The sequence below is a fragment of the Jeotgalibacillus proteolyticus genome (assembly GCF_002926065.1).
In the GTDB taxonomy this organism is placed as follows: Bacteria; Bacillota; Bacilli; order Bacillales; family Jeotgalibacillaceae; genus Jeotgalibacillus; species Jeotgalibacillus proteolyticus.
Window position 1 is genome coordinate 173015 of sequence record NZ_PREZ01000002.1, and the last position, 57671, is coordinate 230685.

General features: G+C 42.8%; 58 protein-coding genes (2 of these 58 running past the window's edge). 6 read left to right on the forward strand and 52 right to left on the reverse strand.

Annotated elements, in window-relative coordinates; translation table 11 throughout:
* The 4 genes from C4B60_RS04545 to mce all read right to left on the reverse strand — a co-directional run.
* Positions 1 to 1129, reverse strand: partial view of a DNA polymerase IV gene (locus C4B60_RS04545; RefSeq protein WP_104056829.1) — the 5' portion only. 110 nt of this gene lie to the left of the window's left edge; only the first 1129 of its 1239 coding nucleotides appear in the window; its start codon is at positions 1127 to 1129; the stop codon falls past the left edge of the window.
* Between the two features lie 93 nt (positions 1130 to 1222).
* Positions 1223 to 2347 carry a M20/M25/M40 family metallo-hydrolase gene (locus tag C4B60_RS04550; RefSeq protein ID WP_104056830.1) on the reverse strand — a complete coding sequence of 375 codons (1125 nt, stop codon included), beginning with the start codon at positions 2345 to 2347 and terminating at the stop codon, positions 1223 to 1225.
* Between the two features lie 72 nt (positions 2348 to 2419).
* Positions 2420 to 3970 carry an acyl-CoA carboxylase subunit beta gene (locus C4B60_RS04555; RefSeq protein ID WP_104056831.1) on the reverse strand — a complete coding sequence of 517 codons (1551 nt, stop codon included), beginning with the start codon at positions 3968 to 3970 and terminating at the stop codon, positions 2420 to 2422.
* Complete coding sequence (gene mce, locus C4B60_RS04560; protein ID WP_104056832.1) at positions 3963 to 4388, reverse strand: methylmalonyl-CoA epimerase; 426 nt, start codon at positions 4386 to 4388, stop codon at positions 3963 to 3965. The genes C4B60_RS04555 and mce overlap by 8 nt, the downstream gene beginning before the upstream one ends.
* Before the next feature lie 129 nt (positions 4389 to 4517).
* On the opposite strand from mce, the gene prli42 reads away from it, so the two are divergent.
* The gene (gene prli42, locus C4B60_RS21360) at positions 4518 to 4619 is read left to right on the forward strand and encodes a stressosome-associated protein Prli42 (RefSeq protein WP_342365030.1); all 102 of its coding nucleotides are present in this window, start codon (positions 4518 to 4520) and stop codon (positions 4617 to 4619) included.
* 49 nt (positions 4620 to 4668) lie between these two features.
* Here prli42 and C4B60_RS04565 read toward each other — a convergent pair whose 3' ends face one another.
* Positions 4669 to 5736, reverse strand: a complete 1068-nt coding sequence (locus tag C4B60_RS04565; RefSeq protein ID WP_104056833.1) for a tartrate dehydrogenase — start codon at positions 5734 to 5736, stop codon at positions 4669 to 4671.
* 23 nt (positions 5737 to 5759) lie between these two features.
* Positions 5760 to 7433, reverse strand: a complete 1674-nt coding sequence (locus C4B60_RS04570; RefSeq protein ID WP_209020058.1) for an SLC13 family permease — start codon at positions 7431 to 7433, stop codon at positions 5760 to 5762.
* Positions 7434 to 7627: 194 nt separating this feature from the next.
* Between C4B60_RS04570 and C4B60_RS04575 the strand changes: the two genes are divergently transcribed.
* Positions 7628 to 8290, forward strand: a complete 663-nt coding sequence (locus C4B60_RS04575; RefSeq protein WP_104056835.1) for a GntR family transcriptional regulator — start codon at positions 7628 to 7630, stop codon at positions 8288 to 8290.
* Positions 8291 to 8336: 46 nt separating this feature from the next.
* On the opposite strand, the gene C4B60_RS04580 is transcribed toward C4B60_RS04575, so the two are convergent.
* The 14 genes from C4B60_RS04580 to C4B60_RS04645 form a co-directional block, all read right to left on the reverse strand.
* Complete coding sequence (locus C4B60_RS04580) at positions 8337 to 9311, reverse strand: aromatic acid exporter family protein (RefSeq protein WP_104056836.1); 975 nt, start codon at positions 9309 to 9311, stop codon at positions 8337 to 8339.
* A gap of 69 nt (positions 9312 to 9380) precedes the next feature.
* Positions 9381 to 10103 (reverse strand): amino acid ABC transporter ATP-binding protein, encoded by a 723-nt coding sequence (locus C4B60_RS04585; protein WP_104056837.1) that lies wholly within the window; start codon positions 10101 to 10103, stop codon positions 9381 to 9383.
* A 94-nt stretch (positions 10104 to 10197) separates the two neighbouring features.
* Positions 10198 to 10635 (reverse strand): BrxA/BrxB family bacilliredoxin, encoded by a 438-nt coding sequence (locus C4B60_RS04590; RefSeq protein ID WP_104056838.1) that lies wholly within the window; start codon positions 10633 to 10635, stop codon positions 10198 to 10200.
* A gap of 193 nt (positions 10636 to 10828) precedes the next feature.
* Positions 10829 to 11854, reverse strand: a complete 1026-nt coding sequence (meaB, locus tag C4B60_RS04595; protein ID WP_245153871.1) for a methylmalonyl Co-A mutase-associated GTPase MeaB — start codon at positions 11852 to 11854, stop codon at positions 10829 to 10831.
* Positions 11847 to 14003 carry a methylmalonyl-CoA mutase gene (scpA, locus tag C4B60_RS04600; protein ID WP_104056840.1) on the reverse strand — a complete coding sequence of 719 codons (2157 nt, stop codon included), beginning with the start codon at positions 14001 to 14003 and terminating at the stop codon, positions 11847 to 11849. The genes meaB and scpA overlap by 8 nt, the downstream gene beginning before the upstream one ends.
* Entirely contained in the window at positions 14000 to 15760 is a 1761-nt protein-coding gene (locus tag C4B60_RS04605; protein WP_209020059.1) for a methylmalonyl-CoA mutase family protein, read from the reverse strand. Before C4B60_RS04605 ends, scpA begins: the two co-directional genes overlap by 4 nt.
* 257 nt (positions 15761 to 16017) lie before the next feature.
* A complete protein-coding gene (locus tag C4B60_RS04610) occupies positions 16018 to 17334 on the reverse strand; it encodes a dihydrolipoamide acetyltransferase family protein (RefSeq protein WP_104056842.1) in 1317 nt (438 codons plus the stop codon).
* Positions 17335 to 17353: 19 nt separating this feature from the next.
* The gene (locus tag C4B60_RS04615; protein WP_104056843.1) at positions 17354 to 18337 is read right to left on the reverse strand and encodes an alpha-ketoacid dehydrogenase subunit beta; all 984 of its coding nucleotides are present in this window, start codon (positions 18335 to 18337) and stop codon (positions 17354 to 17356) included.
* A 14-nt stretch (positions 18338 to 18351) separates the two neighbouring features.
* Positions 18352 to 19350: a thiamine pyrophosphate-dependent dehydrogenase E1 component subunit alpha gene (locus C4B60_RS04620; RefSeq protein WP_104056844.1), complete on the reverse strand. Its 999-nt coding sequence runs from the start codon at positions 19348 to 19350 to the stop codon at positions 18352 to 18354.
* 28 nt (positions 19351 to 19378) lie between these two features.
* Entirely contained in the window at positions 19379 to 20803 is a 1425-nt protein-coding gene (gene lpdA / locus C4B60_RS04625; protein WP_104056845.1) for a dihydrolipoyl dehydrogenase, read from the reverse strand.
* A gap of 15 nt (positions 20804 to 20818) precedes the next feature.
* Entirely contained in the window at positions 20819 to 21922 is a 1104-nt protein-coding gene (gene buk, locus C4B60_RS04630) for a butyrate kinase (RefSeq protein ID WP_104056846.1), read from the reverse strand.
* 66 nt (positions 21923 to 21988) lie between these two features.
* Positions 21989 to 23083 (reverse strand): branched-chain amino acid dehydrogenase, encoded by a 1095-nt coding sequence (gene bcd, locus C4B60_RS04635; protein ID WP_104056847.1) that lies wholly within the window; start codon positions 23081 to 23083, stop codon positions 21989 to 21991.
* A 29-nt stretch (positions 23084 to 23112) separates the two neighbouring features.
* Complete coding sequence (yqiS, locus tag C4B60_RS04640) at positions 23113 to 24018, reverse strand: phosphate butyryltransferase (RefSeq protein ID WP_280632254.1); 906 nt, start codon at positions 24016 to 24018, stop codon at positions 23113 to 23115.
* A gap of 4 nt (positions 24019 to 24022) precedes the next feature.
* Positions 24023 to 26074 carry a sigma-54 interaction domain-containing protein gene (locus C4B60_RS04645; RefSeq protein ID WP_104056849.1) on the reverse strand — a complete coding sequence of 684 codons (2052 nt, stop codon included), beginning with the start codon at positions 26072 to 26074 and terminating at the stop codon, positions 24023 to 24025.
* Between the two features lie 130 nt (positions 26075 to 26204).
* On the opposite strand from C4B60_RS04645, the gene C4B60_RS04650 reads away from it, so the two are divergent.
* On the forward strand, positions 26205 to 26444 hold the full coding sequence (locus C4B60_RS04650; protein ID WP_104056850.1) for a DUF2627 domain-containing protein: 240 nt from the start codon (positions 26205 to 26207) through the stop codon (positions 26442 to 26444).
* Positions 26445 to 26503: 59 nt separating this feature from the next.
* Here the strand turns inward: C4B60_RS04650 and C4B60_RS04655 are convergent, their stop codons facing one another.
* The 28 genes from C4B60_RS04655 to C4B60_RS04790 all read right to left on the reverse strand — a co-directional run bounded on the left by C4B60_RS04655 (position 26504) and on the right by C4B60_RS04790 (position 50399).
* Complete coding sequence (locus C4B60_RS04655) at positions 26504 to 27238, reverse strand: glycerophosphodiester phosphodiesterase (protein ID WP_167578575.1); 735 nt, start codon at positions 27236 to 27238, stop codon at positions 26504 to 26506.
* Between the two features lie 147 nt (positions 27239 to 27385).
* A complete protein-coding gene (spo0A, locus tag C4B60_RS04660) occupies positions 27386 to 28171 on the reverse strand; it encodes a sporulation transcription factor Spo0A (protein ID WP_104056852.1) in 786 nt (261 codons plus the stop codon).
* Positions 28172 to 28428: 257 nt separating this feature from the next.
* A complete protein-coding gene (spoIVB, locus tag C4B60_RS04665) occupies positions 28429 to 29484 on the reverse strand; it encodes a SpoIVB peptidase (protein ID WP_167578576.1) in 1056 nt (351 codons plus the stop codon).
* Between the two features lie 255 nt (positions 29485 to 29739).
* Complete coding sequence (gene recN / locus C4B60_RS04670; protein WP_104056854.1) at positions 29740 to 31452, reverse strand: DNA repair protein RecN; 1713 nt, start codon at positions 31450 to 31452, stop codon at positions 29740 to 29742.
* A gap of 18 nt (positions 31453 to 31470) precedes the next feature.
* Positions 31471 to 31920: a transcriptional regulator AhrC/ArgR gene (gene ahrC / locus C4B60_RS04675; RefSeq protein ID WP_104057259.1), complete on the reverse strand. Its 450-nt coding sequence runs from the start codon at positions 31918 to 31920 to the stop codon at positions 31471 to 31473.
* 194 nt (positions 31921 to 32114) lie between these two features.
* The gene (locus C4B60_RS04680) at positions 32115 to 32942 is read right to left on the reverse strand and encodes a TlyA family RNA methyltransferase (RefSeq protein WP_104056855.1); all 828 of its coding nucleotides are present in this window, start codon (positions 32940 to 32942) and stop codon (positions 32115 to 32117) included.
* Between the two features lie 2 nt (positions 32943 to 32944).
* Entirely contained in the window at positions 32945 to 34837 is a 1893-nt protein-coding gene (dxs, locus tag C4B60_RS04685; RefSeq protein WP_104057260.1) for a 1-deoxy-D-xylulose-5-phosphate synthase, read from the reverse strand.
* Positions 34838 to 34862: 25 nt separating this feature from the next.
* Entirely contained in the window at positions 34863 to 35468 is a 606-nt protein-coding gene (locus C4B60_RS04690; RefSeq protein WP_104056856.1) for a hypothetical protein, read from the reverse strand.
* A 663-nt stretch (positions 35469 to 36131) separates the two neighbouring features.
* Complete coding sequence (locus tag C4B60_RS04695; RefSeq protein ID WP_209020060.1) at positions 36132 to 37010, reverse strand: polyprenyl synthetase family protein; 879 nt, start codon at positions 37008 to 37010, stop codon at positions 36132 to 36134.
* The gene (xseB, locus tag C4B60_RS04700) at positions 37007 to 37246 is read right to left on the reverse strand and encodes an exodeoxyribonuclease VII small subunit (RefSeq protein ID WP_104056858.1); all 240 of its coding nucleotides are present in this window, start codon (positions 37244 to 37246) and stop codon (positions 37007 to 37009) included. Before xseB ends, C4B60_RS04695 begins: the two co-directional genes overlap by 4 nt.
* Positions 37246 to 38595: an exodeoxyribonuclease VII large subunit gene (xseA, locus tag C4B60_RS04705; protein WP_104056859.1), complete on the reverse strand. Its 1350-nt coding sequence runs from the start codon at positions 38593 to 38595 to the stop codon at positions 37246 to 37248. The genes xseB and xseA overlap by 1 nt, the downstream gene beginning before the upstream one ends.
* A 93-nt stretch (positions 38596 to 38688) precedes the next feature.
* Positions 38689 to 39543 carry a bifunctional methylenetetrahydrofolate dehydrogenase/methenyltetrahydrofolate cyclohydrolase FolD gene (gene folD, locus C4B60_RS04710; RefSeq protein WP_104056860.1) on the reverse strand — a complete coding sequence of 285 codons (855 nt, stop codon included), beginning with the start codon at positions 39541 to 39543 and terminating at the stop codon, positions 38689 to 38691.
* Positions 39544 to 39565: 22 nt separating this feature from the next.
* Positions 39566 to 39967 (reverse strand): transcription antitermination factor NusB, encoded by a 402-nt coding sequence (gene nusB / locus C4B60_RS04715; RefSeq protein ID WP_104056861.1) that lies wholly within the window; start codon positions 39965 to 39967, stop codon positions 39566 to 39568.
* 150 nt (positions 39968 to 40117) lie between these two features.
* Complete coding sequence (locus C4B60_RS04720) at positions 40118 to 40531, reverse strand: Asp23/Gls24 family envelope stress response protein (RefSeq protein WP_104056862.1); 414 nt, start codon at positions 40529 to 40531, stop codon at positions 40118 to 40120.
* An 18-nt stretch (positions 40532 to 40549) separates the two neighbouring features.
* Positions 40550 to 41908 carry an acetyl-CoA carboxylase biotin carboxylase subunit gene (gene accC, locus C4B60_RS04725; protein ID WP_104056863.1) on the reverse strand — a complete coding sequence of 453 codons (1359 nt, stop codon included), beginning with the start codon at positions 41906 to 41908 and terminating at the stop codon, positions 40550 to 40552.
* Positions 41909 to 41923: 15 nt separating this feature from the next.
* Entirely contained in the window at positions 41924 to 42418 is a 495-nt protein-coding gene (gene accB, locus C4B60_RS04730; RefSeq protein WP_104056864.1) for an acetyl-CoA carboxylase biotin carboxyl carrier protein, read from the reverse strand.
* Between the two features lie 285 nt (positions 42419 to 42703).
* Positions 42704 to 43258, reverse strand: coding sequence for a SpoIIIAH-like family protein (locus C4B60_RS04735; RefSeq protein ID WP_245153872.1), 555 nt, complete (start codon positions 43256 to 43258; stop codon positions 42704 to 42706).
* A 3-nt stretch (positions 43259 to 43261) separates the two neighbouring features.
* Positions 43262 to 43879 (reverse strand): hypothetical protein, encoded by a 618-nt coding sequence (locus C4B60_RS04740; protein ID WP_104056865.1) that lies wholly within the window; start codon positions 43877 to 43879, stop codon positions 43262 to 43264.
* Between the two features lie 4 nt (positions 43880 to 43883).
* On the reverse strand, positions 43884 to 44417 hold the full coding sequence (locus C4B60_RS04745) for a stage III sporulation protein AF (RefSeq protein ID WP_104056866.1): 534 nt from the start codon (positions 44415 to 44417) through the stop codon (positions 43884 to 43886).
* 25 nt (positions 44418 to 44442) lie between these two features.
* A complete protein-coding gene (gene spoIIIAE / locus C4B60_RS04750; RefSeq protein WP_167578577.1) occupies positions 44443 to 45570 on the reverse strand; it encodes a stage III sporulation protein AE in 1128 nt (375 codons plus the stop codon).
* A 16-nt stretch (positions 45571 to 45586) separates the two neighbouring features.
* Positions 45587 to 45985 carry a stage III sporulation AC/AD family protein gene (locus tag C4B60_RS04755; RefSeq protein WP_104056868.1) on the reverse strand — a complete coding sequence of 133 codons (399 nt, stop codon included), beginning with the start codon at positions 45983 to 45985 and terminating at the stop codon, positions 45587 to 45589.
* A 10-nt stretch (positions 45986 to 45995) separates the two neighbouring features.
* On the reverse strand, positions 45996 to 46202 hold the full coding sequence (gene spoIIIAC / locus C4B60_RS04760) for a stage III sporulation protein AC (protein ID WP_104056869.1): 207 nt from the start codon (positions 46200 to 46202) through the stop codon (positions 45996 to 45998).
* A gap of 17 nt (positions 46203 to 46219) precedes the next feature.
* Positions 46220 to 46738 carry a stage III sporulation protein AB gene (locus tag C4B60_RS04765; RefSeq protein WP_104056870.1) on the reverse strand — a complete coding sequence of 173 codons (519 nt, stop codon included), beginning with the start codon at positions 46736 to 46738 and terminating at the stop codon, positions 46220 to 46222.
* Complete coding sequence (gene spoIIIAA, locus C4B60_RS04770) at positions 46735 to 47646, reverse strand: stage III sporulation protein AA (protein ID WP_167578578.1); 912 nt, start codon at positions 47644 to 47646, stop codon at positions 46735 to 46737. The genes C4B60_RS04765 and spoIIIAA overlap by 4 nt, the downstream gene beginning before the upstream one ends.
* A gap of 112 nt (positions 47647 to 47758) precedes the next feature.
* The gene (gene efp, locus C4B60_RS04775; RefSeq protein WP_104056872.1) at positions 47759 to 48316 is read right to left on the reverse strand and encodes an elongation factor P; all 558 of its coding nucleotides are present in this window, start codon (positions 48314 to 48316) and stop codon (positions 47759 to 47761) included.
* A 24-nt stretch (positions 48317 to 48340) separates the two neighbouring features.
* Positions 48341 to 49402 carry a M24 family metallopeptidase gene (locus tag C4B60_RS04780; RefSeq protein ID WP_104056873.1) on the reverse strand — a complete coding sequence of 354 codons (1062 nt, stop codon included), beginning with the start codon at positions 49400 to 49402 and terminating at the stop codon, positions 48341 to 48343.
* Positions 49399 to 49848: a type II 3-dehydroquinate dehydratase gene (gene aroQ, locus C4B60_RS04785; protein WP_104056874.1), complete on the reverse strand. Its 450-nt coding sequence runs from the start codon at positions 49846 to 49848 to the stop codon at positions 49399 to 49401. Before aroQ ends, C4B60_RS04780 begins: the two co-directional genes overlap by 4 nt.
* Before the next feature lie 65 nt (positions 49849 to 49913).
* Positions 49914 to 50399, reverse strand: coding sequence for a YqhR family membrane protein (locus C4B60_RS04790; RefSeq protein ID WP_104056875.1), 486 nt, complete (start codon positions 50397 to 50399; stop codon positions 49914 to 49916).
* Between the two features lie 158 nt (positions 50400 to 50557).
* Here C4B60_RS04790 and C4B60_RS04795 point away from each other — a divergent pair, with 158 nt between their 5' ends.
* A complete protein-coding gene (locus tag C4B60_RS04795; protein WP_104056876.1) occupies positions 50558 to 51505 on the forward strand; it encodes a DUF1385 domain-containing protein in 948 nt (315 codons plus the stop codon).
* Positions 51506 to 51544: 39 nt separating this feature from the next.
* On the forward strand, positions 51545 to 51931 hold the full coding sequence (locus C4B60_RS04800) for an SA1362 family protein (RefSeq protein ID WP_104056877.1): 387 nt from the start codon (positions 51545 to 51547) through the stop codon (positions 51929 to 51931).
* Here C4B60_RS04800 and C4B60_RS04805 read toward each other — a convergent pair.
* The 3 genes from C4B60_RS04805 to C4B60_RS04815 all read right to left on the reverse strand — a co-directional run bounded on the left by C4B60_RS04805 (position 51923) and on the right by C4B60_RS04815 (position 56795).
* Entirely contained in the window at positions 51923 to 52810 is an 888-nt protein-coding gene (locus C4B60_RS04805) for a patatin-like phospholipase family protein (RefSeq protein WP_104056878.1), read from the reverse strand. The two genes, C4B60_RS04800 and C4B60_RS04805, sit on opposite strands and share 9 nt — an antisense overlap.
* A gap of 257 nt (positions 52811 to 53067) precedes the next feature.
* Positions 53068 to 55611, reverse strand: a complete 2544-nt coding sequence (locus C4B60_RS04810; protein ID WP_104056879.1) for a vitamin B12-dependent ribonucleotide reductase — start codon at positions 55609 to 55611, stop codon at positions 53068 to 53070.
* Between the two features lie 347 nt (positions 55612 to 55958).
* The gene (locus C4B60_RS04815; RefSeq protein WP_104056880.1) at positions 55959 to 56795 is read right to left on the reverse strand and encodes a lipoate--protein ligase family protein; all 837 of its coding nucleotides are present in this window, start codon (positions 56793 to 56795) and stop codon (positions 55959 to 55961) included.
* A 150-nt stretch (positions 56796 to 56945) separates the two neighbouring features.
* Between C4B60_RS04815 and C4B60_RS04820 the strand changes: the two genes are divergently transcribed.
* Positions 56946 to 57326 carry a rhodanese-like domain-containing protein gene (locus C4B60_RS04820; RefSeq protein ID WP_104056881.1) on the forward strand — a complete coding sequence of 127 codons (381 nt, stop codon included), beginning with the start codon at positions 56946 to 56948 and terminating at the stop codon, positions 57324 to 57326.
* 54 nt (positions 57327 to 57380) lie between these two features.
* Here C4B60_RS04820 and gcvPB read toward each other — a convergent pair whose 3' ends face one another.
* On the reverse strand, positions 57381 to 57671 hold the final stretch of the coding sequence (gcvPB, locus tag C4B60_RS04825; RefSeq protein ID WP_104056882.1) for an aminomethyl-transferring glycine dehydrogenase subunit GcvPB. 1185 nt of this gene lie beyond the right edge of the window; 291 of the gene's 1476 nt are visible here — the last part of the coding sequence; its start codon lies beyond the right edge, outside the window — the gene reads right to left on this strand; its stop codon occupies positions 57381 to 57383.

Sequence of the window (57671 nt, forward strand, 5' to 3'; positions counted from 1 at the left end):
TATTGATTTCTTCAAGCACCCGGTCAATCGGCTCGTGCCTGGCGTCTTCCTCAAAGGTAAATAGATCGAGCTGCTTTACTGCCTGTCTTTTCTCCACCAGCTCCTGTACTGTTACGCCGAGCAGTCTTACCGGGGTGCCGTCCCAATGGGCAAGCAATAATCCTTTAGCAACTGAAAGAATCTCCTCTTCGCCGTCCACCGGCGTCTTTAAGGTGCAGCTTCTTGTGATTGTTTTTCTATCTTTAAAGCGGATCATAATGGAAACTCCATATCCAAGCATCGCTTTAGACTTTAAACGTCCGCTGACCTTTTTGGAAAGCTTAAGCAAGACACCAATCAGCTCAGACTGATTCGTAACATCAGCTGGGAGGGTAGTTGAATTTCCAACACTTTTAAAATCATAAATACTGTCCGGATCTACCTTTCTTTCATCTAGTCCATTTGCTCTGTCTTTCAGCCTTCTTCCATTTATCCCGAGGAGCGCTTTGAGCTGAATATCCTCACCCAAAGCGAGGTCCCCGATAATGTTTATGCCGATCCCCTTTAGCTTTTCGGCGGTTTTTGCTCCAACCCCATGCATAGCTTCAACCGGCATTGGCCACATGATTTGCGGTACATCTCTTTTTCTGAGCACCGTAATCCCCATGGGCTTTTTCATATCAGAAGCCATTTTCGCAAGAAATTTATTTGGCGCAACTCCGATACTGCAAGGGAGATCAAGCTCTCTTAAAATTCGGTCCTGAATCGTTTTGATTACCTCGATTGGCGATTCCCCCTCAAGCTCTGTTAAATCCATATATCCTTCATCAATGGATACAGGCTCCACCTGGGAGGTATAGGACCTTAATATATCAAACATCGCTTTTGAGGCCTGACGGTACCGTTCGAAATTTGGACGGAGTACAAGCAGAGATGGACATAGCTTTTTTGCTTCCCATAAAGGCATCGTTGTTTTGACACCATAAGCCCGTGCTTCATAGCTGCAGGTAACCACAATGCCTCTTCTTTCCTCAGGGTCGCCTGCAATGGCTATCGGCTTTCCTTTTAATGAAGCATCATGAGCAGCCTCTACTGAAGCATAAAAGCTATTCATATCAACATGCAGAATAATTCTTCCACTCTTTTTCATATCCCGACCCTCCTTTTTCCATTGTACCTGAAAAACCATCAGTCATAAACTAAGGAGCATCCATCATCATGGACACTCCTTAGTTTAATACTATTATTTTTTTGCAACTTCCATTACGATGGCGATTAAGAGCTCTGTCAGCTTATTAAGCTCTGCAACAGGCATTTTTTCATTTTTAGTATGGATTTCTTCATACCCGACAGCAAGATTCACAGTCGGAACACCCATTCCTGCAATAACATTGGCGTCGCTTCCGCCGCCGCTGGTCAGAAGTGCTGATGGTCTGCCAATTGCTTTTACAGCATTAAGGGCAATCTGCACTACCTCATCCTGTTCCTCAAATTTAAATCCTGGGTACATGATGTTAACATCCACATCGGCTCTTCCGCCCATTTCCTCTGCAGCTTTTTCAAACGCTTCCTTCATTTTTTTCACTTGAGCTTCCATTTTTTCAGGAACAAGTGAACGTGCCTCAGCTAACACATCCACACGGTCACAGACGATATTAGTCGCACTTCCGCCCTCAAAACGGCCAATATTAGCTGTTGTTTCTTCATCAATGCGGCCAAGCGGCATTGATGCGATGGTTTTTGAAGCGATGGTGATAGCAGAAATCCCTTTTTCAGGTGCAACGCCTGCATGAGCTGTTTTACCATGGATGACTGCTTTTACCTTCGCCTGAGTTGGCGCTGCGACAATGATATTCCCTACATCCCCGTCACTGTCTACAGCGAAGCCGAATTTTGCTTTTACATAGGAAGGATCGAGCGCTTTAGCACCAACAAGTCCGGATTCTTCTCCTGCTGTAATGATAAACTGGATCGTTCCATGCTCAAGGTTTTGCTCTTTAAGCTGACGGATCATTTCAAGCATAGCTGCAATCCCGGCTTTATCGTCGGCGCCTAGGATCGTTGTACCATCCGAATGGATATAGCCATCATCCTTCAAAACAGGCTTAATTCCCTTACCGGGTGTTACAGTATCCATGTGGGAGGTGAAGTAAATCGGATCAGCATTTTCTTTTGTGCCTTCAAGCGTACAGATTAAATTATTTGCTCCGTGGCCAGTTTGAGCCATTGAGCTGTCTTCTTCAACAGCTACTCCCAATGAACCGAATTTTTCTTTAAGCACCATAGCAATTTGTGCCTCATGCTTTGTTTCTGAATCTACTTGAACAAGCTCCATAAATTCCTCAACTAATCTTTTTTCATTAATCATTATTTGGCCCCTCCATTTATGTAGTCACGGGGATAAGTATAGCGAAAAAAGGATTGAGACTCAAAGCAAAGGCTATAACGGAATATTGCCATGCTTTTTCTTCGGACGGTCTTCCTTTTTATTTCTCATCATATCAAGCGCCTGGATCAGTTTAATTCTCGTCTCTCTTGGGTCAATCACATCGTCCACCATGCCTCTTGCTGCTGCAACATAAGGATTGGCAAATTTCTCACGGTATTCCTCAATTTTTTTCGCTCTTGTTTCTTCAGGGTTTTCACTTTGAGCAATTTCTTTTGCAAAAATAATATTTGCTGCTCCCTGAGGACCCATTACGGCAATTTCTGCATTTGGCCAGGCGAATACAAGGTCAGCACCAATAGATTTACTATTTAAGGCTACATAAGCCCCGCCGTAGGCTTTTCGTAAAATAACCGTCATTTTCGGCACTGTCGCCTCAGAATAAGCGTACAGAATCTTTGCTCCGTGACGGATAATCCCTCCGTGCTCCTGCTTGATGCCCGGGAAAAAGCCTGTTACATCTTCAAATGTAATTAACGGGATATTAAAAGAATCACAAAAGCGGATAAACCGGGACGCTTTATCGCTTGAATCAATATCAAGCCCCCCTGCCATTACCTTTGGCTGATTGCATACAAGACCGACTACTTCCCCTTTAATTCGGGCTAGTCCAATGACGATATTGCGCGCGAATTCTTTTTGAACTTCCATAAATGAACCTTCATCTACTACCTGCTGCACCACAACACGCACATCATAAGGTCTGATTGGATCAAAGGGAATCGCATCTGCTAAATCCGGTCTGTCATCAGATGCATCGTCTGCCTTGAGGACAGGAGGTTTTTCTTCATTGGACTGCGGCAGATAGCTTAACAGCTGCCTCACCTGGTCAAGTGTTTCTTTTTCCGTTTGGGCTCTAAAATGGGCATTCCCGGAAATGGAGTTATGTATTTTAGAGCCGCCAAGGTCCTCAGAGGAAATCTGTTCTCCGGTTACCGTCTCAATTACCTTCGGACCTGTAATAAACATCTGGCTTGTTTTATCCACCATAAAAACAAAATCGGTGATAGCAGGGGAATATACTGCACCTCCTGCACACGGTCCCATTATGACGGAAATCTGCGGAACAACTCCTGAATAGATGGCATTGCGGTAAAAGATATGACCATAGCCATCGAGCGACACGACACCTTCTTGTATACGCGCACCTCCGGAATCATTGAGACCGATAAAAGGAGCACCATTTTTAGCAGCAAGATCCATCACATGCGCAATTTTTTCGGCATGCATTTCACCCAAAGCTCCGCCAAAAACCGTAAAATCCTGGGAAAATAAGTAGATAGGCCGGCCATTTACTTTTCCGTACCCGGTAACAACCCCATCACCGGACCCTTTTACTCCCTCCATGCCAAAATCAGAGGAACGATGTTCAATAAATGGATTCAGCTCCATAAATGTCCCTTCATCGAGCAGTAAGTCGATTCTTTCTCTTGCAGTCAATTTTCCTTTTTCATGCTGGCGGTCGATCCGTTCATCCCCTCCGCCGAGCTCCACTTCTCTTCTTCTATCATATAGCTCATTTATCTTTTCAAACATATCACTCATTGCTGGACGCTCCTTTACTTCTTGTATGGTCACAAACTTCATAAAGGACACCGTGAGCCTGAGCAGGATGCAAGAAGGCTACATCTGCTCCGCCCGCCCCCGGTCTTGGTTCATCTGATATAAACCGTATTCCTTTTTCCTTTAACTCACTAATTCTCTCTTCAATTCCGACTACATTAAACGCCACATGATGAATTCCCTGACCTTTTCTTGCAATAAACTTTGCAATAGGTGAGTTATCATGAAGAGCCTCTAACAGCTCAAGTTTTAAATTTCCCGCATCAAGAAAAGCAACTTTTACGCCCTGTTCTTCCACGGTTTCTTCTCTTAATAGAGTAAGCGCTAACATTTCAGTGTAAAAAGGCAATGACTCCGCTATTGATTTAACCGCTATTCCGATATGATCAACCTTTTTCATCTCTACCATCCCTTCAATCCAAAACTCTGCTATTCTATTGTACCGATAACTTACAGCCTTGACTACCCGCTTGCGATTTTACAGCAAGGAAGGTAAAATAAATGTACAATGCCTGTTAATAAGGAGAGAGTGTACTTGCGTAACCGCACATTCCGTAAAATAATTGTTTATGTCATGATCTTTGCCATGCTTGCATCTACTTTGGCAATTGGCTTATCCGTCATTCTTTAAAATTAAAGTGAAAACAGCCTTCTTGCTGGCAAGAAGGCTGTTTTTTTATTTATACATCTGCTTTTTTTCTCAGTGCGGAGCAGATCGCAGCCGTTACTTCTTCAGTAGAAGACGTACCACCTATATCTGGGGTTTTAATCCCCTCCCCGGTTACCTCTTCACACGCTTCAAGAATTGCAGCCCCAAGCTCCGGAAGGCCCAGATGATCAAGCATCATCGACGCGGTCCATACCTGACCCAGGGGATTTGCTTTTCCCTGCCCTGCAATGTCTGGAGCAGAGCCATGAACAGGCTCAAACATAGAGGGATATTTACCCTCTGGATTCAAATTGGCAGAAGGAGCAATTCCGATGCTCCCCATAATTGCACCGCCAAGGTCTGTTAAGATATCTCCAAATAAATTCGAAGCCACAATAACATCAAACGTTTCCGGCTTGGTTACGAGAAAGGCAGAAAGTGCATCAATATGAACCGACCGGGTTTCAACGTCAGGATATTCAGCGGCTACTTCGTTGAAAATACGATCCCAAAACGGCATAGAATGAACAATGCCATTGGATTTTGTCGCACTGGTTACCTTTGACCCTCTCTTTTTTGCCAGTTTAAAAGCATACCTTATTGCTCTTTCTGTCGCTTTCCTTGTGAAAATTCCATTTTGAACAGCGATTTCATCCGGGCCGTTATGAATAACACCGCCAGCCTCACTGTATTCCCCTTCACTGTTTTCCCGCACCACGATAAAATTAAAATCATTTGGGGAATGCAGAGGGGAATCAATGCCCCTCAGCACTCTGGCAGGTCTTACATTCAGGGAAAGTTCAAGCTCACGCCGTATTTTTATCAGCATTCCCCATAGAGAAATATGATCGGGTACAAGCTTTGGATTTCCGACTGCTCCGAGAAAAACAGTATCAAATTCTTTTAACTGCCTAATGCCATCCTCCGGCATCATTAATCCATTTTCTACATAATAGTCAGATCCCCATGGAAAATTTGTAAAATCGAATACTACTCCTCCATGAATCTCAGCTGCCGTTTGCAAAACGTCCTGAGCAGCTGACATTACTTCAAGGCCGATGCCGTCACCAGGGAGACAGGCGATACGAAAATTCTTCATTAATCATTCTTCCTTCCGGTTCATTATCTGAATTCATCCGGGAAAATAGTTAAGTCAATGCCAAACACAACAGGCAGCAGTAAATAGACAGCTGCAGTTATTAATAAGACACAGAAAATATTAACCCAAAATCCGTTTTTAACCATTTCAATAATCTTTAGTTTTCCTGTTGCAAATATAATGGCATTTGGCGGTGTTCCAACCGGCAGCATGAATGCACAGTTGGCAGCCATTGCGGCTGGAACCATCAGTGCGTATGGGTGAACATTAATCGCCAGAGCAAGTGATGCAAGAACAGGCAAAATCATCGTAGCTGTAGCTGTATTTGAAGTGATTTCTGTTAAGAAAAGGACAAGTGCTGCGGTTATTAAAATCATCAGGATAAAATTGACGCCTTCAAGAATGGTGAGCTGCTCGCCAATCCAGGTAGCAAGACCGGTTTCCCTAAATCCTGCAGCAATCGCAAGACCTCCTCCAAATAACAGAAGAATGCCCCAAGGAATGTCTTTTGCAACCGTCCAGTCCAAAATTCTGCCGATTTTTTTCTTAGATGGAATTAAAAATAGAATTACACCGGCGGTAATAGCAATCATCGTATCGTTAATACCCGGAATGACAAAAAAGTTTTCATTTTCCCATAGGAAAGTTCTCGTAATCCACATAAATGCAGCAAATACAAATACACAAAGGACTGCAACCTCTTCATAGGAAATGACTCCAAGCTTTCTCTTCTCGCTTTGAATAAGCTCTTTTCCTCCAGGCAGCTGCTTCAGCTTAATCGGGTGGGCAATTTTTGTTAAATAAAGCCAGGTGGATAGAAGCAGCACCACGACAACCGGGGCTGCATACAAAAGCCACATGGCAAATGAAATCTGAATGCCGTAAAGCTCATTCACAATACCTGCCAGCAATAGATTCGGCGGAGTCCCGATTAATGTCCCAAGACCGCCAATCGTACCTGCATACCCTACACTGAATAATAAAGCCTTTGAGAATTTTTCTTCCTCCAATGAATAATCCTTGGGTGAATTTTTAAGACTTTGAGAGACCTGATACGTAATGGCTGTTGCAATCGGCACCATCATCATAACGGCAGCTGTATTGGACACCCACATAGATAAAAAGCCCGTTGCAATCATAAAGCCTAAAATAATATTGTTGGTCGATGTTCCGACTACAGAAATGATATTTAAAGCAATCCTTTTATGCAGACCCCATCTTTCCATTGCGAGCGCGATCATGAATCCCCCAAGAAAGAGAAATACAATCGGGTCGCCGTAGCTTGAGGTAACCGTTGAACCGTCAAGAGCGCCGGTCAGCGGCAGCAGGATAATCGGGAGCAGTGACGCTGCAGGAATTGGAATCGCTTCTGTAATCCACCAGGTTGCAACCCACAGCGTGGTAGCCAGTACCATTTGGCCTTCCCTGCTTAAGGTCTCAGGAGTAAAAAGTAGAATCGTTAATAAGAATAATAGCGGTCCAAGGATTAACCCTGTAAGCTGTGCCCGACTATAGCTTTGTGTGTTTTCAGGCTTGTTTCCATTGGATGAGGCAGGGCTTTCAGAAGGTGATTCCTGCGTTTGTGCTTGCTTTGTACCCGGATCATGTACATCCGTCTTTGAAAAAAATAATAGATTTTTTGTTTTTCGATGTGACCGCCATAGAGCGTCCACCATTGTTTGATACGTCATTCCCATTTCCCCCCTTTAAATTTAAAACGCTTACATTTATAATAGGTTTATAACTGTCGACTGTCGACAGCTACTCTTTATAGAATACAAACCTTACAACTCTACGTCAATCATTAATTCAACATTTCGACAATTTAACGATTAAAAATCACTAGATTATTTATCTTAGAATTTTTTGTCCATAGAGAGGGGAACCATGCATGAGCCTGCCCATTGAGAAACGAAAATCTATTCATTATCAGCTATATCAAATAATAAAAGAACGTATAATTAGAGGGACGTATAATCCCGGTGAAAGATTATATGAAGCCAAGCTTGCAAGAGAGCTTAATATAAGCAGGAGCCCTGTCAGAGAAGCGCTGCGTCTGCTTGAAAATGAAGGACTTTTGATTCAGGACGAACAATCCCGGATTTTTGTCTATGAGCCATCTTCTGTCGATGTAGAACATATTTATCAATGCAGGCAGGTCCTTGAATCCTTAGCAGCTTCACTTGCCGCTGAAAATGCTTCAGATAAGGAATTAAACGAAATTCTTGATACAGCTCTTCATTCACAAATGACCGTCGATGAAGATTGTGAGGAAAATAAATATAAGCTTATTGAATTAAACAGCCATTATCATGACCTAATTATCCAGTACAGTAAAAATCCCAGACTTAAAAAACAGGTAAACAGCTTGAGGACCCTTACCTTTTTTTACAGAAGATTAAATGTGGATGACCCCAGAAGAAGAAAACAGATCGTTGAACAGCATATTGAGATCGCCCATGCTATAGCTGCGAGGGATAAAGATAAAGCAGCTTCTCTTATGAATGCACATATCCGTACTGATATGGAGTTTTTAATCGGTTTTCTGAAATAACAAAAAAGATCCCCAGGGATCTTTTTTATTATCAATAACCACCTATTTATGATTCAGCCAACTCATTTTTTTGAGGTAGTCCCCTAAAGGATTGCTTAAGCTGAAGGTACTCTTCCATTTCGCGAATAAATTGATAAAGCGCTGCCCTCGTTTCAAATTCTTCCCTATTTTTGGGCATTTCCATTTCTTCGAATATCAGTTTCATTTCATACAGTTTTTTTATATAAAGAATGGCTGTATTCCCCGGGTGGATATTTTCACTAAGGTCCTCTACAAAGGATGCAATCATTTTTCGCTGCTCCACTGAAGAAGATAAAGAAGAAATAAGCGGCAGCATGCGTTCAATCAATTCGAACTGTTTTTGTCTCATAGTGAAATAAAGGTAATAAAGGTTTTCATTTCGTAAAAAATGATTTTCGACATCCTGGAACGCAAGGGTTTTTGCTTCTTTTATCAGATCATGTGTTTCTGTAATTTCTTTACCGTCCCAGCTGCTGTTTTCATCATGAAGATACGCAGCAATTTGAACAAAAATCGTATGAAAGTTTTCCTCGATTTTTTCCTGAAAACGTAAAAGTTTCGTTTCTACACTTGGCATATAAAGATTCATAATGAGCGCAATCCCAACACCGATTACAAGGAGCAGCAGCTCGTTTAGAAGTGTACCGGCAGTTACATGCCCGTCCATAAAAATGTGAAGAATAATGACACTGCTTGTCACGATTCCTTCTTTAACATTCAGCCTTACTGTTGCCGGGATAAAAAACAAAAGCATAATCCCAATCACAATAGGATGATAGCCGAGCAGTTCAAAGAAGAATGCTGAAAATGCCATAGCTAGAACACAGGCTGCAAAACGGCTCCACGAGGCATGTACTGATTTTCTTTTTGTGTTTTGTATACATAATATTGTTATGATCCCCGCAGAAGCGAAATTATCAAGCCCGATCGATTGAGCAATCATAATAGCAATAGCCGTTCCAATGGCAGTTTTTAGTGTGCGGTATCCAATTCGAAACATAGCGTAATTCCCTTCAGCGTTCTTTATATTTGTTCAATGCCCTTAATCTTTCTTTGAAGGATACCCTGTTTAAAGCACTTTTTGCAAGAATTCTTTCGCCCGCTTACTTCCGGGCGCTGCAAAAAAAGAAGTCGGCTCCCCTTCTTCCACAAGCCTGCCCTCATCCATGAAGATCACCCTGTCGGCTACCTCTCGTGCAAAACCCATCTCATGCGTAACAATGACCATCGTCATTCCTGTTTTTGCAAGATCCTTCATAACATCAAGCACTTCTTTAACCATTTCAGGATCAAGAGCGGAGGTTGGCTCGTCAAATAGCATGACCGAGGGCTTCATTCCCAGAGCTCTTGCAATCGCGACACGCTGCTTTTGCCCGCCGGACAAACGGTTTGGGTATTCATGTGCTTTATCCCCCAGGCCAACTTTAGCTAAAAGTTCCGTGCCGTAGTCCCTCGCTGCTTTTTTATCCATATTTCTGACTTTTTTGGGTGCATAGATTACATTTTCAAGTGCAGTCATATGGGGAAATAAATGAAAATGCTGAAACACCATTCCCACTTCCGAGCGTAGCTTTAAGGGGTTAAATCTTGGGGCTGTAATATCTTCACCGTTAATGGTGATTTTCCCTGAGGTAGGGGTCTCAAGCAGGTTTAAGCATCTTAAAAAGGTGGACTTGCCTGAGCCGGATGGACCAATGACCACCACAACCTCTCCTTCTGCTACTTCTGCTGTTATTTCCTTCAGCACCTGTACCTCTTTAAACGATTTATATAAGTCTTTTACTACGATCAATTTCTTTTCCACCCTCCCGTTTCACTATCCGATCCAATTTGTATCACTATTCAAAAGAAAAAACGTATGCTGCTGCATACGTTTTTTGATCAGCTTAAACCTCTTCACAGTGAACTTCAAATAGTCCCTGCAAATTAGTAATGACAGACATTGGATCATGTCCTTCAATTTCATGACGTTCCACCATGGATAGGATTTTTCCATCTTTTAAAAGCGCGAATGAAGGCGACGAAGGTGGATAACCTTCGAAATAGCTTCGTGCTTTAGCTGTTGCTTCTTTATCCTGTCCGGCAAATACAGTTACAAGACGGTCAGGTCTTTTATCGTAATGAATGGAGTGTGCTGCTGCAGGACGGGCAATTCCTCCGGCACAGCCGCAAACAGAATTAACCATCACAAGTGTTGTTCCTTTTGCTTCAATCGCAGCCTCTACTTCTTCCGGCGTTTTCAGCTGCTCGTAGCCTGCTGCTTCAATCTCTTCACGCGCTTGACGTACAACATCGTTCATAAAAATATTAAAATCCATACTCATTAGCCGTCTCTCCTTTAGATGGTTATCTGCTTTTATAATAGTAGATATCAGCTGGTGAATCAACTAATTGAAACTTTTTTAAAAACAATGGTTTAGCTCTTGATTAAATGGGTAGAATAATAAAGAATCTAGCTTTAACCCCAAAACTCCCTAGATGATTGGATGGTTTCCTAACGGAAGCCATCCCCTTTTTTTATGAAAACAATTTAGCCGCCGCTTCTGTCGGCAATAGTTTACCCCTAAGCACTTCTTCTTTTAATATAGCCAGCTGATCTTTTCTTCCTTCTTTTTGTATAAATTCTTCATATAATCGATCCATAATCATTTGCTCCATCCAGTCCAGCGCCTGGGATGACCGCCTGTTTTCAAAAGCACCGCTTTCCTTTGTTTCTTTTACAAAACGATTAATAACATTCCAAACTTCTTCAATTCCTTCTCCGGTAAAGGCTGAAGCAGCATAAGCAGAAGGGTTCCATCCCGGAGTGGCAGGCTTTAAATAATGTAAAAGCCCGCGATAATCCCCTCTCGCAGTAAGAGCTTTGTCCCTGTTATCACCGTCTGCCTTATTAATAACAATCGCATCTACAAGCTCAAGGATGCCCCTTTTCATGCCTTGAAGATCGTCTCCACCTCCGGTTAAAGCTAGAAGTAAAAAGAAGTCGACCATTCCCCTAACCATGCCTTCGCTTTGTCCGACTCCTACGGTTTCTACTATTATCACATCATAGCCAGCCGCTTCACAAAGTAATATCGTTTCTCTGGTCATTCGATGAACGCCGCCGAGCGTCCCGGCAGCAGGTGAAGGCCTGACAAAGACATCCGGGTGATGGGAAAGCTGCTCCATTCTCGTTTTATCACCAAGGATACTGCCCCCTGAGAGTGATGAGCTCGGGTCAATCGCTAAAACAGCGATTTTCATCTGCTGTTTAATCAGTAGTTTACCGAACGCTTCGATCCAGGTGCTTTTTCCTGCTCCGGGCACTCCTGTAATTCCAATTCTTATGCTGCTTCCTGTGTAGGGAAGAATGCCCTGTACGAGTTCCTGTGCTTTTTGTCGATGATGATGTGCTTTGCTTTCAACAAGCGTAATGGATTGGGCAAGAGCTTTTCTGTTGCCTTCTCTTAAAGACGACACAAGCGCCTCTATAGAAAGCTCTTCCTGCTGTTTCTTTTTAAATACCCGTTTTCCACGTTGGCCATTTTGGTTGGATTCAGACATTTTGCTCCACTTCCTCATAGCCTAAGCGCCGGTAAATCTCTTCAATCACTTTCTCTGCAGCAACCGGAATCACTGTACCAGGTCCAAAAATCGCCGTAGCCCCATTTTCGAGAAGGAACGGATAGTCCTGTGCAGGAATCACTCCCCCGATCACGACTACAATATCGTCTCTTCCCCATTTTTTCAGTTCTTTAATTAATGCGGGCAGAAGCGTTTTATGACCGGCAGCAAGGGAGCTTACCCCGATTACATGAACATCATTTTCGACCGCCTGGGTTGCGGTTTCTTCAGGAGTTTGAAATAAAGGACCGATATCTACATCAAAGCCTAAATCGGCAAAAGCAGTTGCAATGACCTTTGCACCGCGATCATGCCCGTCCTGGCCCATTTTGGCAATGAGAATTCTCGGGCGTCTTCCCTCTGCTTCAAGAAATTCTCCAGTCAATTCTTTTACGCGGTCGATTTCCTCACTTTGCGCAAAAGACTGACTGTAAACACCACTGATGGACCTTATAACAGCGCGATGACGGCCGTGAACCTTTTCGATCGCATCAGAAATTTCTCCTATTGTCGCCCGCACTCTTGCTGCATTAACCGCTAGCTCGAGCAGATTGCCATCCCCTGCTTGCACCCCTTGTGTCAGTGCATCCAGTTTTTCAGTTACAAGGGATTCGTCCCGCTCCTCCCTTACCTTTTTAATTCGTTTAATCTGGTTTTTTAATACTGTTTCGTTATCAATGGACAGGATATCAATCGATTCCTCCTGCTCTAGACGAAACTTGTTAACACCTATAATAACCTCAGATCCTGAATCAATTTTGGCCTGGCGTTTTGCTGCTGCTTCTTCAATTTTCATTTTAGGGAATCCTGTCTCAATAGCCTTGGTCATCCCTCCAAGAGACTCGATTTCTTCGATATGCTTCCACGCTTTCGTCATGAGCTCACCTGTTAATGCTTCTACATAGTAAGACCCTCCCCACGGGTCAATAACAGATGTAACACCGGCTTCTTCCTGCAGGAACAGCTGGGTATTCCTTGCGATTCGGGCAGAGAAGTCGGTAGGCAGCGCAATAGCCTCGTCAAGGGCGTTAGTATGAAGCGATTGTGTATGTCCCATGGCGGCAGCATGCGCTTCAATTAGTGTGCGCATTACATTGTTATAGGGATCCTGCTCCGTCAAAGACCAGCCCGAGGTTTGAGAATGGGTTCTCAGCGCAAGAGATTTTGGGTTTTGGGGGTTAAAATCCTTCAGTAAAACCGCCCACATACGTCGTGCCGCACGCATTTTTGCAACCTCCATAAAATAGTTCATGCCAATTCCCCAAAAGAATGACAGGCGCGGCGCAAATTGATCAATATTAATCCCGGCTGTAAGACCGGTGCGAATATATTCCAACCCGTCTGCAAGTGTGTAGGCAAGCTCGAGGTCTGCAGGTGCTCCCGCCTCCTGCATATGATAGCCGGAAATACTGATTGAATTAAATTTTGGCATTTTAGAAGCGGTGTAGGAGAAGATATCTGCAATAATCTTCATTGATACTTCCGGCGGATAGATATATGTGTTTCTTACCATATATTCTTTTAAAATATCATTTTGAATGGTTCCTGAAAGCTTTTCAGGGGGCACACCCTGCTCTTCTGCGGCGATAATGTAAAAGGCCATAATCGGCAGGACAGCTCCATTCATCGTCATGGAAACAGACATTTGATCAAGCGGGATCCCGTCGAATAAAATTTTCATATCTTCTACTGAATCAATTGCAACACCTGCTTTTCCAACATCTCCGGTTACGCGCGGGTGATCTGAATCATAGCCCCTGTGCGTTGCGAGATCAAAGGCAACAGACAAACCCTTTTGCCCCATTTCCAGATTCCTTCGGTAAAAGGCATTGCTTTCTTCAGCGGTTGAAAAGCCCGCATATTGCCTTACTGTCCATGGACGGTTCACATACATACTCGGATATGGCCCACGTGTAAACGGGGGAAGCCCTGGCAAATCGTTTACATGCTTTAACGATGCAATATCTTTTTTTGAATAATATGCTTTAACAGGGATCTCTTCATTTGTTTGGGCTGGATTCCCGGCAGGCGTACGTACCTGCTTCAATGTTTTCCAGTTGAATGGATACTTATGAAATAACGGCTTCATTGTGACTTCACCTCTTTAAGCTGCCTTATTATTGAAGTAAGAAATTCAATCATGTCTTTTCCTTCGAATAAAGTATCTGTTAAGCCTGTGCTCCTCCACTCTTCCGCTAATGAATCCTCTACTTTGCCTGCAATATAAATGGATTGATAAGGCTTTTTCTTTAAAACCAAGTCACCCGCATATTGACTGTAAGCTTCATTTGTTCCACAAATAATCTGTACAGGAGAATCTCCAGCCTGACTCAGGACTGATGATTTTAACCCGGCGGTATTTAAAATACCTACGATAAAATCAACTCTAGGTTTATAGTCTTTCAGCTGACCAAGAGCAACAATTTCCACTGGAGGCAGGCTTTCCAGCTCTCCTTCATGCTGAAGCACAGATACGATCGCTTCCCACTGCTCTCCGGTTGAGTGAGCTGTTAAACGCTTGTTATTCTCAGGTTTGTTTTGAAGCTTTGATCGATCGGGCATGATATTTTTTTGAGCTGAAGCATAACGGTTGGTTCCTACAATGGTCACCTTTCGCACAGCGCTGTCCTTAACTCGCTGCTCCCAGACCTGTTGGATTTGTTCTTGAAGAATTCCCGTAGCAAGGACTTCTTCAATACCTCCTTTTTCTTCTATTGCTAAAAAGGAGCTCCAGGACTCTTCTGCAAGCTGTTTTGAAATCGTCTCAATATAGTAGGATCCTCCACCAGGGTCGGCTATTCCTTTTAAAAAAGTTTCTTCTTTCAATATGAGTTGAATATTACGGGCAATTCTAGACCCTAAAGCAGAAGGAGCTCCTAATGGGGAGTCAAACGGTTCTACGTGTAAATAGTTTACGCCTCCCAAGGCTGCAGCAAAAGCCTCGTTTCCAGACCGCAAAATATTTACATGGGCATCCTGAACGGTTTTTGTAAAGGCTGAGCTTTCACTGCCTAATGAGACCGGCAAATCCCCTACATTGTAACAGGATATAAAATGACTCCATAAAGCTCTAAACGCCCTTAATTTTGCTACTTCAAGAAAGAAATTTCCCCCTGCAGGAAATTGAATATGCATTTTTTCTACTATGTCTTCCACTTTCCAGCCTTCCTGGGCAAAATGGTTAATAATCCAGGAAGCTTGGGCTAATGCTGCTGAGAGCTCCTGTATCGCATTGGCCCCTGCATTATGATAAGGAATGGTAGAGATAACAAGACTTTTTAAAGAAGGCTGACAGTGGGAGAGCTCAGTAACGGTTAAAACCCACCGTTCTTTTGTCTCCTTAGAAATTGCCTCTCCGCTGGCAGCGTGATCAGAAAGCAGGTCGTAGCCAAAAATTCCTTCAATAACGGTTTCGTTCCGGAGCGCGGTTAAAAAGGGAAGGAAGCTCTCGACTGTTTGTTTGCTGTGAAAAAACAAATGCGGCTTTTCTTGTAAGGAAAGCAGAGCGTTGATCTGCTCCTGAGACCAGTTTTTTTCCCCGCACTTCTTTATAGATATAACTTCAGTTCCTTTTTTCAGTTCTTCTTTGACCTGCTGAATTGCTTCATCAATTGAAGCCGCTTTTACCTGCTGGGAAATCAGCCAGTCATTATTTTCAGCCCACCAGCGGGAGGGATGCAGATCATCACCTTCGGGCCGCACTGTGTAAAGAGGCTGTAGCGTGATTCCTTCATAGGTTTTTGTATGTAAATCTTCAAGCGTTTTTCCTTTTAGTGACGACTCTAAGAGCTGCTGCCACTGTTCAAATGTATAGTCTTCAAAGCTGTTTTTCACATCTTCTTTCATCATATTGCTGCTAAGCAGCTTCCCCCCCTTTATGTAATCGTTTTCAACTCTTTGTTTTTATTCTAGTATAAAGCTTCATTAGATGAAAGTCTTACAGGACAAATAAAAACCGCGAATCTTTTGAGATTCCCGGTTTTGGTCATATTTGCTACAACAGGCAGGGGCTCGAGTCATAAGTCATCCCGCCCAATAGGCAAAAAGCGCCTATCTGTGCGGGCTGCCTTATGCTTTTCGCCCCTAAACGCCTGCTTCCGCTTTTAGTATACAGATGTATTTTCTTTTGTTATGTTTTCGAGTATTTCTTTCACGCGCTGCAGGAAGCGTCCGCAGATTAGGCCGTCGAGTACGCGGTGGTCGAGGGATAGGCATAGGTTTACCATATCGCGTACTCCGATCATTCCGTGGTCCATGACTACCGGGCGTTTTACGATTGATTCCACCTGTAAGATGGCTGCTTGCGGGTGATTAATGATTCCCATTGACTGTACAGAGCCAAATGAACCAGTATTGTTTACCGTAAACGTACCGCCTTGCATATCCTCAGATTTTAATTTGCCGGTACGTACTTTTTGTGCGAGCTCATTAATTTCACGGCCGATGCCTTTAATGGTTTTCTCATCCGCATGCTTGATGACAGGCACAAATAAAGCATCTTCTGTGGCCACAGCGATGGAGATATTAATATCTTTCTTTTGAATAATCTTATCACCTGCCCACATGCTGTTCATTTGAGGGAATTCTTTCAGCGCCTGGGCAATCGCTTTTACAAAGAAAGCAAAGTACGTCAGATTGAACCCTTCTTTTTGTTTGAAATCAGCTTTTAGGGAGTCGCGGTAAGCAACCAAGCCGGTTACATCCACTTCCATCATGGTCCATGCATGAGGAGCTTCATGCTTGCTCTTGAGCATATTGGCAGCAATGGCTTTTCTCACGCCGGTAACCGGAATTTCGATATCCCCGGGAGCAGATGAAACTGATTGTGCAGAAGAAGCTGGTGCTTTTAGTGGAGCTTTCGCTTCCTGCTGTGTACCATGGTCAGCTGAAGCTTCACTTGCCGGCGTATCGCCTGCTTGTGGAATCTCCCCGCTGTCAATAAGCTTCTGCAAATCCTTACGCGTAATACGTCCTTCTTTTCCTGTGCCTGTTACGAGTGAAAGGTCGATATCATGTTCCTGTGAAAGACGTAAAACTGCTGGTGAATAACGGCCTTTTGCAGCACTCTCCTTTGCATCTCCCTGTTTAGGCTTAGGCGCAGGTGGTGCAGCTTGTTCAGCTTTAGAAGCTTTAGGCTTGTCCTCTTTTTCCGCTGCAGGTTTCTCTTCACTCTCTCCGCCTTCGATTTCAATCGTACAGATTACTTCTCCGACTTCAAGTGTATCGCCTTCCTGCGCAATAAGCTCTTTCATGATTCCCGTAAATGAAGAAGGAACTTCAGCATTTACCTTATCCGTATTAACCTCAGCGATCGGATCATATTTATTTACTTGATCACCAGGTGAAACCAGCCACTTTTCAATGGTTCCTTCAGTAACGGATTCTCCAAGCTGAGGCATTGTCATTTTTTCAATAGCCAATGGTTTGCCCTCCCTAAAATTAGTATTCAGCCAGCTCTTTCATGGCTTTTTCGACTTTATCCGGATTAACCATAAAATATTTTTCCATTGTTGGTGCATAAGGCATCGCCGGTACGTCCGGTCCTGCAACACGCATGATCGGGGCATCAAGATCAAATAAGCAGTTTTCTGCAATAATCGCTGCTACCTCGCTCATAATGCTTCCTTCTTTTGTATCCTCTGTGAGCAAAAGCACCTTGCCTGTTTTTGAAGCTGCTTCAATGATCGCTTCTTTATCGAGAGGATAGACAGTACGCAGATCAAGAATATGTGCGCTATAGCCATCCTGAGCCAAACGCTCTGCTGCCTGAAGAGCAAAATGCACACATAAGCCGTACGTAATGACAGTGATATCTTCACCTTCGCGCTTTACATCTGCTTTGCCAATTTCAATTGTATAATCCTCATCCGGCACTTCCCCTTTTATAAGGCGGTAAGCACGTTTGTGCTCGAAGAATAAAACAGGATCGTTATCGCGGATTGCAGCCTTTAACAGCCCTTTTACATCGTGTGGAGTTGAAGGCATGACAATTTTTAATCCAGGCTGGTTAGCAAATATTGCTTCGACTGACTGGGAGTGATAAAGCGCCCCGTGAACACCTCCACCATAAGGAGCACGAATGACCATCGGACAGCTCCAATCATTATTTGAGCGGTAACGGATCTTTGCCGCTTCTGAAATGATCTGGTTAATAGCCGGCATGATAAAGTCGGCAAACTGCATTTCGGCAATAGGACGCATTCCGTACATTGCTGCGCCAATCCCTACACCGGCGATTGCAGATTCAGCAAGAGGTGTGTCGATAACGCGCTCTTCTCCAAACTGGTCATAAAGCCCGTTTGTTGCTTTGAACACGCCGCCTTTTTTCCCGACATCTTCTCCAAGAACAAACACGCGCTCATCGCGCTCCATTTCTTCCTTCATTGCTAGTGTTACAGCATCTATATAAGACATTACTGGCATGGATTTTTCCCTCCTTAAAGTTCTTCTTCGTACACATATTTTAAGGCTGACTGAGGCTCTGCATAAGGAGCTTTCTCAGCATATTCTGTCGCTTCATTTACTTCCTTCATAATGCGGCTGTTGATTTCTTTTTCAAGCTCATCATCCATCACATTCGTTTCCTTCAGGTAAGCTCCAAACGTAATGATTGGATCGAGCGTTTTTGCTTTAGCGACTTCATCAGGCGAACGGTAAGCGCGGTCATCATCATCTGAAGAGTGAGCAGTTAACCGGTAGGAAACTGTTTCAACAAGCGTTGGTCCTTCCCCGCGTCGTGCGCGGTCAGCCGCTTCTTTTACTACCTTGTATACTTCAAGAGGATCATTGCCGTCTACTGTTACACCAGGCATTCCATAGCCTATAGCACGATCGGATACATTTTCGCACGCTAATTGCTTTTCGATCGGAACAGAAATCGCGTATTTATTATTCTCACACATAAAAATGACCGGCAATTTATGTACTCCAGCAAAGTTTGCCCCCTCATGGAAATCTCCCTGATTTGAAGAGCCTTCGCCAAAGGTAACAAATGTCACAAGATCTTTCTTTTCCATTTTCCCGGCAAGCGCAAGGCCGACAGCATGCGGAACCTGCGTTGTTACCGGCGATGAACCCGTTACAATCCGGTTTTTCTTCTGTCCAAAATGACCAGGCATTTGCCGTCCGCCCGAATTTGGATCCTCCGCTTTTGCAAAGCCAGATAGCATCAGTTCTTTAGCTGTCATGCCAAAATGCAGCACAACTCCCATATCTCTGTAATATGGAAGAGCAAAATCCTTTTCAATATCCAGTGCAAAAGCCGCCCCAACCTGAGCTGCTTCCTGCCCCTGGCAAGAGATAACAAAAGGAATTTTCCCTGAGCGGTTTAATAGCCACATACGCTCGTCAATTCTTCTAGCCATCAGCATCGTTTCGTAAATCTTTAGCACTTGGTCGTTTGTTAGTCCAAGCTCTTCATGTCGATTCTTACTCATCTGAAGTACCTCCTTTTATCAATTAAAATTAAGAGTGAATGGCCTTTCCATCAACTGCAAGTGCTGCCTCCCCGATTGCTTCACTCAGCGATGGATGCGGGTGGATGGTTTGACCGACTTCCCATGGTGTTGCATCGAGCACGCGTGCAAGTCCTGCTTCAGAAATCATGTCCGTTACATGAGGACCGATCATATGAACCCCGAGGATATCATTTGATTTTTTATCGGCGATTATTTTTACAAATCCGTCTGATTCTCCGTAAACAAGTGCTTTCCCAATTGCTTTAAATGGGAATTTCCCTATTTTCAAATCGTACCCTTGATTTTTTGCTTCCTGTTCAGTTAAGCCTACGCTTGCTGCCTCAGGGCTTGAATAGATACACTTTGATACAAAGTCATAGTTAATCGGCTCAACCTCAAGATTTGCCATATGTTCAACTGCATGAATGCCTTCATGTGACGCCACATGCGCAAGCTGAAGACCGCCAATTACATCACCAATAGCATAAATATGGGACTCTTTAGTTTGGAATTTATCGTTAATCTGGATAAAGCCTTTTTCAATCTGAATGTCGGTATTTTCAATCCCGATGCCTTCAACATTAGCCTGGCGTCCTACTGAAACGAGTATTTTTTCGGCGCTAAAGGTTTCAGTTGAACCTTTAACCTCAGCCTGAATTGAAACATCACTGTCGCTAATTACAGCACTTTCTGCGTTTACTTTAGCTCCTGTTATAATGTTAATTCCTTTTTTCTTAAGAAGCTTTTGCATTTCTCTTGAAATATCCTCATCTTCAGTAGGAATAATTCGATCTGCATATTCAACTACTGTAACCTCGACACCAAAGTCTATCATCATGGTAGCCCATTCAATGCCAATAACTCCGCCGCCAACAATTATTACAGATTTCGGCAGACTCTCAAGCTCTAACGCTTCATCTGAACTAAGGATTCTTTCTCCATCAATTTCAAGACCCGGCAATGAACGGGGGCGGGACCCTGTTGCTACAATCACATTTTTTGGAATCAGCATTTCATTATCAGTACCATCAGTCATTTCAACTGATATGGTTCCAGGCATAGGCGAGAAGATAGAAGGTCCCAAAATACGTCCGAAGCCATCATAAACATCTATTTTCCCCTGCTTCATTAAATGTTGTACGCCTTTATGCAGTTGATCCACGATTGACTGCTTGCGTTCCTGAACCTTCGAGAAATCAAGGGTAACGTCTTTTGCAATTACACCAAACTTCTCTGCATGCTTTGCCATTGAGTAAACCTCAGCACTTCTCAGTAACGCTTTACTCGGGATGCACCCTCTGTGTAGACATGTACCTCCGATTTTTCCTTTTTCAACAACAGCTGTGCTTAAACCGAGCTGTGCCGCCCGAATGGCAGCAACGTATCCGCCCGTTCCTCCGCCTAAAATCACCAGATCATATTCTGTAGCCATGCTTGAACCTCCTGATTAGTAACGTACTTTCTGTCTGATATTCGGATAGATTTTTGCTGCTTCTTCTTCTCTTAAAACTCTTAGAGCACCTTCAGCCAGCGCCTGCAATTCATTTTCGCCAGGCTTGACAATAACATCTGCAATCCAGTCAATTCTTTCACTGATGGATTCTACGAACTCTTTTCCGTAAGCGAGTCCACCGGTTAAAATTATGGCATCCACTTTACCTGAGACAACGGCACTTGCGGCTCCTATTTCTTTCGCTACCTGATAAGCCATCGCACTGTAGACTTTTTTTGCTTCCTCATTACCCCTTGCAATCATTTTTTCCACCTGGATTGCATCATTTGTCCCTAGATATCCGACCAGGCCTCCCTGGCCAACAAGTTTCTTCATAATTTCTTCTCTGTAGTAATCCCCTGAAAAGCACAGCTCCACTAAATCTCCTGCCGGAACTGTACCAGCTCTTTCAGGGCTGAATGGTCCATCCCCGTGCAGTCCGTTATTTACTTCAATTACCCGTCCATCTTTATGAACGCCAACAGTAATCCCGCCACCCATATGTGTCACAAGAAATGTACATTTTTCATATTTCCTGCCAAGCTCTTTTGCTACACGACGTGCCACCGCTTTTTGGTTTAATGCATGAAATATACTTTTTCGCTCAATTAGGGAAAAGCCTGAGATTCTTGCAATATCATCAAGCTCATCTACAACAACCGGATCAACGATGTAAGAAGGTATATTCAGTCCTGATGCAATTTCATAGGCAATAATTCCACCCAGGTTTGATGCATGCTGACCGGAGTAACCTTTGCGTAAATCCCGCAGCATTTCATCATTTACCTCGTAAGTGCCTCCTTCAATTGGACGAAGGAGCCCGCCTCTTCCACATACAGCATTTAGTTTTGCAATATTAATCCCTTCTTCATCAAGTGCTTCAAGGATTGTTTTTTTTCTGAATTCGTATTGAGCAATAATAGTTGAGAAGCCTTCAATTTGAGCGGTTTCATGGCGAATTGTTTTTTCCAGCAGCGCGGTGTCTCCATCAAATACCCCTATTTTTGTAGACGTAGAGCCAGGGTTTATGGCTAAAATACGGTATTGTGTTTCCTGCACGATATTCCCTCCAATAGTACAGACTTATGCGCTGGTCATTCGCGCATAAGCCTTAAACTGTTCTTCTTATCTGCGGCTTAAAATATGATGTCCCTGCTGAAGAAACTGGCTTCTGGATTTTGCCATTCGTTCAATCCGTTCTTCTGCCATTCGGTCAGCTGCGACATAGCTTGGCACTTTATCACGCTTAGCGATCTCAAATACCCTTGCTACATTATCATAAATTTTCTCCACGTTTTTCATTGCCCGCTCCCGGTTATATCCGTAGAGCTCATCCGCTACATTAATTACACCGCCTGCATTAATTACATAATCCGGCGCATAAACAATCCCGCGTTCATGAAGAATATCCCCATGTCTTGTTTCTTTTAATTGGTTGTTTGCAGCTCCTGCAACGACCTTTGCTTTTAATACTTCCAATGTCACATCATTGATTACTGCTCCGAGTGCGCATGGTGTAAAAATATCGCACTCTACTCCATAAATATCATTCGGCTCTACGGCAATTGCACCAAACTCATCAACTGCACGCTGAACCGCAGCTTTATTAATATCGGTTACAATCAGCTTTGCACCTTCTTCATGAAGATGACGGCATAAAGTAAACGCAACATTTCCTACCCCCTGAACAGCAATTGTCTTGCCTTCGAGTGAATCGTCACCGTACGCTTCCATAGCTGCCGCTTTAATTCCGCGATAAACACCGTATGCTGTAACAGGAGAAGGGTTTCCTGAAGAGCCGAATGCAGGTGAGATTCCTGTTACATAGTCGGTTTCTTCATGGATTAAATCCATATCCATCACAGTAGTCCCAACATCCTCCGCTGTAATATATCGTCCTGCAAGCCCCTGGATATAACGGCCAAACGCGCGGAACATTTCTTCATTTTTATCCTTTAACGGATCACCAATAATAACTGTTTTCCCGCCGCCAAGGTTTAAGCCGGCTGCAGCATTTTTGTAGGTCATTCCTTTTGCAAGGCGAAGAGCGTCTTCAATCGCAGCCTCTTCATTTTCATATGTCCACATTCTTGTTCCGCCTAAAGCTGGTCCAAGCGTTGTATCATGTATGGCAATAATGGCTTTTAATCCTGATGTTTTATCCTGACAGAAAACCAGCTGCTCATAATCATATTTTTCCATATAAGTGAATAATTCCATTTTCTTTTCCTCCCAAAGGATCCTAGTTTTTAATTGGTTGAGCAAATTGCGAGTGCAAGTGAATTCAGCTTGCTCAGGGCTGAGTCAGCACGGGAAGTGAGTACGATCGGGGCTTTTGCTCCTGCAATAACTGCGCCAACCTGACTGTTTCCAAAGTACATTAAAGATTTATATAAAATATTGCCTGCTTCAATAGAAGGAACAAGTAAAATGTCAGCTTGTCCCGCTACCTCTCCTCCAACCTTCTTGTGAGCAGCTGCATCCATTGAAACGGCATTATCGAGCGCAAGGGGTCCGTCCACTTTACATCCCTGAATCTGGCCTCTATTGTTCATAGAGGTTAAAGCAGCTGCATCCAGGGTCGACTGCATAGCAGGATTTATCACTTCAACTGCAGCCAGAGGGGCTACTTTCGGATTGTCCAGACCGATCCTATGAGCTACAGTCACTGCGTTTTTTAGAATCTGAACCTTCTGCTGCAGGTCAGGAGACACATTCATGGCAGCATCTGTCACGATGATACTTCGCTCAATTGCCGGAACTTCAAAAAGGGCTACGTGTGAAAGCACGCTTCCTGTACGCAATCCTGCCTCTTTATTTAAAACAGCCTTTAATAAGGAGGCAGTATCAATATGACCCTTCATCAGCACTGACGCTTCACCGCCTGAAACCGCCTGCACGCCTTTTCGAGCTGCATCGTGAGAATTTTCTGCCTGACGGGTTACTACCCTGCCTGTTTCAGGAAGAGAGGGATAATGAGCGGCGATCAGATCATTTATTTTCTTTTCGTCACCGATTAAAATAAAATTTGCCAGTTCACTTTCACACGCCATTTCTACCGCCCTCAGCACTTCCCGGTCCTCTGCACATACAACAGCGACCGCAGCCTCCTGCATAGAAGCTGCCTGTTTTAAAATGTCTTTAAATGCAACCACTGAGTTAAACGCTCCTTCCCGTTTCAAGCTCATATTTTTCGATTTTATAGTATAGGTTACGAATGGAAATATCCAGCTCTTTTGATGCTGCTGTTTTGTTTCCTTTATGCTTAACCAATGTCCGTTCAATAATCTCTTTTTCAAGTCTTTCCAGCTGTTCAGCAAGTGTGCCCTTCTGCTCGTCCTGATCGGGTTTGGTATGATTCGCATTGAGAGGGATCAGGTGTTTGGGCTCGATTAATTTTTCGTGATGCTGCATAAAAATCATAGCCCGGCTCAGCACATTCTCAAGCTCCAGAATGTTTCCCGGCCATGAATAATCCATAAGCTGCCTGATCGCATTGGCGGATACACCTTTTACATGTCTGCCAAAAGCCTGATTAAGATTTTGCACAAGCCGGTCGCACAGTGCAGGAATATCCATTTTATGAGTTCGCAGGGAAGGGAGCTGAATAGGTAGTTTATTTAATAAGTAATAAAGCTCTTCTAAGAACTGTCCTTTTGATATTCCACGCTCTAAATTATGGTTTGTAGCAGCAATAATCCTGGCTTTTAACGGAACCGGCTTGGCCCCATTTTGTCTGATAATTTGCTTGGAGTGAAGTGCTTCCAGTAAAGCAGCTTGAGTATCAAGGCTCAGCTCTCCTATTTCATCTAAAAATACAGTTCCTTCACCTGCCTGTTCCAGCAGTCCTTTTTTAATCGATTTTTCCTCGCCGTTATCCCGGCTGGCCTCACTTCCGAATAAAGCCTCTTTTAAATAAGCTGCAGGCATAGAGGCACAATTAATTCGCACAAATGAATAGAACTTCCTGTCGCTTGCATTATGTATTGCATGCGCAAATAATTCTTTACCTGTCCCGGCTTCTCCTCTAATTAAAACAGTCGTGGCTGTCTTGGCAGCCAATTTTGCCTGTCCCACCACAAGCTGGATATCATCTGATTTTCCGATAATATCGTCAAATGTATATTTTGCTTCCAGGGTCCGAATAATCCGTCTTGCCCGGTCAAGCTCTGAGGTGAGGGACTGAATTTCCGACATATCATGGATAACCCCGACGCTCCCCTTTAACTGGCCGTTGACGATAATAGGAGCTACATTTACGACAACTTCTCTTTTCTTAGGGCCCACAAGCATTTTTGCACCCCTTACAGGCCTTCTTGTTTTGAGCACCTGCATGTGCATACTTTCGCCTTCAGAAATGTCAGCTGTAGCCGGCTGGTTTATGACTTCACTTTCCGTTAATCCTGTAAGTCTTGTATAAGCCCTGTTTATGAGTATTCCCCTGCCGTGCTCATCTACAACTGAAATCGCATCATCACTTGACTGGATGATGGCCTCAAGCATGGTTTGAATTTCTTTTAGGTTGGTCATTTCCTCTGCAAGGTTGACAACTTCTGTAATATCTTTAAAAACGGCAAAAGCGCCAATAACTTCACCCTGGTCATTAATCATGGGAATCCTTGTTGTCACTACCTTTAAACCGTTATCCAAAACTAACTCCTGGTTATTTTCCGTGCGGCCGGTTTCAATAATTCTCGGAAGACCGCTCAAAGGCACTACCTGATAGATGGATTGATGAAGCGCTTTTTCCTTAGGAATGCCAACCATGGAGGAAGCTCTTTCATTAAATAAAACGATTCTGTGATCTACATCAATTCCAATCATGCCATCATGGGTTGAATTAACAATTAAATCCCGGATAAATGATTCGTGCTCCATATGATCTATAAGTGATTCTTTTTCTGTTAATAACTGATAAATAAGTGAAGCAACACTTCCAGGCACTAGGACTGTGTGAGTGGATCTTGCATTACGCAAGTCTATAAAAGTTTGCTGATCGCCAGTCACATCAATAACAATATCGGTTTCTTCAGACAAATAATCCTGCCAGATCCTGCCCGTTTTGATGGAAAGCGACCTTGCAAGTGCAAGCCCTGGTGCTTGCGGGTTAATATCAACTACTGCGTACACCTGGAACGCATCAGATTCAGCCATCACTCTTAATAATGCTGTTCCTCCGCGACCTGCTCCTACAATCAGCACTTTTTGCAATTTTTTTCATCCCCTCTTATATGTAACGCAACTTCTTGCAAGCTCCTTCATTGTACATGAAAGCCTTTTCCTTGACAATCATTTTTCGAACAAGCATAGTTTGTGTAGAAACCTGTAAGGAGATTGAATAATGTCACGAATGATTGCCTTAATAATTTTATTAATCCCTGGAATCCTAGCCGGTTATGGCATAAAGCTGATGAGAGATATGTTATTTGGTCTTCAGGCCTCCTGGATCCCTGCACTGTGGCTGCAGTTTGTACTTGGATTCCTTTTTATGGTGCTTGGAGTCGGTTTTATCGGTGGATTTCTTTTGCGCCGGGACCGCAAGAACAATAAAGTTCAGGAGCGCTTTAGAAGACAGAAATAATGATCTCAGCAACACAAGCAAAAACCCCCTTCACCTGTGCAGTGACGGGGGTTTTTAGGTTATTTGCGTAAAAGTTCTTTTCTCACTTTAAAAGCCCGGTCCGGATAATCTGTAATCACACCGGCAAGACCTGCTTCCATCCATTCTTTAAGCTTAGCAGGCTGATTGAGTGTATAAAGCCTTACCTGAATGTTCATTCTTTGACAGGATTCCATCAAGGCAGGAGTCATAACTCTATGGTTCGCATGAATGGCACTTGCGTTTGTGGTTTGGGCGAGTAAAGACGGATTAACTCCTTTTTTGGAATAAATAGCAGCTTTTGGAATTGAAGTACCCAGCTCGTGAAGACGCATAAGAGTCTGAAGATTAAAGGAAGATAAGATCATCCGATCACTAAGTGAGTATTGTGCAATTTTCTGCAAAACATCTTCCTCTAGACCCGGATACTTTACTTTGTCAGTTTTTAACTCAACATTACACAGTAAATTATTTCCTTTGAGCCATTCAAACACTTCATCAAGAGTTGGCACTTTATCGTGAGTAAACCACTTTCTTTTGTTATATCCTGCATTTAGAGACCTTATCTCTTTATAGGTAAGCTTTCCTACCATCCCTTTTCCATTTGTTGTCCGGTTAACAGTTTCATCATGAATCACCACTAATACACCGTCTTTAGTCCGCTGAACATCCAGTTCAATGCCGTCACAGCCGGCTTTGTATGCTTCTTTAAATGCCTTCATTGTATTTTCCGGGTGTATTCCTGAAGCCCCCCGGTGAGCAAAAATCTGCGTCATATTATCACACTCCATTTGATACCTTATCCTATGTCATACCCTTTATAAAGGAGAAAAACTCGGCATAAAAAAGAGACCATTCAAAGAATGGTCTCTTGGTTTTAAAATTAAAACAGCCGGTGAAAAGTTCTTCACAAACAGTCCTATTCAGCTTGCTTTATGCTCCAGGCGTAATTTATCTGCCACCATTGCAATGAACTCTGAATTCGTAGGCTTGGACTTGGCAGCTGAGACGGTGTAACCGAACAAATTTGAGATCGCATCAACATTTCCCCGGTTCCATGCTACTTCAATAGCATGACGGATTGCTCTTTCCACTCGGGAGGCAGTAGTATTGAATTTTTTTCCGATATCCGGATAAAGTACTTTTGTGATGGAGCCTAAAAGATCGATGTCATGATAGACCATTGAGATTGCTTCACGCAGATACATATATCCTTTTATGTGGGCAGGCACGCCAATTTCGTGAATAATCCCCGTTATACTTGCATCAAGGTTTTTAGGTTTAGATGAAGATTCCCGGGTAACCCTTTTTGTGCTGACCTGTGTTTGAACAGATTTCCCTTTAACCTGACGAATATTTTGAACAAGATTCTCCATGTCAAATGGCTTTAAAATAAAATAAGCTGCGCCAAGTTCAACTGCTTTGGTCGTAACATCTTCCTGACCAAAAGCTGTCAGCATAATGACATGGGGATACTTAGGGAGCTCCATTTGACGCATTCTTTCAAGAACGTTTAAGCCATCAATATGTGGCATAATAATATCAAGAAGGCACACATCCACCTCGACTTCACTAAGAACCTCCAGACAATCCTGTCCGTTATATGCAGTCGCCACAACCTCCATGTCTGGCTGATTTGAAATAAACTGTTCCAAAGTTGCCACAAGCTCTCTGTTATCATCCACTATACACACTTTAATTTTGTCCACTCTATACGTCCTCCCCGATTTAAGAAATCTTTACCCCTAATAAAATTCGACCTTGCTTGCGAAAACCCTTTGCCATTTAAAAATTTTTTAAGAAAACCCTTCTTTTCTCAATATTCCTTCAGCTTACTGTTATTTACGCTATATTTCAACATTTTTAGACATTCTGTCGAATGGCTTATATGTAAAGTTTAACACGCATTAGAGGAATGTGCTAGGTGAATATTTTCTTATTTTACATAAATAAGAAAACAGGCGTACTAAGACGCCTGTTTTTGCTGAATCGATGTTTGTCCGCTCTGTTTCACCATTTCCTCAATGGTAAGCGCGTATCCTGAGGTTGGATCGTGAACTAATACATGCGTAACAGCGCCGACCAACTTTCCATTTTGTATAATGGGACTGCCGCTCATTCCCTGGATAATTCCGCCGGTTTGGTCAATCAGTTCTTTATCCGTGATTTTAATAAGCATTCCCGTAATTCCTCCGGGAGCCTGCGTTTTTGCGCGGACAATTTCAATACCAAAGCGTTCAATCGTATTATCCTGAAGAACCGTAAGCATCTCAGCCTTTCCTTCGATAATTTCTGACTGCTTTGCAACGGTTAAAGGTGATTGAAATAATGCGTGGGAGGGTACTTCCTGAAGCTTGCCAAAAATGCCGTATTGGGAATTGCGGGTAACAGACCCGAGAATGGGATCACTTTTAGAAAATATAGCGATTTTCCCGCCGGGCTTTCCTGATATTCCTTTTTGAATGCCATCAATATGGGTTTGAAGAACAGAACCCTTTCTTATTTCCACGGCCCGTTTAGTGTCCGCATCGGCTACAACATGACCAAGCGCTCCAAATTGACCTGTATCGGGGTCAATATAAGAAACCGTGCCAATCCCCTGCGTATGATGACGAACATATAATCCTAATTGCGGGCTGCCTTCTGCGTTATAAGATGGTGTTACCGTTATTTGCTTAACCCTTCCTTCCCGTTCAATCTCCAGCTGAATCGTCTTACTATTTTTGGACTGCTGTGAAAGAACCTGGGAAAGATCAGAAGCCGTTGATACCGGGACTCCATTGATTTTGGTTAATGTGTCCCCTACCTCAAGACCGGCCTTGGACGCAGGTGCATCCTCAACTGAAGGTTCATTAACAGAATGAAACCCAACAATCATTACCCCTTTAGTTTCAAGAGAAATCCCTATCGATTGACCGCCAGGAATTAATTTTACAGATGAAGCATGCATCGTTTCGTCCATTGAAGGGAACAACAACAGCATATTTATGCTTAAAATAACTAAAATCTTTTTAAAGCTCATCATTTTCTCCCCCTTCTAAGACTGCCGAGTACCTTCTTAATGTGAGCGAAATCAGACAGAATTATCACCTAGAAAAAAATAAAAAGCCATCCGTAAATGGATGACTTTACTATTAAAAGCGGAAGGCGCTCGTTCAGCTCCGACAAGCATAAGACGACCTGCACAAGAAGGCGCTTTTTGCCTTCTGGGCAGGGTGGCTTATGACTCGAGGAGCTAGCGCCTGAAGCTGGATACATTAAAAGCGCAAGCAGACACTTAAACCGTCGTCTTTTTAATGGAGTGGGCAAGATCAAGCAGCTCTTTTGCATGGCTGAGTGTTAAGTCAGTAATTTCCACTCCCGAGATCATCCGGCTGATTTCCTGCACTCTGTCCTTTTCTTCAAGAGGCAGAACATGTGTAATCGTGCGATCATTTTTTACTTCCTTGGAAATAAATAAATGGCGGTCACTTATAGCTGCTACCTGCGGCAAATGAGAAATACAGAGCACCTGTGAATGAACAGAAACAGCATAAATTTTTTCGGCAATCGCCTGGGCAACCCTTCCGCTGACACCGGTATCCACTTCATCAAAAATAATGGACGTAATTCCCTGGTGTTTTGAAAAAATGGTTTTTAACGCCAGCATGATTCTGGAAATTTCACCGCCTGAGGCAACCTTCGTTAATGGCTTTAACGGCTCCCCGGGATTTGTCGAGATATAAAATTCCACGCTGTCGGTACCATCCTTTTTAAAATTCAGCTGGCGCTCCCCGGCACTTCCTTGAGCTCCATGAAAGTAAACCTCAAAAACCGCCTTATTCATATGAAGAGCCTGCAGCTGACCATGGATTTCATCTGTTAGCATCTGTGCCCATTTCTTCCTTACTGAAGAAAGATTGTCTGCTTCAAGCGACAGATCCTCTGTAATCGACGCCCGCCTTTTTTCTAAATCTTTAATCGTTGACTCCCGATTAGTAATGGACTCAATTTCCTCTTCAATTGTTGCAGCGAACTGGACAATTTCAGTTATTGAATTTCCGTATTTTCGTTTTAACTGATTAATTTCATTCAGGCGGTCGTCAATGACTTGAAGACGGTCAGGATCATATTCCAGCGCATCGAGCTGATGCCTGATCGAATTGCTTGCTTCCTCTAATAAATAAAAGCTGTTCGCGATTGATTCACTTGTTGGAGCAAGTGTTGCATCAATTTCAGCAGCATCTTCAATATTCGACATCGCCAGTCCCGTCCAGTCGAGACCTTTTTGTTCTCCCTGAAGGGAATCGTAGGCTGTTTGGAGTGAGCTGAATAAACGTTCAAAATTAACGAGTCTGCTTTTTTCTTCCAACAACTGGCTGTCTTCCTCAATTTCCAGCGCAGCTTGTTCGATTTCATTAAATTGAAACTGCAGCAGGTCAAGCCGGTGAGCCATTTGCTGTTCATTTTCTGAGAGAGCTCTTATTTGCCTCTGAACGGCTTCGTATTCCTCATAAAGCTCTGAATAAGCAGCTTTTGCAGGCTTTATTTCCTGCCCTCCAAATTGGTCCAGAAGGTTTAAATGCCTGTTTTCATCCATTAATTCCTGGCTTTCATGCTGACCATGAACATCAATAAGTGTAGCACCGACTTCTCTTAAAATGGCAATCGTAACAAGCTTTCCATTGATCCGGCAGGCGCTTTTTCCCGTCTGTGAAATATCCCGCTTTAACAAAATCATTCCATCTTCAATGTCAATTCCTAAATCAGCACACTTCAAATAACACGGATGTCCTTTTTCAATCGTAAAAATACCTTCGATTTCTGCTTTCTTTTCTCCATGGCGGACAAATTCAGAGGACCCTCTTCCTCCCACGAGAAGCTGGACTGCATCGATAATAATCGATTTTCCTGCACCAGTTTCTCCAGTTAAAACCGTTAACCCCTCCTCAAGGGAGAGCGCAAGTTCATCAATAATGGCAAAATTTCGAATGGATAGCTCCTGTAGCAATCTAATTCACCTCAACTTTTACAGCATATCGATAAAACGCTGTGAAATGATGCTTGTATCTTCTTCACTTTTACAAATAATCAAACACGTATCATCCCCGCAAATAGTTCCCATAATTTCATCCCAGTCAAGATTATCAATTAATGCGCCGATAGCGTTTGCATTTCCCGGAAGAGTTTTCATAACCAGCAGATTACCTGCCCCGTCTATGCGGACAAAAGCATCTGTCAATGTGCGTTTCAGCTTTTGCAGCGGATTAAACCGCTGATCTGCCGGAAGGCTGTATTTGTAGCGGCCATCAATCAGCGGCACCTTCACTAAATGCAGCTCTTTAATATCTCTTGAAATAGTCGCCTGAGTTACAGGAAAACCGGCATTTTTCAGCTGGTCGACAAGCTCATCCTGGGTTTCAATATCATTGTTTACAACGATTTCTCTTATTTTAATATGACGCTGCCCTTTATTAATCATTTTCTCCACTCCATTTTTCAATGAATAATTATGCATATAGATTAATCCTACCGTAAATCCTTTCATTTGTACAACAAAAGGAGAATGTTTGAGTTCTTACCGCAGAAGTTACATTATGAAAATTTTACTTTGGATGGTTCTTTCATAGTATCCTTCCAAAGGCAAATAAAAAACAGCCTATTGGCTGTTTTTTATATTTTTGATTTTAATTCCGAATGGGCCGCTTTAACGATCCCCTGAACATCAGGAGAAGAGATTGAGTCTTCCTGCTTGCTGGTGGTAAAGGTTAAATGCAGTAAGAATTCTATATTCCCGTCTCCCCCAGTGATAGGAGAATGCGTGACTCCGGAAATACGGTAGCCTTCATCCTGTGCAAAGCGAACGATTCTCGACAGCACCTCTTCATGGATAGATGCTTCCCGCACAATCCCTTTTTTTCCTACCTGGTCGCGTCCTGCTTCAAATTGAGGTTTTACCAGTGCTACTACCTCACTATTATCTTCAAGGAGTGTTTTTAAAACAGGAAGAATGATCCTTAAGGAAATGAAGGATACATCAATTGAAGCAAAGTTTGGCAATCCTTTTGACAGCTTGTCAGGGGTCAGGTAACGGAAATTTGTTTTTTCCATTACAACTACCCGTTCATCCTGCCTGAGCTTCCATGCCAATTGATTACTTCCTACATCGACTGCATAAGACATTTCTGCTCCTTTTTGCAGCGCACAGTCAGTAAATCCCCCGGTAGAAGAACCTACGTCAATCATTCTTTTTCCTGTTACATCAATATCAAAGGAGGTTAAAGCTTTTTCAAGCTTTAATCCTCCCCTGCTTACATATGGGAGAACCTTTCCTTTTATACTTAAAAGTGTATCCTCGGGGATCTTTTCTCCCGGCTTGTCCAACCGGACCTCATTGGCGAACACAAGTCCTGCCATTATTGATCTTTTTGCTTTTTCTCTGGTTTCTGCAAGGCCCTGTTCGACCATCAGAACGTCCACACGTTGTTTTTGAACCTTCATATTTACGCCCTTTTTTGTTTAACAGCTGCAATCGATTGAATGATTTCTACTGCACGATTATCTGTTAAATTGATTTCTTCCAATAATTTATCTACGCTTCCGTGCTCAATAAATTGATCCGGAATACCCATCCGATTGATTTGTACATGAGATGCTCCCTGTGTTTGTGCAAACTCAAGCACTGCACTGCCAAATCCACCCTGCAGAACTGCTTCTTCGATGGTCAAAATCGGAAGACCCTCAGCAAAAATATCCTTAAGCATTGCTTCATCCAGCGGTTTAATAAATCTGGCATTCACAACTCTGGCAGAAATGCCTTTTGCAGCTAATTTCGTTGCCGCACTTTGGGCCATCGGGATCGTCGTGCCAAACGTTAAGATAACAGCATCAGTTCCCTTTGATAAAACCTCCCAGCTGCCAATCGGAATGGTCGTAAGCTCTTTATCCATTGGAACGCCCAAACCGTTTCCTCTCGGATAACGCATAGCAATGGGACCTTCGTTATAGCTAATAGCTGTATTAACCATATGCTGACCTTCATTTTCGTCTTTTGGCATCATTACGACCATATTCGGCAAATGACGCAGAAATGCGATATCAAAAACTCCCTGGTGTGTTTCACCGTCGGCTCCTACGAGTCCTGCACGGTCAATGCCGATAAATACATTTAAGTTCTGGCGGCATATATCATGCACGACCTGATCATAAGCACGCTGCAAAAATGTAGAATAAATGGCCAGGAACGGCTTCATGTTTTGAGTTGCAAGCCCGGCTGAAAGTGTTGTGGCATGCTGTTCAGCAATTCCCACGTCAAACATCCGGTCCGGAAACTCACTGGCAAAGCCTTCAAGCTTTGACCCAACAGGCATAGCCGGGGTAACTGCAACAATTCGATCATCTTCTCTTGCCAGATTCCTCACCGTTTCGCTTACAAGGGCACTCCAGCCTGGCGCTTTAGAATTTGATTTAATTAAATCTCCAGTATCAATTTTATAGGGGCCAGTGCCGTGCCACGTTCCGATTTTATCCGTTTCAGCAGGATTAAACCCTTTTCCTTTTTTTGTAATAACATGTAATAAGACAGGTCCTTTTGTTTTCTTAGCATATTGAATATTTTCTTCGAGCTCATCAAAATTGTGTCCGTCTACAGGACCCAGATACGTAAATCCTAATTCTTCAAAGAAAACTCCCGAAACCAGCAGATATTTTAAGCTGTCTTTTACGCGTTCAGCAGTTGATGCAAGCTTTCCGCCTACTGCAGGGATCTTCTTTAATAAATACTCAAGCTCATCTTTGGCCTTATTATATTTTCCAGCAGTACGCAAACGTCCCAATACACTATGGAGAGCGCCTACATTTGGCGCTATGGACATTTCATTATCATTTAAGATAACGGTAATGTCTTTTTTCTCATGGCCAATATGGTTTAATGCTTCAAGCGCCATACCGCCTGTTAAAGCACCGTCTCCTATAATTGGCACAACATAATTGGACTCTCCTTTAATATCGCGCGCGATTGCCATCCCCATTGCTGCGGATAAAGAGGTAGAGCTATGCCCCGTCTCCCATACATCATGCTCGCTTTCAATCATTTTAGGAAAGCCGCAAAGTCCTTTAAACTGACGGAGCGTGTCAAACTGGTCTCCTCTGCCGGTCAGTATTTTATGAACATATGATTGATGGCCTACATCCCATAGGAGCTTGTCTTTAGGGCTATCAAAATGCTTATGCAATGCCAGCGTTAATTCAACTACTCCCAGGTTTGGGCCTATATGTCCTCCGGTAGCAGAAAGATTTCCGATCAGAAATTGTCGAATGTCCTCACTTAGACTCTCGAGCTCTGCTTTATTCATGTCTTTTAATACGGACGGATCCTTTATCATTGAAACATCCATTTGGATCACTCACTTTCATCCAGATTCAGTTGTCCTGTTTTTTCGTTTTATTTTTCTTTGTATCCTTTATTATAACAATATGTAGCTTTTCCTCAAGAAATTGTAGAGTTTTGCCGACTTGAAAGATGATATCCCGTGAAAATTGTATCGCAATTGACTTCCCGATTGCCTTCCCACCAACTGTCAGAGCAGCAATAATACTCGTTAAACCGATATTAAGAGAATTTTCCAGAACAGAACTCGTTCCTGTTTGAAAATCCTGAGCAAGCTGAATAATAACAATCGTTGCGGCCGCTCCACTTATTATACCCGCAATATCACCAATTACATCATTACAAAAGCTCGCAAAACGATCCGCATTTCGTACAATGCGGATGGAATGGCGAGCACCATATACTTTATTTGAAGCCATCGAGTGGTACGGTTTTTCATCGGCGGCAGTTGCTGCAATGCCGAGCATATCAAAAAATACCCCGATCACAACAATGGCAAGGACCACCAGCAGGCCAACTGTCCAGTCTACCTGGTTTAGAACGCTTGTGGATGCCAGTGAAAAAATAGCCGCTAACACAGCAGTGATAACGGCTATACTTATACTCCATTTTAATGATTTATGTAAAAAGCTTCGCATCTTTATGTACACACCAATCTAATAATATGGGGGTCATGATTGAAGTAAAAATTACGGCTTAGGTCCAGTAGGTTTTCCCAGATCAGTACTGGTTGTTGCCATCCCAGCGGTTTCCCTTTAAATCAATCTCGGCAATGTCACCATTTGCCGGACTGGATTGCCACTTAGTCCGTACTGTAATCCCTCAATCATGCAGCCTTGCGACAGTCTAGGAGATTTCCTCAACAGCCTAACACTAGATTCCTTATCCTCTTTTGCAGAGAAGATTTCATGCGGACGGAAAAGAACATATTAATGGCCAACTAATGTGTTCTCTATAACCGCAATCCCCTCTAACTCCACTCAAGGCAGGCTACGCTGCGGATGATTGTCATCACTTCCGCAGGTTTATACAATCGTCTTTACGCATATGCGTTTGCCAGCTAAAGAACGAAAGCCTCCGCGGTTTGCGGGTCATCGCCCACATGCCATTGTGGATCGCCCGAAAACCTTACTCCCGGAAAAAGCCCAAAGCTGGGCGCCTCAAGCCAAGACCAGGAACTTCATCGATATGCCCTTTAGTGGATTTTTAGGCCCACCTTCGGAATCGGCAGACTGACTAGAATACTGCACCACCCTGAAAACGATTATAACATAAATTAGCTTTATTTTATTCTTTAATGCTTATGAAGTGCGATTGACAACCATGTCTGCAAGTTCATGAAGCAGATTATTTTGTAACGGAAGATCTTCTAAAGCAGCTTTCGCCAGATGGAGATGCTGACTTAGCTTTTCTTTTGCTCCCTGCATTCCTAATAGCGCAGGATAAGTGCTTTTGTTGCGTGATTCATCACTTCCCACAGGTTTTCCGATCTCAATTTCGTTCCCTTCAACATCAAGTACATCATCACGAATTTGAAAAGCCAGGCCGATATGAAGAGCATAATCCTCAAGCTTTCTCTGCTGTTCTTCAGTAACACCGCTCATAATACTGCCTGCACTAACTGAAAACTGAAGCAGTAGGCCTGTTTTCCGCAAGTGAATGGACTCAAGTTCATCCGCCGTCAATTGTGTATTTTCCCCTTCAATATCTGCAACCTGGCCGCCTACCATTCCTTCAGCTCCCGCTCTAAGAGAAAGAGAAGATATCAGTTCAAGCTTCTGCCGGTCTGTAAAGGGACTGGTTGAAAGGAGGTAAAAGCTATGAGTCAATAAGGCGTCGCCTGCGAGAATAGCTAACGCTTCCCCGTAGACTTTATGGTTGGTCGGCTTCCCTCTTCGAAGATCATCATCATCCATGCTAGGAAGGTCATCATGGATAAGCGAGTAGGTGTGAACCATTTCAATTGCAGCAGCGGCTTTCACCCCTTTTGAACAATCTGCACCAAACGCGCTCATCACTGCAAGCATCAGAATTGGACGGATTCTTTTCCCTCCCGCTGTTAAAGAATAGTGCATGGATTTTTTTAATGAAAGAGGTGCCTTAAGGCGGTCTATTTCGTCAACCATTACAGATTCAACCATATCTTTATACGTTTTTATAAATGACTGAAGCTCCGTCATGATGTAGAATCCTCATCTTGAATAGAGAGCGGCTTTTCTCCTTCTTCTGTTATCACTGTAGCCATTTGTTTCTCTGCCCGCTGAAGCTTATCATGGCAAAGCTTAGAAAGCTCAACCCCTTTTTGATAAATGGATAACGCTTCTTCTAAGGGAACATCGCCCTCTTCAAGCTTTGTAACAATTGATTCTAGCTGATTCATTGCTTCTTCAAATGTAATTTGTTTTTTTTCAGGCATTACTTTTCACGCTCCTTGACTTCATTAACCTCACACCATAGCTCTTTAGTTGAAAGAGCCACTTTTATTTGCTCCCCAGCCGAAACCGTAGAGTCATCTTTAATTAGACGGTTTTCTTTATCATACACCAAACTGTAGCCTCTTTTCATAATTCTAAGCGGACTGAGTGCTTCAAGAGTTGATAAGATGCCATTAAACTGAGACTGATTTTGCTTTAGCACTTCGTTCATCCTGTATTGAATCGAACGGTTAAGGTGTGCTAATCGTTCATTCTGACGAATCAGCAGCTGCTCAGGATGCATTCTTTGAAGACGTCTGTCCAGACTTTTCCAAGCCTCCCTGCGTGTATCAGTCGCCTGGTAAAGCTCCCTCCTTAATTGAGAGGACAGCCGGTCAAGCCTTTCCATCTGCTGCTGATATAATCTTTCAGGCTTTTTAAATACCATTGAGCCGGAAAGAAGGGATAACTGATGCCTTTTAACATTCAAAAACTCATTCATCGCCCTTGTATTTCTTATTTCCTTCGTCAAAAGACGTTCTCTTACTTCATCGATATGCGGAACTGCCATTTCCGCTGCAGCAGTGGGGGTTGGTGCCCGCCGGTCAGCAGCAAAATCAGCGATAGTTGTATCTGTTTCATGTCCGACAGCTGAAATCACAGGGATTCCAAAACCCGCAATTCTGCGAGCCACTTTTTCTTCATTAAAGGACCAAAGTTCTTCAATTGATCCTCCTCCTCTGCCGATAATGAGAAGGTCAAGCGAGGAATCTTTTGAAGCCAGATCCATAGCTTGTACGATGCTTTGAACAGCCTTATCCCCCTGGACCGATGCAGGATAAAGCTTCACTTTTGCGATCGGATATCTTCGCTCAATGGTCGTAATAATATCCCTGATCACTGCGCCGGTCGGGGAGGTTACAACTCCTATTGTTTGGGGAAACGGAGGCAGCGTTTTTTTTCCTGCAGGGTCAAATAGGCCTTCCTTTGACAGCTTTTCCTTCAGCTGTTCATAAGCTAAAAACAGTGCACCTATTCCCTCAGGCTCCATCGATTTTACATAAAGCTGGTATTGTCCGGACGCCTCATACACTGATGCATCTGCTGTTACCAGCACCATCATGCCATTTTCCGGCTGAAATTTAAGCCTGCTGCTGTTTGCTTGAAACATTACAGCAAGGATCCTAGCTTTATCATCCTTTAGAGTAAAATAACAATGTCCGCTCGAATGACGTTTAAAGTTTGAAATTTCACCTTTAATAAAAAGGTTTGACAGGTGAGGATCTGCATCAAATTTTCTTTTTATGTATTTAGTCAGAGCTTGAACGGTCAAATATTTTGGATCGTTCATGCTATCACTTCCTTTGTTTTTGAATAACTGGCAGTGTTCAGTCTTAAAAAGGAGCAGGCTCAAAATCTGAGCCGGCTCCTTTTCTATCAATTGTTATTTAGATAAGAAACGCTCTGCAGATTGGACGGTATTAGCCAGAAGCATGGTAATAGTCATAGGACCGACCCCTCCTGGGACAGGTGTGATCGCGGCTGCTTTTTGCAGACAATCTTCAAAATCAACATCCCCGCAAAGCTTTCCGTTCTCGTCACGGTTCATCCCTACGTCAATAATAACAACGCCCTCTTTAATGTGATCAGCGGTTATCAGTTTGATTACTCCTACAGCAGCAATCAGGATATCTGCCTGTCTGGTATGATAAGCCAAATCTTTTGTTCTTGAATGGCAATACGTAACAGTTGCATGTTCCTTAAGCAGGAGCTGTCCCATTGGTTTTCCGACAATATTGCTTCTTCCTACAATTACCGCATGTTTACCGGAAAGTTCAACATCTTGATGTTTAAGCATCTCTATAATTCCATAAGGGGTACACGGAACAAAAGCGTCTCCCCCCGTCATCAATCTGCCGGCATTAATTGGATGAAACCCATCAACATCCTTAGAAGGATTGATCGCTTCAATCACTGTCAGTTCATCAATATGTGAAGGCAGTGGCAGCTGTACCAGTATTCCGTGAATAGAGCTGTCATGATTGAGCTCATCTACTTTTTCAAGCAGCTCCTCCTGGGTTAGCCCGCTGTCGAGTGTAATCAGAACAGAATGCATGCCGATCTTTTCACATGCTTTTTGTTTCATGGATACATAGGTTTTTGAAGCCTGGTTATCCCCTACTAACACAACAGCAAGGCCTGGCGTTACTCCATTTTCTTTCAGAAGGTCTACCCTTTTTTTTATAGAACTGCGGATTTCTTCAGATATCTTTTTGCCGTCAATAATTGCTGCGGTCATAAACGTATTGCCTCCCGTGATTTTAATCCCGTGAATTCAATGTATCTAAGAGTTTAGATAAGATCCCATTCACGAATTTACTTGATTTTTCATCACCGAATCGCTTGGAAATTTCAACTGCTTCGTTTAGCACCACATTTTGAGGTACATCTTCTTTTTTATAAATGAGCTCAAAAAGCGCTACCCGAAGAATGTTCAGATCAACTCTCGCCAGCCGTTCCATTTTCCAGCGTTCGAGATGAGCTTGAATAAGCTGGTCAATTTCCTCTTTATGTTCTTTTACACCCAGCACCAAAGATTCAAGATATGAATCCTTCTCTTCATCTTCCATTACGTTTTCGATAGCCTCAAGGGGCTCCATCTCATTCATGTCCATTTGAAAAAGAGCCTGGAGCGCCTTTTCTCGAGCCGTTCTTCTTTTCATTTCTTTTTAAACTCCTTCACTAATTACGTAAGTTTCCATGTCATAAAAAGATCATAGCACAAAATTCCCGCAGCGACTAACCAAACCTGGCCTAATCATTATTTTCTAAAAAATAAAAAAACAGATGCACTTTCATGCATCTGCTCCAACTTATAGATCTGCTTCTTCCTGTTCGAGCTTTTGAGAATCAAATTGAATGCCCACCACATGTATATTAACTTCTTCAGCAAGCAAAGCTGTCATATTTTTAAGAGTCTGGCGGATATTATCCTGAATTTTCTGGGCTACTGATGGAATAGAGAAACCAAACTTGATTGTGCAATACACATCCAGCACAATTCCGTCCTCTCCAAGTTCCACTTTTACCCCTTTCCCGTGATTTTTCTTACCAAGACGCTCCACTACACCGGATGCAAAGTTGCCTCTCATCTGAGCAATGCCTTCTACTTCAGATGCAGCAATTCCTGCGATAACTTCAATTACCTCAGGCGCAATTTCAATTTTACCCAGCTGATTTTGCTCTAAGCTGTTCATTTGTAAAAGTTGCGGTTGATTCTCTGCCATTGCAATAGACCTCCTATTTTAGTCCTTTTTAGCCATAATATCATAGGTTTCAAGGAATTTTGTGTTAAAGTCTCCCCCGACAAACGTTTCATGGTCAAGCAAACGAAGATGAAATGGAATTGTCGTATGAACCCCTTCAATCACAAATTCATTAAGAGCCCTTTTCATTTTAGCAATTGCTTCATCCCTCGTAGCACCATGGGTAATGACTTTTGCAATCATTGAATCATAAAAAGGAGGTATTATATATCCAGGATATGCAGCAGAATCGATTCTTACGCCTAAACCGCCCGGAGGAAGATACATTTCAATCTTTCCGGCTGACGGCATAAAATTCTTTTCCGGATTTTCTGCATTAATACGGCATTCAATTGACCATCCGCTAAAGGTAACATCCTCTTGCGACAGACTCAGTTCTTCTCCGGAAGCAACGAGGATCTGCTCTTTAATTAAATCCACACCGGTTACCATTTCTGTAACCGGATGCTCTACCTGGATTCGCGTGTTCATCTCCATAAAGTAGAAGGATTGCTGACGGTGATCGTAAATAAACTCGACAGTCCCCGCTCCTGTATAATTAACAGCTTTTGCAGCTTTAACAGCCGCTTCTCCCATTTGGGCTCTGATTCCCTGATCGAGCGCAGGGGAAGGTGTTTCTTCAAGCAGTTTTTGGAGTCTGCGCTGAATGGAGCAGTCTCTTTCACCAAGGTGAATAACTGAACCATGGTTATCAGCCATAACCTGTATTTCCACATGACGAAAATCTTCAATATACTTCTCTATGTACACACCCGGATTCCCAAAAGCTGTCTCCGCTTCCTGCTGTGTAATTTTTATACCCTTCAGCAATTCTGCTTCCGTTTTTGCCACCCGGATTCCCTTGCCTCCGCCACCGGCTGTTGCTTTAATAATAACCGGATAGCCCATATCTTCAGCAAGTGCTAATGCATCTTCAGCTGTCTTAATAATCCCTTTAGACCCTGGAACGATCGGAACTCCTGCTTCGCGCATGGTTTCCCTGGCAACATCCTTTGTTCCCATTTTGGAAATGGCTTCAGGACTTGGGCCGATAAAAATAATATTGCATTCACGGCAAAGCTCTGCAAAATCAACATTCTCAGCTAAAAACCCGTAGCCAGGATGAATCGCATCTGCTCCTGTTAATTTTGCTGCGCTAATAACGTTAGTAAAATTCAAATAGCTGTCTTTAGATGATTTAGGCCCAATACAGAGGGCTTCATCTGCCATTTGTACATGCAATGCTTCCTTGTCTGCTTCTGAATATACCGCGACGGTTTCTATGTTCATTTCCTGACATGCCCGGATAACCCGTACAGCTATTTCTCCTCGATTGGCAATGAGTACTTTTCTGATCATGGTATTCTCTCCTAACTATTCCTTTACAAGAAAAAGTGGTTGTCCGTATTCTACCAGCTGGCCGTCTTTAACTAAGATCTCAACAATCTCACCTGCAACCTCTGCTTCAATCTCATTGAAAAGCTTCATTGCTTCAACAATGCAAACGGTTGAATCTTCACTGATTTTTGAGCCAACCTTAACAAAAGGTTCTGCATCCGGTGAAGACGCATGATAAAATGTCCCGACCATTGGAGATTTAATCTCTGCAGTTCCCTCTGCTGATGCAGCTGGTTTTTCCTGAGACGCAGCCTGCGTGGATGCGGCTGGTGTATTATCAGCTTCAACTGCTGTTGGCGGTTCCGGCTGGGGTGCTTTGACCGGGGCTGGTGCATGCTTAGGCTCGCTCTGAGCTGATTGCACCTGCTTTTTTAATTTGATTTTTCCGCCGTCATGTTCATAGGTAAATTCATCAATGGATGACTGATCAATAAGTTTAATAAGTTCTCTAATCTCTTGTACTTTTAACATAGTTGACACTCCTTGGCCGTTTAATTGTAATTAGCAGTAGCTCCTAATATCATACGATAACATCTTGCTTGAATTCAACATTTAAAAAAGGAACCGATTACAAAGGTATTGTACCACACAATCAGAAGTGCGGTTTTAAATCCTCTGCAGTCATGCAAATAACAAAATTAGCCAAATTGAATGCTTATATTTTAATTTTTGTGATAAAAGTGAACTGAATTAATTCATACATCCTGAATAAACGCAAAAAAGCCAGCCGGACTTGCGCTAGCTTTTTAAACAGGTTTATTCGTTCGGTTGAAATTCAACATAAACGTATTTGGATTCTCCAAGCTCTTTTCTTCCAAGCTGAATTAATTCATTTGCAGCCTCCCGTGAATGGCTGTTGTCTGCAGATTTTACTGAAATAATAACACGGTCTTCCTCTGATCTTACAAGAGCATCTTCATAACCTAATCCTTTAATCATTGTCTCAATCATCGCTTCTTTTGACTCAAGTTTAATCAGCTCATCCATTTCTGTATATGCTTCATTTTTCTCTGCAGAAGAGAATTCGTTTGAAGCTACTTTTGTTTCCAGCTGATCACGAAGCGCATTGCGTGCATCCTGCATTTCCATTCGAAGCACATCGAACATTTCATCTTCTACTGCATCAGCGGAAACATCTACTTCATCCTCCAACACCCATTCTTCCCCGTCTTCCCCTAAAACCATATCTGTGGTCTGGTCAGGAAGTATCGGTGAAGCCTGGTCTCTTGGGGATGTTACATAATACACGGATAATACCACTACTAAGCTTACCATTGTCAAAAGCCACACCGTTTGTTTTTTAAGCATCATTCGTCACGACTCCTTCTGTTTTGTAGAAATGACTGCCACACGATGAGTGGAAACATCCAATACACGAGCAACAGAATCTGTTATCCATTTTTTCACCTTTATATGATCTGCTCCTTCTGCCACCACCATGACTCCCAGAACAGTTGGCTTTTCAACATAACTTAAAATTGGATCTCCGCTTTGAGCCTGGTTGCCTAAAACGAGCTGACGGGAGGAAGATCGCCTGTCCATTGTGGACTGCTCATTGTCCCGCTGATCAGCTGACTGGTCCTGCTGCAGGGTTTCATTTTTTTCATAAACCTTCCGTTCACTTGTTGCTAAATTAATCATGACATTTACGTCATTGGTTCCTAGCGCTTTCTTTAAAATGTCCTCTAGCTGCTTTTCCATTTCCTTTTCCATTTGCCGGATGCTCTGGTCTGGTGACACGGCTGCTTGAGAAACTGCTTCTGACGGTTTTGTTGGCAATTCCTGATCAGGAGTTTTATTTCCCTGAAGAATCATCATCAATGCGCCTGCTACGATTAAAACAAGAATTAGCTGAATTTTTCTATTAGGCGTTGGATCTCTCGAAGAAGAAGCCCAATCCTTCAGCTTGTCCCATCCCTTCTTTTCTTCCACGATGTCACTCCCCTACTCTTGTAATCTTTATCGCTTCTGAAGGCACTCCCCATTCAGTGGCCAGCAGCAGAAGCAGCTGCTCTTCTACATCCGATGAAAGCTCAGTAAGTCCTATTAATTCAACCTCCACCTCACCCCTGAACTCTTCAATTGAGGAGTCATGAGGCCAAACAACCACATTTCCGAGTTTCACATTGAACTTTTCCTGAACGATCGGATCTGCCTGTCTGGCAAGCTTGTCTGATACCTCATTCCATATGTATGACTGGTGTTTGTCATTCATGTCTTGAATTAAGCGTTGATTTTGCTGCTGTTCTTCATAAACACTTTGTTCGAGCTGTGAAAATGGGAGCTGCAATACTTTCTCTTCATTTTGAAAAAAATAAAATAAGGGCTCTAAAAGCAAAAGAAGCAGCAGCCCTCCAAGTGCAAGCCGGATAAACGGACGCCATGCCTGTGAGGGAACTAAAAGATCGGATAAAGCCATCAGTACGACTAAAACAAGCAAATTGATTACCCATTGATATACCTCATTCATCTCACTCACTCCTAAGCAGCAAGGCTCATCGGATCATTAACGGAATATTGCTGACAACCAGTAAAACGACAATCCCGAGCAAAAACATAATGGATACCAGAACAAGTGCTGCACATAGATGAAACAAACCCTTACTAACGGCATCCACCGCCTGCACCATTCCCGGGTGGCCAAGCGGCTCCATTACAACTGCACAAATGCGATACATAAAAGCAACAACTAAAATTTTCAGAGCTGGAAACAATACCATCACAGCAAGAATGAGAGCACCGGCTAAACCGACTGCATTTTTTGCAAGCACAGATGAAGCTAAAAGAAGATCGGTCGTATCGGCTACAACCTTTCCGATAAAGGGAATGAATTGACCGGCGATCGTTTTAACGGTCTTAGCACCGATTCCGTCAGTGACTGAAGTGGTGACGCCCTGAACGGAAAAGATCGAAATATAGACCATTACCACCACACCTAGAAGCCAAATTCCTACCTGCCGGCATAAGGCAGCCATTTTCGATGTACGAAATGAAATAGAAATGGTGTCTACGATATCAAGTAAAATAGATAATATAAAAAGCGGGACTAAAAAATGCTGCATGAGATAATGACTGAACTGGACAATAAACAGTAAGATCGGGTGGGAGACAGCTACTGTCGTAATACTTCCTGAAATCGTCAGCATTGCCATATAGAGAGGAAGCATCGCATACATAAAATCAGCCATTAAATCAATGGTCTGGATAACATATCCCGCACAGGTCTGAACACTTTCAATGACAACCATTAACAGTAATCCGGTCATGGCAACAGAACTGACAGCAGCTACTCCGCTAGAAGAAAAGGAGTGCTGCAGCGTCTGAAGAATTGACCCGATCACAAGCAGTAAAAGCAGCCAAATGATAATATGGGCATGCTCTGCCACCTCGTGAAAAATAAAGCGGATAATACCTGAGAACCAGCCCATAACTGAATCCTGGGGATTTAAAAGCAGCTCCAGCAGATCCTGCTTTGAAAGCCTGGGCAAATACTCCCCGTATACTCCAGTCAGCTGGTCCCAAAACCCAAGCCAGGCTTCATGTTCTTGTCCGGATAGTTGTTCATTGACGACTTCGTTTGTGATTGATTCCTGTGTATCCTGAAGTGTAGTTTGAGGGCTCACTTTGCTGTTCATCCTCTCAATGGGTACCTGGCAAAAGTGTCAGCATCCGCTGAAGCAGTTCATAAAAAATAGGCAGAGCAATCATTAAAATAAAAATTTTACCTGACCATTCCACCACGGTAGCAAGCATCTGCTGATTTGCCCCTTTTAAAAGATGCGAGCTTGTCTCTGAAATAAACGCAATAACTAATACCTTCAACAGCGTTCCTACATACAGATCCATTTGAGGCAGAAACGAGGTGAAGCGCTGGACCATAGCGAGAACGAGCTGGATCGAAAAAAATAATTGCGTTAAAAGAAAAGCAGCAGCACATATCGATAAAAGCATGGAAATGGTCGGGGCTTTCTCCTTAAGCATGAGAGACATAAAACCGGCTAAAAAACAGATTCCAATTGTTCTAAACAGTTCCTCCATTTTTTAGCCTCTACTCGTAAAACATAAATACAGATCGGATAGTCGTAAAGAATGTATCTAAAGCCTGCAGTACGATGAATAAGACATATAAAAACCCAAAGAACGCAAGCCACTGGGCATAATCTTTCTTTCCCACCTGATCCAATACGGTATATAGAAGCGCAACAATCAGCCCTACTCCTGCTATTTTAAATAAAGTATCAATATCCATTGCCACGTTTATCGCTCCTATCTTTAACTGAGAAGCAGTACAACCAGCACCCCGCCCATTACCCCGAGCGTCTTGTAAACCTTTCCGAATTGAACTGCCCGATTTCTCGCCTCCTGATGACGGCTGCGTAAAATCTCAATAATAAATGACAGCTCCCGGTCAATTGACTGCCTGTCGTAAGCCTGGATAGCTTCGCCTGCTCTGCTGATCCATTCAAGATCTTCTTTGAATAAAACAGACGTTTTTTTCCCATATTGCTCCGTTGACTGCTTCCATGCCTCTCCAAGCAAAGCCTGGTTAACGGTCAGATTCTCAAGAAATAAGGAATATAAATGGCCTGTATCCCCCTTTCTTTTTATTTGTGCGTGAATAATATCAATAATGGGTGTTTGCCGTTTAACGATTTCATTTTGCATCCAGGTAAAGGATTGTGCGAATTCAATCAGGAGCAGCTGGCGCTTTTGAAGAAGATAAGCCCTCCTGAAGCCTTCCATTCCCGAGCCTAATACAATTAGCAGGGCTCCAATCCAATGGAAACTCATGAAACTCTTTTAGACACTTCCACCAAAGTGTCTCCTTTATATAATGTGTATCCATCCGATGAGCAGTGAATAAAATAATTCATTTCACTGTCCAGCAGCCTGTCCATATACGGGCGGCTCCGGAGCTCTTTCCAAGTGGAGCCGTGAGCGGTTACGACCATCGTTACGCCTGTATACATGGCATCAATAATCGCTTCGATATCCTTTTCATGCCCAATTTCGTCCACCACCAGCACCTCGGGACTCATGGAACGAATCATCATATTCATTCCCTCAAGCTTTGGACAGCGATCAAGCACATCAACCTTTGTGCCGAAAGTCAACTGTGGAACTCCCTGATGACATGCAGCAATTTCTGAGCGCTCATCTACAATCGAGACTTTTTTTGATCTTTCTTCCGTCCCGGAATGTTTAACTGAAATATGACGTGCAATATCTCTAAGCAGTGTAGTTTTTCCGCTTTTAGGGGGACCCACGAGCATGCAGTGATGCCATCTATTTTGTACAGGGTCCCATAGATGGTTCATAAACAAATCCGCGCATCCTATTTGTTCAGATGCTTTTCGTATAGCAAAGGAGGAAATCGTTTGAACTGCCTTAACTCTTCCATCCTCTAGCGTTACTTTTCCGGCAATCCCTACCCTGTGTCCTCCATCGATTGTGACATATCCTTTTTTTATTTCTTCCTCAAGAGAATAAAACGAATGCTGTGAGATTTTTTCTGCTACATACTGACGGTCATAGTTAGTCGGGACATAATCGAGTTCCTGTGTTGTTTTCTGCATCTCAATTTCTACCGGCCGCCCTAATCGGATTCTTATTTCTTCCACGCCCTCGAGTGAAGCAGAACAGCATTCAATCAGCTTGTCCTGAAGCTGCTCTGGCAGAAGAAGAAGGATATTATGCATTCTGTTCATCACCCTTGCTTATTCATCATTGTGGTTTATCCTATTGATTGCAGGGATGTTTTATGACATAAAAAAAAGCTGCAGGGAAAATTCCCTGCAGCTTTTCGTTCAGTTAAGCTCTTGAAACATAGCTTGAATCAGTTGTATTAATAACAAGAATATCGCCTTCATTAATAAAGAAAGGAACGTTTACCGTCAGCCCGGTCTCGACCGTCGCAGGTTTTGATCCGCCGCTTGTGGTATCTCCTTTAATGCCCGGTTCAGTTTCAGTCACCTTTAATTCAACTGTGTTTGGAAGCTCTACACCCAGTGTTTCTGTATGGTACATCATAATTTGTACTTCCATATTTTCTTTAAGAAACTTTAATTCATACTCAATTTGATTAGCCGGCAGCTCAATTTGATCGTAGGTGTCATTGTCCATGAACACATGCATGTCGCCATTAGCATAAAGATACTGCATTCTGCGATTATCAATTTGTGCTTTTGCTACCTTTTCACCTGCGCGGAACGTTTTTTCCTGGATTGCTCCCGTACGCAGATTCCGAAGCTTGGATCTGACAAATGCAGCACCTTTACCCGGCTTAACATGCTGGAAATCCATAACACGCCAGATGCCCCCGTCTACTTCTACCGTCAATCCTGTACGAAAATCGTTTACTGAAATCATTTTTTGTCCTCCTAGTACGCTAAATTAAAGAATAATTAATTCCTTTGTGGAGTGGGTAAGTGTTTCATTCCCGTTTGCTGTCAATAACGTATCATCTTCAATACGGACACCGCCAAGACCTGGAATATAAATGCCAGGCTCCACTGTTACAACCATATTTTCAAGCAGCTTTGCTTCCGATCTCACAGATAATCCCGGTCCTTCGTGAACCTCAAGACCAATTCCGTGGCCCAATGAATGACCAAAATAGTCGCCATAGCCTTTGGAAGTAATATAATCGCGCGCGATCGCATCTGCTTCTTTACCTGTAAGACCAGGTCTCACATTATCCATGGCAAGGAGCTGCGCATCGAGCGTAACCTGATAAATTTCCTTCAGTTTGTCACTTGGACTGCCCACTGCAACGGTTCTGGTTAAATCTGATACATATCCTTTGTGAAGAGCTCCGTAATCCATCGTTACGAAATCACCTGTCTGAATCGTTTTACCGCTTGCCACACCGTGCGGAAGTGCTGATCTTTCTCCTGAAGCCACAATAATATCAAATGAAGAAGACTGCGCTCCCGCATTTCTCATAAAAAACTCAAGTTCATTTGAAACCTCAAGCTCGGTTTTCCCCGGCTGGATAAAATCAAGGATATGCTTAAAGGCAGCATCGGCTATGTCCGCGGCTTCCTTTAATATCTTAATCTCTGATTCTGTCTTAATCAAGCGCAATTTTTCAATAACTCCTGATACTGGAACCAATTCAGTATTTACAGCCTGATCATACTGTTTAAACATGCCGAATACAACATGATCCTGTTCAAAGCCGAGACGTTTAATGCCAAGCCTTTCCACCTGAGAGGCCACTTCTTCATGTATCGGACCTTTATGCTGAACGATATCGAACCCTTGAGCCTGAGAAGCCGCCTGTTCAGTATATCTGAAATCTGTGATAAAAAGGGCTTCATCCTGCGAGATCACAGCAATGCCTGCTGATCCGGTGAAATTGGTTATGTATTTCCTATTATATGTACTTGTAATCATAAGTCCGTCTATATTATGTTTTGCCAGTTGCTCCCGGAGCTGGTCTACTTTACTCATTCTTTGTTATCCCCCTTTGTTAGTTCAATCAGTGCCTGTAATGCAAGCTCATAACCAAGTACGCCGAATCCAACGATCTGTCCTGAAGTTACAGCAGCCAAAAGAGAAGTGTGTCTGAATGATTCTCTGGCATGTATATTGGAAATGTGCACCTCAATGACCGGAATATCAATTGAAGCTATTGCATCCCTGATCGCGTAGCTTGTATGAGAATAAGCTCCAGGATTAAACAGAACTCCCCTGTAATTCAGCTCTGCTGCTTCGTGCAGTGCATCAATTAAGACTCCTTCATGATTGGATTGTTTTGCTGTCAGCTTATGACCATACTGCCCGGCTTTACTGATCAGATTCTGTTCTACCTCATCCAGTGTGGTGCTGCCGTATACAGCAGGCTCCCTTAATCCAAGCCGGTTCAGATTTGGACCATTTAGCAGTAAGAAAGTCATTTTTATGTCACCCTCTGCCTATTTGTTTTCTCAAATAGTGTACCACATGGATGTTAAATCTCCCACTACTGACTTTTAGTCTCCTTGTCTGATTCAGGATCATACGGCTCGTCGTATGATATAGATAAGCCAACAAAGGCACCATGCAAAATAAATAAGCATGCAATGGATATCGAAGCGTGATGCTTAAGCTTTGTAATATCAGGTCCCATCTCGAGCCACCATCCGAATACTCCGAATATCACTGCAAGAATCACAATATTAATGAAAATACCCGGCCACATTGTATCAGATTTTTTAATCATAAGCTGATATAACAACGCCCAGATAACAGAAATCAAACAAATGAGTCCCCACCAAATAACGTGAGCCACGATTCCTTTTTGCCAGGATGGGGCAAGAAAAGACCAGGAAGGCATTAGTGTTTTTTTCTCGATAAAGTTAAAAAATTGAAATGCTTCATATACCAGGCAGAATAATATTCCCCCTGTAAGGCCAATGATAAGCGTTAAAGGGGTGCGTTTAATTGTTGGCGTTTCAATAGTAGACATGTTATCACCTTTTTTATTTTAAGTATGGCCATCCCGTTACTTCTTTTAGTCGAAACTTTCAATAATTAATTCATAAACCTAGTAGAAAAGGCTTTTATTTAGTAAACTAAAGGTACCTTTATCATAAGGAATGTTAAGAGTAGGTTGGTGTATGAACGATGAGTAATCAGAAAAAACCCGCTTACGGCGGGCAGGCTGTTATGGAAGGTGTTATGTTTGGCGGACGCCGTCATACCGTGACAGCCATCCGTAGAAAAGACCAATCCATTGAGTATTTTCATTTACCGAGAAAAACGAATCAATCTTTTCAAAAAATGAAAAAGATACCTTTTTTAAGAGGGATTATTGCTCTGATTGAAGCCAGTGCGAATGGAACACAGCATCTGAATTTTTCGAGTGAACGCTATGACGTCCTGCCTGAAGATGATGAAAAAGTAAAGCAGGAGCAAAAAACCTCTAAGCTTGAAATGATCTTCGGCATCGCTGCTATAGGGGTTTTGTCCTTTCTATTCGGAAAATTTGTCTTTACCTTAATTCCCGTTTTTTTAGCTGCTTCTTTATCATTTGTTGTTTCAGGCCATATTGGTCAGGTATTTTTGGAAAGTGTGTTTAAAATTATCCTGTTATTAGGCTACATTTATTTTATTTCCCTCACCCCGCTGATTAAAAGGGTGTTTCAATACCACGGAGCTGAGCATAAGGTAATTAATACCTTTGAAAAAGGCCTGCCTCTCACAGTGGAAAACGTACAGTCACAGTCACGGCTTCATTACCGCTGCGGTTCCAGCTTTATTTTATTTACTGTTATTGTGGGAATGTTTGTGTATCTACTAGTGCCAAGTGATCCTTTATATGCCAGAATCCTGAATCGCATCGCATTAATTCCAGTGGTTCTTGGCATTTCCTTTGAAGTTCTTCAATTAACAAACAAAGTACGTTCTGTTCCGGTTTTGAAATTTCTAGGTTACCCTGGCTTATGGCTGCAGCTTTTAACGACGAAGGAACCAAAGAACGATCAGGTTGAAGTGGCAATCGCTTCTTTTAACCGAATGATGGAGCTGGAAAAAGAATCAGAATCTGGTTTAAAAAAAGCTGCACTTGTCTAAAATATAAGGTAAAGGATTGTTTAACGGGAGGTGGCTCGTTTGAATGCAAAGATGGCAGTTTTTTATAGTGTGGTCGGTTTCGCTGTTTTTGGTCTGATTTACATCCTTGTAACAGATCCAGCCAGTCTTATACGAAGAGTATTAACCTTTGCAGCCATTATTGGTGTTATTTACTTACTTTACCGGCTATGGGCAAGCAGAAAGCCCGGACGGCGGGATCAGCAGGCATTTAAAAGAGCAGCGAAGCAATCAAAAAAACGATACGGCAATCCAGTATCGGCTTCCAAGATAAAAAAAACTGGGAAACAACCAGCTAAGAAAGCTGTCCCACTAAAAAAGAAATCCTCCGCTGCCCGTATTGACGGTCCTAAGCTAACCGTTATTGAAGGTAAAAAAGGCAAAAAGAAAAAACGCATGTCACTTTAATATGTGTTTATCTAAATATTGCAATGTATGTGCACGTCCTAACTGAATAAGGGCGTGCATTTCGTTTGTCGTAAGCGTGGAATCCACAGGTGATAAATCCGGCACAGGGATAATCAATACATTTTTCTTGCTTATTTGTTCCAGGTGCCTTGCATCATGCGCCTCTTTCATGGTTGTAAACAGGGCAGAATAAAGCTCGATAACATTTTCAATCTTTTTTTTCTGATTTTTTTTACTTGCAGCCTGCAGCTGGAACCCTACAATCGGTACATCCTCTATTCCCCCATACTCTTCTAACATCCAAATTGGGAAATTGCTCAGAACCCCTCCGTCAACAATAATATGAGCGTTTTTTCCTTTATTCAATTTTACAGGCTCATAAAAAAAGGGCAGAGAGGCGCTCATTCTGACAGCCTCGGCCACGCTCATTGCCTGGGGGTCCCGGTCGTAATAGATGGCATCATCAGGCAGGACGATCATCTTCCCCGACGTTAAATCGGATGCCACCATTTTTAACGACCCGTATGGCAGATCGGAAAATGCATAAACCCCTTTTTCCTTTAGCTTTTGTTCCAGCCACTCAAGCAGTCCATCCCCTGAGTAAAGCCCCTTTTTCCAATAGAGCTGAATCCATCTGATCCAGGAAGGCATCCAGTTCTTTTTACTGTTTTCTTTATAAATTAAATGGGACATGAAAGGCAGCATTCTATTTATTTCAGAAGAAGTATACCCCGCAGCTATCAAGGATCCCATTAGTGCACCGGCACTTGTGCCTGCAATTCTTCGCACCTTTATCCCTTTTTCCTCCAACGCCTGTACAACACCGATAAAAGCGACCGCTTTAATTCCTCCGCCTGAAAATACAAGGTCGATAATCATCTTTCCACCTCCACTTCTTCATTTATATGAAGACAATTGGAAACCATGAAAAAGTGAAAATACTCAACAAACTATGAACAGTTTAAGCCAGCATAAAAGACAGAAATTCTATCTCAGTTTAAATGTTTTCAATAGAATTGATTATTTGCAGCTCCACTTAAAAGAAGCTCAGATCTCCTTAAACTGATTCAGACCTAAAAAACACCCCTTTAGAAAATTTATCTAAGGGGCGCTTTTATTGCTATTTAACTTCTATTTTACAAACCGCATTTTAGCTGAGCATTACAATTTGTACACGTATTACATCCGCCAATTTCTTTTACCGTCCCTTTTCGGCAGACCGGGCAGGTGTTCCCGAGTTCGGATCCAATGGTTACATTTGTAGAGCGTAAATCCTGGATCGTGTCCACGAGTACGACGGTTTGTTTTTCTGCTTTTTCATTCATGGTGTTTTCTTCTGCTTTTAGCGTCAGAACCTGAGAGTCACGGCTGCCGTCAACGTAAACCGTTCCTCCTTTTGCTCCGCCTTTATATAGTCTTTCATAAACACTTTCCACTTGTTCCACAGCATAGCCTTTAGGGGCGTTAACTGTTTTGGAGATAGAGCTGTCAATCCAGCGCTGGATTACACATTGTGTATCTGCATGCGCCTCTGGAGCAAGCTCCATAGCGGTTACGAAGAATTCCGGAAGATCTGTTTCATCCGTCTTATGATTCCGGTCAAGATATTCTTTTACTATATCCGCCTTCACTTCAATGAATTTACCTAATCGTCCGCTTCTGTAATACGTGAAGGAGAAGTAAGGCTCAAGCCCGGTTGATACGCCAACCATTGTTCCGGTGCTTCCTGTAGGAGCAACCGTGAGAAGGTGAGAGTTTCTGATACCGCTTGAAAGAATTCCTTCTTTAATATCCTCAGGCATTTTTTTCATAAAGCCTGTTTCTGTAAAAGCCTTACGAAGTCTTAAGGTCTCTTCCTCTGTCTGTCCTTCGAGGAATGGGAATGAGCCTCTTTCTTTGGAGAGCTCAATGGAAGTTCTATAGGCTGTAGTCGCAATCGTTTCAAAAATCTTATCGACGAGTTCGTTGCCTTCAGCAGATCCGTATTCTTTTTCACAGTAAATTAATAGATCTGCAAGCCCCATTACACCTAAGCCGACTCTTCGTTCACCAAGCGCCTGCTTTTGATTATCTTCAAGGAAATAAGGGGTGGCGTCAATAACATTGTCCTGCATTCTTACACCGATTTCCACTGTCTTTTTCAGCTTATCGAATTGAACCGTTTTGTTTTCTTTATCAGCGAATTCAGCGAGATTAACTGCTGCCAGATTACAGACTGAATAAGGAGCAAGAGGCTGCTCGCCGCATGGGTTTGTTGCGACTACTTGCTGGCCATAAGCTTTAGCATTGGTCATGTCATTCGCATTATCGATAAAGAAAATTCCTGGCTCCGCCGAATAAGTAGCACAGATATTTACCAGGTTCCACAGCTCTTTTGCTTTAATGGTCCGATACGTACGCACCGCATTGCCCTGTTTCTCCCATTCACGTACATCGCCCACTTCGTGCCAATTGTTATTGTAGGCTTCCATTTGGTCATGGGAATAGGACTCAACGTCCGGGAAGCGAAGCTTATACTCGCCGTCCTCTTCAACAGCCTTCATAAAGTCATCAGTAAGACAGATCGAGATATTTGCACCGGTCAGAAATTCCGGATTATGAACGGAATAAGTGCCGCCAGTGTTTAATTTCTCCTCTGCATCTTCAATAATTTGCTCATTAAAGCCGCCATATCCAGGGATCTCTTTATAATTTACAATGCTTTGATACATCCCCGCCTCCTGCTCGGTCAGCGGAGTGAACTTTAATTTCTCATGTGCAATTTTCTTAATGAATTCATCCTCCGTGGTATCCAGCAAAAAGCGAAGAATACGAGGATTTTGCATCTTTGAGATAATAAATTCAACAATATCGGGATGCCAGTCAGAAAGCATAATCATTTGGGCTCCTCTGCGGGATCCGCCCTGTTCCACCAGGTGAGTCAGTTTAGCGATATCATCAAGCCATGAAACTGAACCGGAAGATTTGCCGTTTACTCCGCGTGCCAGTGTGTTTCTTGGACGCAGGGTAGAACCGTTCGTTCCAACGCCTCCACCTCGGCTCATAATCTCCATCACCTGTTTTCTGTGGTCGGAAATGCCTTCGCGGGAGTCTTTTACAAACGGCATAACATAACAGTTGAAAAAGGTTACATCTGTTTTTGCGCCTGCACCGTAAAGCACACGTCCGGCAGGCACAAAATGAAGGCTTGAAAGCTCCTCATAAAACTTTTGTGTCCACTTTTTCCGGTCTTCCTCTGTTTTTTCGACAGAAGCGAGCCCAGTTGCATTTCTGAGAGCAATTTGCTCATAAAACACCTCAAGCGGTTTTTCAATTACATCCAATGACCGCTGAACAATTCCGGTTTCGATTTCTTTAGGTGTGTCGAGTGAGTTTCTGAATTCCTCCTCAATCAGCACATGCGCTTCTCTTTTCTCTGCATTAATACTTTGTATGTATCCTAAACCTCTCGCTGGAAATTTTGGATCCTCACGAATCGTAAGCACAACGAAATCACCTGTCCGCAGCGTTTTCTTCTCCGTATCCTTAAATGCATAGCGGTCGAGCATAACGAGTCGTGAAACTCCTTTATGGGTCAGTTTCATGTCCGGTGAAATAGGATGAACCGGGTCGAATTTTGAAATATCTTCATTTAATTGGCTTATATTGAGTGTTTGATGTTGAGTTGAGAGTGAGGTCATTGTTTTATCCCCTTCCATTTAATCTTTTCTGTAGTGTACTCTTTTTTTTATCAAAACACAACATATAGTACTCGATGTTTTTAAACTCATACTATATATAGATTTTTTCGTCAACAAGAAAGTCGTGTCAAACAGGTAAATGGATGAATACCAGTTAAAATGTGGCGTAATCTTTAAATTTCATTTGATTTTCAAGGAAATTTGAATGGATTTGCCATTTGCAATTTTCGACAGGATCAGTAACGGAACGACACTAAACCTGTTTTAGCTATACCCTTATAAAAATAAAAAAACGAGCAAGCGGCCCGCTTATCACTCGATTTTTTATGGAGAATCCTAAGATTCATTTATCGTTTAAAATTCCATTCGTCATTGCTGTATCGGTTATCCATAATCTCTTCCACGTATGCCTGTTCTTCCGCAGTAAGCTTGTATGGTACAAGCTTAATTTCAAGTCCCTCTTCAAATCCTTTTAAAAATGCTTTTTTAGCCTGATCCAATGTAATCGGCCGGGCTGCCATTTTATTAATAGCGACTGCTTTTTGCTTAAATGCATTCTTCATTCGATCTTTTACTCTCTCGCTTGGATAATGAAACAAACTGAACAGCTTCTCTTCATCAATATCAAGAAGGATTGAACCATGCTGTAAAATAACGCCCTTTTGCCTCGTCTGGGCGCTGCCTGCAATTTTTTTACCTTCTACTACTAGTTCATACCATGACGGTGCATCAAAGCAAACCGAGCTGCGAGGATTTTTAAGATCATTTCGTTCTTCTTCTGTTTTTGGCACAGCAAAATAAGCGTCCATGCCAAGCAGCTGGAAGCCATTTAGGATTCCTTCTGAGATTACTCTGTATGCTTCCGTAACGGAGGCAGGCATTTTGGGATGATTCTCTGTGACAATTACACTGTAAGTTAACTCCTGATCATGCAAAACTCCACGTCCTCCAGTGGGACGCCGGACAAAACCAAGTCCAAGCTCTTTTACCTTTTCCATATTTATTTCTTTTTCAACCTTTTGGAAATAACCGATTGAAAGTGTTGCTGGATCCCAGCCGTAAAAACGGATTGTCGGAGGAATTTTTCCTTCACTGTGCCAGTCAAGCAAGGCTTCGTCCAACGCCATATTATAGGCGGGGGAGGCATTTCCTGAATCAATAAATCTCCAAATCTCTTTATCCACGGCGATCATTTCCTTTTTTTAAAGTCGCTCTTTAGTCTAACAGAAGCATTCACTTTTTCAAAGAATAAGTTTCACAATAATTTCTTTGAACTTCTGCCAAATCACCCCTATAATAAAGAATAGTGTTAAAAAAAGAAAGGGGTCAACGTTTTGGAATCACTTTACATTTTACTTGGTGTATTAGTTGCAATTATTCTTTATTCAACTTACACATACTTTCGCCAGAAGCGAATTTTGAAGACGTTAACAGAGGAAGAATTTAAAAGCGGCTACCGTAAAGCTCAGCTGATCGATATTCGGGAGCAGCGTGAGTTTGAAGGTGGACATATTCTCGGCGCACGAAATATCCCTTTGTCCCAGCTAAAAATGAGAATGGGAGAAATCCGCCCTGACAAGCCTGTATACCTTTATTGCCAAAACGGCATGAGAAGCGGCCGTGCAGCTCAATTTCTTCACAAAAAAGGCGTTCAAGATCTTTATCAGCTTAAAGGCGGCTTTAAGAAATGGACAGGCCGTGTGAAAAAGAAATAATCGGTTTAACCGCATAAAAAAAGATCCAAAGAATAAATTCTTTGGATCTTTTTTTTATACCTCGACTGCTTCCTTTTTCTCATAGCGCAATACAGGCTTTCTGGCAGCTTTTGTTTCATCCAGACGCCCAATGATCGTTGTATGCGGAGCTTCCTGAACCGTTTCAGGCGTTTCCTCCACTTCTTTTGCAATTTGAATCATGGCCTCAATAAACGAATCAAGAGTTTCTTTTGATTCTGTTTCTGTCGGCTCAATCATCATACACTCCTCCACATTCAGCGGGAAGTAGATGGTTGGCGGATGATAGCCAAAGTCGAGCAGACGCTTTGCAATATCCAGTGTTCG

What these genes read in the sequence shown, in the direction of transcription:
- C4B60_RS04550 (WP_104056830.1), bottom strand. Translation starts at nt 2,347, where the DNA reads ATGATTAATGAAAAAAGATTAGTTGAGGAATTTATGGAGCTTGTTCAA.
- C4B60_RS04555 (WP_104056831.1), bottom strand. Translation starts at nt 3,970, where the DNA reads ATGAGTGATATGTTTGAAAAGATAAATGAGCTATATGATAGAAGAAGA.
- mce (WP_104056832.1), bottom strand. Translation starts at nt 4,388, where the DNA reads ATGAAAAAGGTTGATCATATCGGAATAGCGGTTAAATCAATAGCGGAG.
- C4B60_RS04565 (WP_104056833.1), bottom strand. Translation starts at nt 5,736, where the DNA reads ATGAAGAATTTTCGTATCGCCTGTCTCCCTGGTGACGGCATCGGCCTT.
- C4B60_RS04570 (WP_209020058.1), bottom strand. Translation starts at nt 7,433, where the DNA reads ATGGGAATGACGTATCAAACAATGGTGGACGCTCTATGGCGGTCACAT.
- C4B60_RS04575 (WP_104056835.1), top strand. Translation starts at nt 7,628, where the DNA reads ATGAGCCTGCCCATTGAGAAACGAAAATCTATTCATTATCAGCTATAT.
- C4B60_RS04580 (WP_104056836.1), bottom strand. Translation starts at nt 9,311, where the DNA reads ATGTTTCGAATTGGATACCGCACACTAAAAACTGCCATTGGAACGGCT.
- C4B60_RS04590 (WP_104056838.1), bottom strand. Translation starts at nt 10,635, where the DNA reads ATGAGTATGGATTTTAATATTTTTATGAACGATGTTGTACGTCAAGCG.
- meaB (WP_245153871.1), bottom strand. Translation starts at nt 11,854, where the DNA reads ATGTCTGAATCCAACCAAAATGGCCAACGTGGAAAACGGGTATTTAAA.
- scpA (WP_104056840.1), bottom strand. Translation starts at nt 14,003, where the DNA reads ATGAAGCCGTTATTTCATAAGTATCCATTCAACTGGAAAACATTGAAG.
- C4B60_RS04605 (WP_209020059.1), bottom strand. Translation starts at nt 15,760, where the DNA reads ATGAAAGAAGATGTGAAAAACAGCTTTGAAGACTATACATTTGAACAG.
- C4B60_RS04615 (WP_104056843.1), bottom strand. Translation starts at nt 18,337, where the DNA reads ATGCCAGTAATGTCTTATATAGATGCTGTAACACTAGCAATGAAGGAA.
- C4B60_RS04620 (WP_104056844.1), bottom strand. Translation starts at nt 19,350, where the DNA reads ATGAGTAAGAATCGACATGAAGAGCTTGGACTAACAAACGACCAAGTG.
- lpdA (WP_104056845.1), bottom strand. Translation starts at nt 20,803, where the DNA reads ATGGCTACAGAATATGATCTGGTGATTTTAGGCGGAGGAACGGGCGGA.
- bcd (WP_104056847.1), bottom strand. Translation starts at nt 23,083, where the DNA reads ATGGAATTATTCACTTATATGGAAAAATATGATTATGAGCAGCTGGTT.
- C4B60_RS04650 (WP_104056850.1), top strand. Translation starts at nt 26,205, where the DNA reads ATGTCACGAATGATTGCCTTAATAATTTTATTAATCCCTGGAATCCTA.
- C4B60_RS04655 (WP_167578575.1), bottom strand. Translation starts at nt 27,238, where the DNA reads ATGACGCAGATTTTTGCTCACCGGGGGGCTTCAGGAATACACCCGGAA.
- spoIVB (WP_167578576.1), bottom strand. Translation starts at nt 29,484, where the DNA reads ATGAGCTTTAAAAAGATTTTAGTTATTTTAAGCATAAATATGCTGTTG.
- C4B60_RS04680 (WP_104056855.1), bottom strand. Translation starts at nt 32,942, where the DNA reads ATGAAGGTTCAAAAACAACGTGTGGACGTTCTGATGGTCGAACAGGGC.
- dxs (WP_104057260.1), bottom strand. Translation starts at nt 34,837, where the DNA reads ATGGATGTTTCAATGATAAAGGATCCGTCCGTATTAAAAGACATGAAT.
- C4B60_RS04690 (WP_104056856.1), bottom strand. Translation starts at nt 35,468, where the DNA reads ATGCGAAGCTTTTTACATAAATCATTAAAATGGAGTATAAGTATAGCC.
- C4B60_RS04695 (WP_209020060.1), bottom strand. Translation starts at nt 37,010, where the DNA reads ATGACGGAGCTTCAGTCATTTATAAAAACGTATAAAGATATGGTTGAA.
- xseB (WP_104056858.1), bottom strand. Translation starts at nt 37,246, where the DNA reads ATGCCTGAAAAAAAACAAATTACATTTGAAGAAGCAATGAATCAGCTA.
- xseA (WP_104056859.1), bottom strand. Translation starts at nt 38,595, where the DNA reads ATGAACGATCCAAAATATTTGACCGTTCAAGCTCTGACTAAATACATA.
- folD (WP_104056860.1), bottom strand. Translation starts at nt 39,543, where the DNA reads ATGACCGCAGCAATTATTGACGGCAAAAAGATATCTGAAGAAATCCGC.
- nusB (WP_104056861.1), bottom strand. Translation starts at nt 39,967, where the DNA reads ATGAAAAGAAGAACGGCTCGAGAAAAGGCGCTCCAGGCTCTTTTTCAA.
- C4B60_RS04720 (WP_104056862.1), bottom strand. Translation starts at nt 40,531, where the DNA reads ATGGCAGAGAATCAACCGCAACTTTTACAAATGAACAGCTTAGAGCAA.
- accC (WP_104056863.1), bottom strand. Translation starts at nt 41,908, where the DNA reads ATGATCAGAAAAGTACTCATTGCCAATCGAGGAGAAATAGCTGTACGG.
- accB (WP_104056864.1), bottom strand. Translation starts at nt 42,418, where the DNA reads ATGTTAAAAGTACAAGAGATTAGAGAACTTATTAAACTTATTGATCAG.
- C4B60_RS04735 (WP_245153872.1), bottom strand. Translation starts at nt 43,258, where the DNA reads ATGATGCTTAAAAAACAAACGGTGTGGCTTTTGACAATGGTAAGCTTA.
- C4B60_RS04745 (WP_104056866.1), bottom strand. Translation starts at nt 44,417, where the DNA reads ATGAATGAGGTATATCAATGGGTAATCAATTTGCTTGTTTTAGTCGTA.
- C4B60_RS04755 (WP_104056868.1), bottom strand. Translation starts at nt 45,985, where the DNA reads ATGGAGGAACTGTTTAGAACAATTGGAATCTGTTTTTTAGCCGGTTTT.
- C4B60_RS04765 (WP_104056870.1), bottom strand. Translation starts at nt 46,738, where the DNA reads ATGAGTTTCCATTGGATTGGAGCCCTGCTAATTGTATTAGGCTCGGGA.
- spoIIIAA (WP_167578578.1), bottom strand. Translation starts at nt 47,646, where the DNA reads ATGCATAATATCCTTCTTCTTCTGCCAGAGCAGCTTCAGGACAAGCTG.
- efp (WP_104056872.1), bottom strand. Translation starts at nt 48,316, where the DNA reads ATGATTTCAGTAAACGATTTTCGTACAGGATTGACGGTAGAAGTAGAC.
- C4B60_RS04780 (WP_104056873.1), bottom strand. Translation starts at nt 49,402, where the DNA reads ATGAGTAAAGTAGACCAGCTCCGGGAGCAACTGGCAAAACATAATATA.
- aroQ (WP_104056874.1), bottom strand. Translation starts at nt 49,848, where the DNA reads ATGACTTTCTTACTGCTAAATGGTCCAAATCTGAACCGGCTTGGATTA.
- C4B60_RS04790 (WP_104056875.1), bottom strand. Translation starts at nt 50,399, where the DNA reads ATGTCTACTATTGAAACGCCAACAATTAAACGCACCCCTTTAACGCTT.
- C4B60_RS04795 (WP_104056876.1), top strand. Translation starts at nt 50,558, where the DNA reads ATGAGTAATCAGAAAAAACCCGCTTACGGCGGGCAGGCTGTTATGGAA.
- C4B60_RS04805 (WP_104056878.1), bottom strand. Translation starts at nt 52,810, where the DNA reads ATGATTATCGACCTTGTATTTTCAGGCGGAGGAATTAAAGCGGTCGCT.
- C4B60_RS04810 (WP_104056879.1), bottom strand. Translation starts at nt 55,611, where the DNA reads ATGACCTCACTCTCAACTCAACATCAAACACTCAATATAAGCCAATTA.